General features: G+C 67.2%; 57 protein-coding genes (1 of these 57 running past the window's edge). 24 read left to right on the top strand and 33 right to left on the bottom strand.

The window, feature by feature from the left end:
- Together RS86_RS02875 and RS86_RS02870 are read left to right on the top strand one after the other, a co-directional pair.
- Window positions 1–1,259 carry the 3' portion of a sensor histidine kinase gene (locus tag RS86_RS02875; RefSeq protein ID WP_052680034.1) on the top strand. It extends 505 nt beyond the left edge of the window, so 1,259 of the gene's 1,764 nt are visible here — the last part of the coding sequence; the start codon falls outside the window, past its left edge; the stop codon is at window positions 1,257–1,259.
- Window positions 1,250–1,915, top strand: a complete 666-nt coding sequence (locus tag RS86_RS02870; RefSeq protein ID WP_045270699.1) for a response regulator transcription factor — start codon at window positions 1,250–1,252, stop codon at window positions 1,913–1,915. The genes RS86_RS02875 and RS86_RS02870 overlap by 10 nt, the downstream gene beginning before the upstream one ends.
- Before the next feature lie 48 nt (window positions 1,916–1,963).
- Here the strand turns inward: RS86_RS02870 and RS86_RS02865 are convergent, their stop codons facing one another.
- Entirely contained in the window at window positions 1,964–3,301 is a 1,338-nt protein-coding gene (locus RS86_RS02865) for a serine hydrolase domain-containing protein (protein ID WP_200892736.1), read from the bottom strand.
- Between the two features lies 1 nt (window position 3,302).
- A complete protein-coding gene (locus tag RS86_RS02860; RefSeq protein ID WP_152642050.1) occupies window positions 3,303–4,544 on the bottom strand; it encodes a serine hydrolase domain-containing protein in 1,242 nt (413 codons plus the stop codon).
- A gap of 199 nt (window positions 4,545–4,743) precedes the next feature.
- Between RS86_RS02860 and RS86_RS02855 the strand changes: the two genes are divergently transcribed.
- From RS86_RS02855 to RS86_RS02845, 3 genes are all read left to right on the top strand, one after another.
- Window positions 4,744–6,057, top strand: a complete 1,314-nt coding sequence (locus RS86_RS02855; protein ID WP_052680032.1) for a serine hydrolase domain-containing protein — start codon at window positions 4,744–4,746, stop codon at window positions 6,055–6,057.
- Window positions 6,058–6,231: 174 nt separating this feature from the next.
- Window positions 6,232–6,639 carry a cupin domain-containing protein gene (locus RS86_RS02850; RefSeq protein WP_045270698.1) on the top strand — a complete coding sequence of 136 codons (408 nt, stop codon included), beginning with the start codon at window positions 6,232–6,234 and terminating at the stop codon, window positions 6,637–6,639.
- Complete coding sequence (locus tag RS86_RS02845) at window positions 6,636–6,848, top strand: RNA-binding S4 domain-containing protein (RefSeq protein ID WP_045270727.1); 213 nt, start codon at window positions 6,636–6,638, stop codon at window positions 6,846–6,848. The genes RS86_RS02850 and RS86_RS02845 overlap by 4 nt, the downstream gene beginning before the upstream one ends.
- Window positions 6,849–6,864: 16 nt before the next feature.
- On the opposite strand, the gene RS86_RS02840 is transcribed toward RS86_RS02845, so the two are convergent.
- The 3 genes from RS86_RS02840 to RS86_RS02830 form a co-directional block, all read right to left on the bottom strand.
- Window positions 6,865–8,172 carry a hypothetical protein gene (locus tag RS86_RS02840; RefSeq protein WP_045270697.1) on the bottom strand — a complete coding sequence of 436 codons (1,308 nt, stop codon included), beginning with the start codon at window positions 8,170–8,172 and terminating at the stop codon, window positions 6,865–6,867.
- A 116-nt stretch (window positions 8,173–8,288) separates the two neighbouring features.
- Window positions 8,289–8,615: a type II toxin-antitoxin system PemK/MazF family toxin gene (locus RS86_RS02835; protein ID WP_045270696.1), complete on the bottom strand. Its 327-nt coding sequence runs from the start codon at window positions 8,613–8,615 to the stop codon at window positions 8,289–8,291.
- Entirely contained in the window at window positions 8,612–8,827 is a 216-nt protein-coding gene (locus RS86_RS02830) for an antitoxin MazE-like protein (protein ID WP_235281568.1), read from the bottom strand. Before RS86_RS02830 ends, RS86_RS02835 begins: the two co-directional genes overlap by 4 nt.
- A gap of 366 nt (window positions 8,828–9,193) precedes the next feature.
- Between RS86_RS02830 and RS86_RS02825 the strand changes: the two genes are divergently transcribed.
- On the top strand, window positions 9,194–10,060 hold the full coding sequence (locus RS86_RS02825) for a DUF4328 domain-containing protein (RefSeq protein WP_152642049.1): 867 nt from the start codon (window positions 9,194–9,196) through the stop codon (window positions 10,058–10,060).
- Window positions 10,061–10,094: 34 nt separating this feature from the next.
- Here RS86_RS02825 and RS86_RS02820 read toward each other — a convergent pair whose 3' ends face one another.
- From RS86_RS02820 to RS86_RS02810, 3 genes are all read right to left on the bottom strand, one after another.
- On the bottom strand, window positions 10,095–11,150 hold the full coding sequence (locus RS86_RS02820) for an RNA polymerase sigma factor (RefSeq protein WP_045270694.1): 1,056 nt from the start codon (window positions 11,148–11,150) through the stop codon (window positions 10,095–10,097).
- 84 nt (window positions 11,151–11,234) lie between these two features.
- Window positions 11,235–11,621, bottom strand: a complete 387-nt coding sequence (locus RS86_RS02815; protein WP_045270693.1) for a YciI family protein — start codon at window positions 11,619–11,621, stop codon at window positions 11,235–11,237.
- 97 nt (window positions 11,622–11,718) lie between these two features.
- Entirely contained in the window at window positions 11,719–12,471 is a 753-nt protein-coding gene (locus tag RS86_RS02810) for a MerR family transcriptional regulator (RefSeq protein ID WP_045270692.1), read from the bottom strand.
- Window positions 12,472–12,522: 51 nt separating this feature from the next.
- Here RS86_RS02810 and RS86_RS02805 point away from each other — a divergent pair, with 51 nt between their 5' ends.
- Together RS86_RS02805 and RS86_RS02800 are read left to right on the top strand one after the other, a co-directional pair.
- The gene (locus RS86_RS02805) at window positions 12,523–12,969 is read left to right on the top strand and encodes a DUF6194 family protein (protein WP_045270691.1); all 447 of its coding nucleotides are present in this window, start codon (window positions 12,523–12,525) and stop codon (window positions 12,967–12,969) included.
- Complete coding sequence (locus RS86_RS02800) at window positions 12,966–13,505, top strand: putative immunity protein (RefSeq protein ID WP_045270690.1); 540 nt, start codon at window positions 12,966–12,968, stop codon at window positions 13,503–13,505. Before RS86_RS02805 ends, RS86_RS02800 begins: the two co-directional genes overlap by 4 nt.
- 10 nt (window positions 13,506–13,515) lie before the next feature.
- On the opposite strand, the gene RS86_RS02795 is transcribed toward RS86_RS02800, so the two are convergent.
- Window positions 13,516–13,983, bottom strand: coding sequence for a hemerythrin domain-containing protein (locus RS86_RS02795; RefSeq protein ID WP_045270689.1), 468 nt, complete (start codon window positions 13,981–13,983; stop codon window positions 13,516–13,518).
- A 179-nt stretch (window positions 13,984–14,162) separates the two neighbouring features.
- Between RS86_RS02795 and RS86_RS20705 the strand changes: the two genes are divergently transcribed.
- Window positions 14,163–14,333, top strand: a complete 171-nt coding sequence (locus tag RS86_RS20705) for a hypothetical protein (protein WP_181158234.1) — start codon at window positions 14,163–14,165, stop codon at window positions 14,331–14,333.
- A gap of 20 nt (window positions 14,334–14,353) precedes the next feature.
- On the opposite strand, the gene RS86_RS02785 is transcribed toward RS86_RS20705, so the two are convergent.
- From RS86_RS02785 to RS86_RS02770, 4 genes are all read right to left on the bottom strand, one after another.
- Window positions 14,354–14,728, bottom strand: coding sequence for a DUF488 domain-containing protein (locus RS86_RS02785; RefSeq protein ID WP_200892735.1), 375 nt, complete (start codon window positions 14,726–14,728; stop codon window positions 14,354–14,356).
- A 13-nt stretch (window positions 14,729–14,741) separates the two neighbouring features.
- Window positions 14,742–15,686, bottom strand: a complete 945-nt coding sequence (locus RS86_RS02780) for a Dyp-type peroxidase (RefSeq protein WP_045270687.1) — start codon at window positions 15,684–15,686, stop codon at window positions 14,742–14,744.
- A 133-nt stretch (window positions 15,687–15,819) separates the two neighbouring features.
- Complete coding sequence (locus tag RS86_RS02775; protein WP_045270686.1) at window positions 15,820–16,194, bottom strand: YybH family protein; 375 nt, start codon at window positions 16,192–16,194, stop codon at window positions 15,820–15,822.
- 79 nt (window positions 16,195–16,273) lie between these two features.
- Window positions 16,274–16,798, bottom strand: a complete 525-nt coding sequence (locus tag RS86_RS02770) for an RNA polymerase sigma factor (RefSeq protein WP_052680030.1) — start codon at window positions 16,796–16,798, stop codon at window positions 16,274–16,276.
- Window positions 16,799–16,884: 86 nt separating this feature from the next.
- On the opposite strand from RS86_RS02770, the gene RS86_RS02765 reads away from it, so the two are divergent.
- Both RS86_RS02765 and RS86_RS02760 read left to right on the top strand, forming a co-directional pair.
- On the top strand, window positions 16,885–17,712 hold the full coding sequence (locus tag RS86_RS02765) for a helix-turn-helix transcriptional regulator (RefSeq protein ID WP_052680029.1): 828 nt from the start codon (window positions 16,885–16,887) through the stop codon (window positions 17,710–17,712).
- 107 nt (window positions 17,713–17,819) lie between these two features.
- Window positions 17,820–18,641: an alpha/beta fold hydrolase gene (locus RS86_RS02760; RefSeq protein ID WP_045270685.1), complete on the top strand. Its 822-nt coding sequence runs from the start codon at window positions 17,820–17,822 to the stop codon at window positions 18,639–18,641.
- Window positions 18,642–18,702: 61 nt separating this feature from the next.
- Here the strand turns inward: RS86_RS02760 and RS86_RS20570 are convergent, their stop codons facing one another.
- Entirely contained in the window at window positions 18,703–18,858 is a 156-nt protein-coding gene (locus tag RS86_RS20570) for a hypothetical protein (RefSeq protein WP_160299665.1), read from the bottom strand.
- Window positions 18,859–18,941: 83 nt separating this feature from the next.
- Window positions 18,942–19,508 (bottom strand): dihydrofolate reductase family protein, encoded by a 567-nt coding sequence (locus RS86_RS02755; protein WP_045270684.1) that lies wholly within the window; start codon window positions 19,506–19,508, stop codon window positions 18,942–18,944.
- 141 nt (window positions 19,509–19,649) lie between these two features.
- On the opposite strand from RS86_RS02755, the gene RS86_RS02750 reads away from it, so the two are divergent.
- The 9 genes from RS86_RS02750 to RS86_RS02710 all read left to right on the top strand — a co-directional run bounded on the left by RS86_RS02750 (window position 19,650) and on the right by RS86_RS02710 (window position 27,047).
- On the top strand, window positions 19,650–20,024 hold the full coding sequence (locus tag RS86_RS02750) for a TfoX/Sxy family protein (RefSeq protein ID WP_045270683.1): 375 nt from the start codon (window positions 19,650–19,652) through the stop codon (window positions 20,022–20,024).
- A 1-nt stretch (window position 20,025) separates the two neighbouring features.
- On the top strand, window positions 20,026–20,676 hold the full coding sequence (locus RS86_RS02745; protein ID WP_045270682.1) for a DUF2461 domain-containing protein: 651 nt from the start codon (window positions 20,026–20,028) through the stop codon (window positions 20,674–20,676).
- Between the two features lie 104 nt (window positions 20,677–20,780).
- Entirely contained in the window at window positions 20,781–21,302 is a 522-nt protein-coding gene (locus RS86_RS02740; RefSeq protein WP_045270681.1) for a LuxR C-terminal-related transcriptional regulator, read from the top strand.
- Window positions 21,303–21,496: 194 nt separating this feature from the next.
- Window positions 21,497–23,809: a hypothetical protein gene (locus RS86_RS02735; protein WP_045270680.1), complete on the top strand. Its 2,313-nt coding sequence runs from the start codon at window positions 21,497–21,499 to the stop codon at window positions 23,807–23,809.
- Window positions 23,787–24,278, top strand: a complete 492-nt coding sequence (locus tag RS86_RS20900) for a hypothetical protein (protein WP_235281567.1) — start codon at window positions 23,787–23,789, stop codon at window positions 24,276–24,278. Before RS86_RS02735 ends, RS86_RS20900 begins: the two co-directional genes overlap by 23 nt.
- Window positions 24,275–24,742: a hypothetical protein gene (locus tag RS86_RS02725; RefSeq protein WP_045270678.1), complete on the top strand. Its 468-nt coding sequence runs from the start codon at window positions 24,275–24,277 to the stop codon at window positions 24,740–24,742. The genes RS86_RS20900 and RS86_RS02725 overlap by 4 nt, the downstream gene beginning before the upstream one ends.
- A 114-nt stretch (window positions 24,743–24,856) precedes the next feature.
- A complete protein-coding gene (locus tag RS86_RS02720; protein ID WP_045270677.1) occupies window positions 24,857–25,738 on the top strand; it encodes a hypothetical protein in 882 nt (293 codons plus the stop codon).
- Between the two features lie 148 nt (window positions 25,739–25,886).
- Window positions 25,887–26,621, top strand: coding sequence for an SDR family oxidoreductase (locus tag RS86_RS02715; protein ID WP_045270676.1), 735 nt, complete (start codon window positions 25,887–25,889; stop codon window positions 26,619–26,621).
- Window positions 26,622–26,687: 66 nt separating this feature from the next.
- On the top strand, window positions 26,688–27,047 hold the full coding sequence (locus RS86_RS02710) for a nuclear transport factor 2 family protein (RefSeq protein WP_045270675.1): 360 nt from the start codon (window positions 26,688–26,690) through the stop codon (window positions 27,045–27,047).
- Window positions 27,048–27,067: 20 nt separating this feature from the next.
- Here the strand turns inward: RS86_RS02710 and RS86_RS02705 are convergent, their stop codons facing one another.
- The 7 genes from RS86_RS02705 to RS86_RS02675 are packed head-to-tail and all read right to left on the bottom strand — an operon-like array spanning window position 27,068 to window position 34,039.
- Complete coding sequence (locus RS86_RS02705) at window positions 27,068–28,171, bottom strand: Gfo/Idh/MocA family protein (RefSeq protein ID WP_045270674.1); 1,104 nt, start codon at window positions 28,169–28,171, stop codon at window positions 27,068–27,070.
- A 5-nt stretch (window positions 28,172–28,176) separates the two neighbouring features.
- Window positions 28,177–29,094: a carbohydrate ABC transporter permease gene (locus tag RS86_RS02700; RefSeq protein ID WP_082076519.1), complete on the bottom strand. Its 918-nt coding sequence runs from the start codon at window positions 29,092–29,094 to the stop codon at window positions 28,177–28,179.
- Entirely contained in the window at window positions 29,091–30,014 is a 924-nt protein-coding gene (locus RS86_RS02695; RefSeq protein WP_052680028.1) for a carbohydrate ABC transporter permease, read from the bottom strand. The genes RS86_RS02700 and RS86_RS02695 overlap by 4 nt, the downstream gene beginning before the upstream one ends.
- Window positions 30,015–30,018: 4 nt before the next feature.
- Window positions 30,019–31,389 carry an ABC transporter substrate-binding protein gene (locus tag RS86_RS20895; protein ID WP_045270672.1) on the bottom strand — a complete coding sequence of 457 codons (1,371 nt, stop codon included), beginning with the start codon at window positions 31,387–31,389 and terminating at the stop codon, window positions 30,019–30,021.
- Between the two features lie 36 nt (window positions 31,390–31,425).
- Window positions 31,426–32,172 (bottom strand): cupin domain-containing protein, encoded by a 747-nt coding sequence (locus tag RS86_RS02685; protein ID WP_045270671.1) that lies wholly within the window; start codon window positions 32,170–32,172, stop codon window positions 31,426–31,428.
- Window positions 32,169–33,038, bottom strand: coding sequence for a sugar phosphate isomerase/epimerase family protein (locus RS86_RS02680; RefSeq protein WP_045270670.1), 870 nt, complete (start codon window positions 33,036–33,038; stop codon window positions 32,169–32,171). Before RS86_RS02680 ends, RS86_RS02685 begins: the two co-directional genes overlap by 4 nt.
- Entirely contained in the window at window positions 33,035–34,039 is a 1,005-nt protein-coding gene (locus RS86_RS02675; protein ID WP_052680026.1) for a zinc-binding dehydrogenase, read from the bottom strand. The genes RS86_RS02680 and RS86_RS02675 overlap by 4 nt, the downstream gene beginning before the upstream one ends.
- Window positions 34,040–34,227: 188 nt before the next feature.
- Between RS86_RS02675 and RS86_RS02670 the strand changes: the two genes are divergently transcribed.
- Both RS86_RS02670 and RS86_RS02665 read left to right on the top strand, forming a co-directional pair.
- Window positions 34,228–35,244, top strand: coding sequence for a LacI family DNA-binding transcriptional regulator (locus RS86_RS02670; protein WP_045270669.1), 1,017 nt, complete (start codon window positions 34,228–34,230; stop codon window positions 35,242–35,244).
- A 106-nt stretch (window positions 35,245–35,350) separates the two neighbouring features.
- Window positions 35,351–36,316: an acetylxylan esterase gene (locus RS86_RS02665; protein WP_045270668.1), complete on the top strand. Its 966-nt coding sequence runs from the start codon at window positions 35,351–35,353 to the stop codon at window positions 36,314–36,316.
- Window positions 36,317–36,377: 61 nt separating this feature from the next.
- Here the strand turns inward: RS86_RS02665 and RS86_RS02660 are convergent, their stop codons facing one another.
- From RS86_RS02660 to RS86_RS02610, 11 genes are all read right to left on the bottom strand, one after another.
- Window positions 36,378–38,618: a right-handed parallel beta-helix repeat-containing protein gene (locus RS86_RS02660; RefSeq protein WP_152642046.1), complete on the bottom strand. Its 2,241-nt coding sequence runs from the start codon at window positions 38,616–38,618 to the stop codon at window positions 36,378–36,380.
- A 172-nt stretch (window positions 38,619–38,790) separates the two neighbouring features.
- Entirely contained in the window at window positions 38,791–39,909 is a 1,119-nt protein-coding gene (locus RS86_RS02655; RefSeq protein ID WP_045270667.1) for a Gfo/Idh/MocA family protein, read from the bottom strand.
- Complete coding sequence (locus RS86_RS02650; protein WP_045270666.1) at window positions 39,906–40,730, bottom strand: sugar phosphate isomerase/epimerase family protein; 825 nt, start codon at window positions 40,728–40,730, stop codon at window positions 39,906–39,908. Before RS86_RS02650 ends, RS86_RS02655 begins: the two co-directional genes overlap by 4 nt.
- Window positions 40,731–41,167: 437 nt before the next feature.
- The gene (locus RS86_RS02645) at window positions 41,168–41,968 is read right to left on the bottom strand and encodes a hypothetical protein (protein WP_152642045.1); all 801 of its coding nucleotides are present in this window, start codon (window positions 41,966–41,968) and stop codon (window positions 41,168–41,170) included.
- A 13-nt stretch (window positions 41,969–41,981) separates the two neighbouring features.
- Complete coding sequence (locus RS86_RS20700; protein ID WP_200892734.1) at window positions 41,982–43,349, bottom strand: AAA family ATPase; 1,368 nt, start codon at window positions 43,347–43,349, stop codon at window positions 41,982–41,984.
- Complete coding sequence (locus RS86_RS02635) at window positions 43,336–46,476, bottom strand: type I restriction endonuclease subunit R (protein WP_045270664.1); 3,141 nt, start codon at window positions 46,474–46,476, stop codon at window positions 43,336–43,338. Before RS86_RS02635 ends, RS86_RS20700 begins: the two co-directional genes overlap by 14 nt.
- The gene (locus RS86_RS02630) at window positions 46,473–47,561 is read right to left on the bottom strand and encodes a restriction endonuclease subunit S (RefSeq protein ID WP_052680024.1); all 1,089 of its coding nucleotides are present in this window, start codon (window positions 47,559–47,561) and stop codon (window positions 46,473–46,475) included. Before RS86_RS02630 ends, RS86_RS02635 begins: the two co-directional genes overlap by 4 nt.
- Before the next feature lie 128 nt (window positions 47,562–47,689).
- Entirely contained in the window at window positions 47,690–49,633 is a 1,944-nt protein-coding gene (locus RS86_RS02625; protein ID WP_045270663.1) for a type I restriction-modification system subunit M, read from the bottom strand.
- 152 nt (window positions 49,634–49,785) lie between these two features.
- Window positions 49,786–51,501, bottom strand: a complete 1,716-nt coding sequence (locus RS86_RS02620) for a DUF726 domain-containing protein (RefSeq protein ID WP_082076514.1) — start codon at window positions 51,499–51,501, stop codon at window positions 49,786–49,788.
- A gap of 78 nt (window positions 51,502–51,579) precedes the next feature.
- Complete coding sequence (gene dnaB, locus RS86_RS02615) at window positions 51,580–52,971, bottom strand: replicative DNA helicase (protein WP_045270716.1); 1,392 nt, start codon at window positions 52,969–52,971, stop codon at window positions 51,580–51,582.
- A gap of 461 nt (window positions 52,972–53,432) precedes the next feature.
- The gene (locus tag RS86_RS02610) at window positions 53,433–53,801 is read right to left on the bottom strand and encodes a hypothetical protein (protein ID WP_152642044.1); all 369 of its coding nucleotides are present in this window, start codon (window positions 53,799–53,801) and stop codon (window positions 53,433–53,435) included.
- A gap of 186 nt (window positions 53,802–53,987) precedes the next feature.
- Between RS86_RS02610 and RS86_RS02605 the strand changes: the two genes are divergently transcribed.
- Together RS86_RS02605 and RS86_RS02600 are read left to right on the top strand one after the other, a co-directional pair.
- Window positions 53,988–55,055 (top strand): hypothetical protein, encoded by a 1,068-nt coding sequence (locus tag RS86_RS02605; RefSeq protein ID WP_045270661.1) that lies wholly within the window; start codon window positions 53,988–53,990, stop codon window positions 55,053–55,055.
- A gap of 82 nt (window positions 55,056–55,137) precedes the next feature.
- On the top strand, window positions 55,138–56,231 hold a 1,094-nt coding region (locus RS86_RS02600), incomplete at its 3' end, for a chaplin family protein (RefSeq protein WP_045270660.1).

Below are 56,231 nucleotides of genomic sequence, written 5' to 3'. Positions count from 1 at the left end.
TCGCCGCGGTGCAGAAGACCCTCGGGATCACCGTCATGGTGCTCACCGCGATCGTGCTGGTCCGCCGTCTCGTCGTCGCCGATCCCGGCCACCGGCGCGTGCTGCTGCCCCTGTTCGGCTACGGGATCGTCGCCGTGCTGCTGCTCGCCTTCGCGCCCACGATCGTCGGCGCGCTCGGGTGGGATCCGTCGCTCGGCGGGGTGACCCAGCTCATCGTCTCCGCGGCCATCCCCGTCGCGTTCCTGATCGGGGTGCTGCTCGGCGGATTCCGCCGCACCGGAGCACTGGAGCCGCTGAGCGCCTGGCTCGGCATCACCGGCGCCGGCGGTCCTGCCGTCGCCCGCGCGCTGGCCGGCACGCTGGGCGACGACTCGCTGCGGGTCGTCTACTGGTCGCCGGAGCGCGACGAGTACGTCGACGAGAGCGGCGGACCGGTCGACCCCGCCCAGCGCGGACCCGACCGCGGCTGGTGCGAGATCCGCGTCGACTCACGACTCGTGGGCGCGATCGTCTATGACACCCGGATGACCGCGGATCCGGCGCCGGTGCGGCGCGCGGGCGACGTCCTCGCGATCGCGATCGACCGCGAGCGCCTCACCGCAGAGCTGCTCGCGAGCAACGACGCGCTCACGCAGTCGCGGATCCGCCTCGTCGAGACCGCCGACCGGGAGCGCTCGCGCATCGCGCAGGACCTGCACGACGGCATCCAGGTGCAACTCGTGCTGCTGGCCCTCGCCGCGCAGACCATCGCCAACGCGCCCGACGCGAGCGCGGACACCAGCGAGGCCTCGGCGCGACTGCGGCACGGCATCGACGAGGCCGCGGCTGACCTCCGCCGCCTCGTGCACAATGTGCTGCCGGTCACGCTCACCGAACGCGGGCTCACCGCCGCCGCGGAGGACCTCGTCGATCGGCTGGCGATCCCGGCATCCCTCGAGACCGACGTCGAGGATGCGGCGATCTCGTCCACCACGGCCCACACCGCGTACTTCATCATCGCCGAGGCCCTGACGAACACCGTCAAGCACTCGAAGGCGTCCTGGGTGCGCGTCACCCTGCACGCCGAGGCGGGACGGCTGCACATCGTCGTCCGCGACAACGGGGTGGGCGGGGCGAGTCTCGACCGCGGGGCGAGTGTCGACCGCGGTGCGGGCCTGCACGGCCTGCTCGACCGCGTCGACGCCCTGGGCGGAAGCCTGCGGATGAGATCGGATCCGGGACACGGCACCGAGGTGAGGGTGGAGCTGCCATGCGCGTGATCATCGGCGAGGACGAGGTGCTGCTGCGCGAGGGCCTGCGGCATCTGCTCGCACAGGACGGTTTCGAGGTCGTGGCGGCCATCGGCGACGCCGAGGCTCTGCTCGAGCAGGTGGATCTGCTCGAGCCTGAGCTGGTCATCACCGACATCAGGATGCCTCCGACCCACACCGACGAGGGGCTGATCGCCGCGCTCCGGATCCGCGAGACGCATCCCGGGATCCCGGTCGTCGTGCTCTCGCAGTACGTGCAGCGCCGCTACGCGACCGAGCTGCTCGATCAGAACGGCGGCGGCTTCGGCTATCTGCTCAAGCAGCGCATCGCCGACGTCACCACGTTCACCGCGGACCTGCGCCGCGTCGCCGCCGGCGGCACGGCCCTGGATCCCGAGGTCGTCGCCGTGCTGGTCACGCGCGCGAGCCGCGCGAGCGGGGCGGTCGGATCGCTCACCCCGCGCCAGCTCGAGGTGCTCTCGCTCATGGCGGAGGGGCGCAGCAATGCGCGGATCGCGACGGAGCTGTTCCTCTCCGAGAAGGCGGTCGTGCAGCACACCTCGCACATCTACACCGCCCTGGGGCTTGCCGTCGACGGGGAAGACCACCGCAGGGTGCTCGCGGTCCTGCGCTTCCTGGCGTCCGTGGCGGAGGAGTACCGCTGAACCGACGCATGGACCGGCCCGGGAGCGGGGTCCGCACCCGCCGATGCCCTACTTCCGCGGCGGCGGCGTGTACGCCGTCCCCAGCTCTGCGGTGAGGGCGACGAGGAGGCGCACCGCGGGCGTCTGACAGATCGCGTCGCCCGGATCGTCGGTGAGCGTGGGGGATGTCGTGCACCCGCCCGACGCGATGTCGCTGTTGGTCTGCACCGCGACCGTGGTGTCCGTCGCCGTGTCGTAGAAGAGCGAGGTGTTGTAGCCGGAGAGGTCGCCGGTGTGCCCGACCCACCCCTGCGAGCAGCTCAGCCCGAAGCCGTAGCCGATCGGCGAGAACGACGTCAGCCGCAGGGCCTGCGTCTTCGCGTCGACCAGCCCCTGTCCGGTGCCGAGGGCGCGGCCCATCGTCAGCAGATCGTCGATGTCGGAGATGATCTCGCCGGCGGTGAAGCTCCACGACGGGTTCCAGTCCGTGGAGTCGGTCGGCGCGTCAGGGGTCGCGGTGTTGCCGTTCAGCGTGTAGCCGTGCGCGTACGGCTCGGGCAGCGCGGCAGAAGTGCCGGGCCACGACGTGTTCGTCAGGTGCAGCGGGTCGAAGATCCGCTCCTGCATGACCTGGCCGATGTCCTGGCCCGTGACCTTCTCGATCACCTTCCCGAGCAGAACCGTGTTCGTGTTCGAGTACGCGAAGCTCTCCCCCGGCGGGAACAGGGGCGACACGGCGGCGCCCGCCTCGATGACCTCCTCCGGCGTGTAGACCGCGGTCGGATCCGCGAAGTACTTCTGCAGGAGCTTCTCGTTCATCGTGTAGCTCGCGACGCCGCTGGTCATGTCGGCCAGTTGGGTGAGCGTGATCTTGTCACCGTTCGGGATCCCGTCCACGTACTTCGCGATGGTGTCGGCGAGCGCGAGCTTGCCCTCATGGGCCAGCTGCAGCACGATCGTCGCGGTGTACATCTTGGTGAGCGACGCGATGCGGGTGTGCATGCCCACCTGCATCGGGGTGCCCGCGGCCGGATCCGCGGATCCGTAGGCCTTCGTCCAGGTGCCCTCGGGCGTGCGCACGCCGACGACCGCGCCCGGAGAAGCGCCCAGGGCGAATGCCTTGGCCGCGGCGGCGTCGAGCGTGGCGACCGTCTCCGCGGACAACGCGGACATCGTCTTCGCGCCGGGCTTCGCGGTGATGGTCTTGGCCGGATCCGCGACGCACGCGGCCGCCGCCGTGGTGGTCGGGGTCGCTGACGGCGAGGGCGTGCGCGACGACGCGGTGGAGGGACCGGAGCAGCCGGCCAGGACGAGCGCTCCGGCGACGGCGGCGAGCGCCAGGGCGCGGCGCAGGTCGCGCCCTGTGCGGCGGGAATCGCGCGGAGCGCGGCGGGGGGACGGCATCATCTCAACCTCCGTAGATGCTCTTCATGAGCGAGGTGGCGATCGTGGCGGCAGGCGGGCGCCCGTCGGCGGCGGGGGCGAGGTTCGTCCAGACGACGATCGTCACCTTCTGCACGGGGTCGTACCCCATGAACGAGTTGTAGCCGGGCAGTTCCCCGGTGTGACCGTAGAGCGGGCCGATCTTCGCGATCCCCCAGCCGTACTTCGGGTCGGGCAGCGGGACCGGGACCGGCTGCACGCTCGCGAGGCGCTCCTTCTGCAGGGTCGGTCCGAGCAGGGCGCCGGATCCGAGCGCCTCGACCCAGTGCGCGAGGTCGCGGATCGTCGAGATGCCGGCGCCGGCGGCGCCCGCCCACGACGGGTTGAGGTTCGTGGAGTCGCTCGGCAGCAACGTGCCGGCCGTCGCCTGGGCGAGCTGATCGGGCGGCAGCACGTTCGACTCCATGGTGTCGACGTTCGTCGAGTACATGTAGCCATGCGAGTAGGGCTCCGGCAGCGAGGCGTCCGCGATGTCGGGGTACGACGTCTCGCGCAGGCCGAGCGGCTCGAACAGCCGCTCCCGGAAGATCTGCGCGAGCGGCTTGTGCTCGAGCTGCTCCGCGATGAGGCCGAGCAGCACGGTGTTGGTGTTGGAGTAGTTCCAGCCGTCGCCGGGGGCGAAGGTCGGCGGCTCGGCGAGGCCCATGGCCACGAGCTCCTCCGGGTTCCAGGCGCGCTGCGGCTGCGTGTCCAGCGCCCGGTTGAGCTCGAGCGTCGTCGTGTAGTTCGCCAGTCCGCTGCGCATCGTGAGCAGCTGCTCGATCGTGATGCTGCCGCCGTTCGGCACGTCAGGGCGGTACTTCGCGACCTTGTCGGTGAGCGCGATCCTCCCCTCCTGCACGAGCTGCAGGACGACGGTTCCGGTCATCGTCTTCGTGTTGGATCCGATCCGGAAGTGGTCGTCCAGGGAGACGGGCGTGGAACCGCGCAGCTGGGTCACGCCGTAGGTCGCCGTGACCTCGCCCTGCGGCGTGCGCACGAGCATGGCCGCGCCCGGCACGCCGAGCTCGGTCGCGAGCGCATCGAACTGCGCGCGCAGGGCGCCGGCGTCCGTGGTCACGAGGCCCGTGGCCGCGGTGCCCGCCGATGCGGACGGAGACGCGGCGGCTCCCGAAGCGCCGCCGCTCGCACATCCCGACACGATCAGTCCGATCGCCAGGAGGGCGGCTGCCGCCGCGCCCCGTCGCACCCCGGTCTCCGCCATCATCGCGAGCCTCCTCGTCGCACACCCCGGAACACCGCATGTGCGGATCCGACCCCCGATCCCCCCTCGAGCATCCCCATGCGCTCACCAGTCTCCCGGGGCCGGGCGCGGGCCGGAATGGGCCTACGTCTATTCCTCCCGGACTCCGCGGGTGCCAGAGTCTCCTATGGGGAAGGACTGATCCGCCTGAAGGAGCTCCGCCATGGTCACCGCTCGTCTCGCGAGGCCGATCGCGCTCGCGGCCGCCCTGCTCGTCCTCGCCGGCTGCTCGGCGCAACCCTCGACCGGCCCCACCTCGACGGGCACCGGAACCCCGTCATCCGCGGTGCCCGCGGTCTCGACGTGCGTCGCCGACCCCTCGGCCGTCGTGACGCGAACCGCGGATCTGCCGACCTCGGCACTTCCCGACGACCTGACCGCGACCATCGACAAGACCGCGCAGGCCGCCTTCGCCCAGACATCGGCGAAGGGCGCGATCGTGGCCGTGCAGTCGCCGAAGGGGCTGTTCTTCAAGGCCTACGGCGTGGCGGATCCATCCACCGGCGCCCCGATGACGACCGACATCTACCAGCGCGTCGGATCCATCACGAAGCCCTTCACCGGAACCCTGACCCTGCAGCTCGCGGCCGAGGGCAAGCTGAGCCTCGACGACAAGATCTCGAAGTACGTGGACGGCGTGCCGCGCGGCGACGAGGTCACGATCCGCATGCTCGCGGACATGAGCAGCTCGGTGACGAGCTACACGAAGGATCCCGCCTGGCAGAAGATCTTCTTCTCCGAGCCCGACCGGGTGTGGAAGCCCGAAGAGCTGCTCAAGGCCGGCCTGGGTCTGAAGCCGCAGGACTTCGCGCCAGGAACCGCGTTCGACTACTCGAACACCAACACGATCCTGCTGGGATTCGTGATCGAGAAGGTGACGGGCAAGAGCTACCAGGACGTGCTGGCGGAGAAGATCCTCACCCCGCTCGGCCTCACGCACACGATCTTCCCGGCCGGATCCGCCGCGTTCCCGGATCCGCACGCGCAGGGATTCACCCTGCAGGGCGGGCATGGCACCCCGGAGAACCCGGCGAACACGACGAACTGGAACCCCTCCTGGGGCTGGACCGCCGGTGAGCTGATCTCGAGCGCACCGGACCTGCTGAAGTTCGGACGGGCGGAGGCGACCGGCGCGGGGCTCGTGCCGGCGAAGGACCAGATCGAGCGGCTCACGTCGTTCCGGGAATTCAACGGGCCGGGCAACGGCGGGTACGGCATCGGCTGGGGCTGCCAGAACGGCTGGGTCGGCCACGCCGGCGAGCTGCCCGGCTACAACACCTCGATGTTCTACAGCACCAAGGACGACACCACGATCATCACGATGGTCAACAGCGACATCCCCTCGGGCGACTGCCCGAGCGATGCCAGGACCTTGACCGACAACCCGACGGATCTGCCCTGCAGCTCCCCCGCGACCCGGATCTTCCAATCCCTCGCGCAGGAGCTCGGCACCCCGTTCGCGCCGCAGAAGAAGTAGGCCCGTTCGCTGGTTCGCCCGGCTCGGCCGCCCACTCCTGGCGTCGACGCCCCCTCTGAGCGTCGGCGCCCCCTCGCAGCAACGCCACCACAGGGGGGCGCGGATGCTGCGAGGGGGCGTCGGCTCGCCTGCCGCGTCGATCGCACCCACTGCCCGCTGGGATAGCGTGGCGGCATGAGTGGCTACGACGTGAGCGAGATCGGCGGAATCGACACCTGGGGTGTCGCGGAGGGGACAGGGAAGAGGTTCGTCGACGGGGAGGCGGCGAGGTACCTCGGGATGTCGGCGAACGCGACGGATCCCGGCGCGAGCTCGCCGTTCTGGCACCGGCACGATCGCTTCGAGGAGCTCTACGTGTTCCTCGAGGGGCGCGGGCAGATGGCGCTCGATGACGACGTGGTCGACGTGCAGGCGGGCACCGTGGTGCGCGTCGCGCCCGAGACCTGGCGGGCTGTGCACAACGCCGCCGACGCCGACCGTCCGCTGAAGTGGCTGTGCCTGCGCGGGGGCGGCGACAGTCTCTCCGCGATCGGACGCGATGGCGAACTCGACAAGGAGCGGACGTTCCCGTGGACCGCATGAGCGACGACATCTCCATCGGGGGCGAGAGCATCCGGCTCGGACAGTTCCTGAAGTTCGCCGGACTGCTCGACTCCGGCGGCGACGCCAAGGAGGCGATCATCGACGGGTACGTGCGCGTGAACGGCGAGGTGGACCGCCGCCGCGGACGGCAGCTCGTCGACGGCGACCTCGTGACGTACGACGGACGTACGGTCCGCGTCCGCCCCTGACCCGCCGGCAGTCGGCTCAGTCCCGCACGGGCCGGCGCAGCAGCTCCACGGCGACGAGGACGAGCAGCGCGCCCAGCAGCACCCACAGCACGAGCCACGCCGTAAGCGGGTGCACGAGCAGAACGACGGCTGCGGCGACGAGCGCGACCACGGCGAGGATCCACCGGTGCGAGCGGTCGATCCAGCCGCCGAGACGGGCGGGCCCGGTCGGCTCGACCTCGGCCGACGTACGAGGAACACCGGGGCGCACGGCATCGGCGACCCTGTCTCCGGCGCGGCGCACGGCCCGCGCAGAGCGGGAGGTGCCGATGACCCATGCGACGAGCGCCACCACGAGGGCGAGCAGCCCGAGCGCGAGGATGCGTTGCGTGAGCGGCGCCGTGATCTGGTCGAACACGGATCCGGCGGCTGCCGGCGTGATGACGGATCCGCCGGACGCGAGCGCGCCGATCCCGACCGCACGCCCGACGGCGATCGCCGCCAGCATCAGCACCATGATCACGGTCGCGGCGACTCCGGCGGCCAGGACCGTGCGTCGGCGCTGCCGTGCCACCAGCACGCCGGCGAGCAGCAGGGCCAGCGCGATCCACGGCAGCCAGGTGGAGACGGTCACCACGAGCCCGTAGACGGCGACGGCCTTGCCCAGCGACGCGTTGTGGACGAGCACGATCGTCTGATCCGTCGTGGGGATGGCCTGGGCGAAGGTCACGCCCTCGGCCAGCAGGCGGGTGCGGACGCCGTCGAGGATCGGGCCCAGCTGCAGCCGCAGCCCTCCGTCCGAGCCCGCGGCGAGCGCGGCATCGGGGGCGCCTTGCAGCACAGCGAGCGCCTGCGTGTGCGAGACGCTCAGCGCCTGCTTCCATACGTCCGCGAACGTGGGCGAGGTGATCACGTTCTGGACCATGCCGTGCACGAGGTTCCGCGCCCCTTGGGCGACCGGAGCCTCCAGCAGGCCCAGCGCCGCCGAGGCCTTGGGCGGCATGTCCAGGGCGCGCAGGCCGTCGAACACATCGCTCGTGAGCGCGGGGATGTCGACCTGCCGGTCGATCAGCTGGTTCGTCGCATTCACCAGGACCGTCTGCACGGCGGGATCCGCGGCGAGCGGCGCGAACGTCGCGACGAACTGATCCGTGTCGGTGAGCAGCGCGTTGACGTAGCCGGTGACGGCGCTGACGGATCCGAGGACGAGTCCGAGCACGATCAGGATCGCCGATCCGGCGCTGCGCCACCATGCCCCGGAGCGCCGTTCCGCACTGCTGCGCAGCGCCTCGTTCTCGGTTTCGAGCCGCGCGATGCGCGCCGCCGGATCCTCATCGCTCGTCATGACGCGTCCCTTTCGTCGAGATGCTCGGTCGGGGCGGCGCCGCGCGGATGAGCTGAGAGCAGACTATTGCGCCGTCCCTCGCGGGCGCACGATCCCAGCCTCTCGGGTGCAGGACTTCAGCGCGCCATTCCGAGGTACACCATCAGCAGCCGCTCGACCTCCGTGAGCTGATCGGCAGACAGCCGCCCGATCCGCGCATCGACGTTCCGCCGTCGCACGGTCGTGGCCTTGTCGATCATCACGTCGCTCTCCTTCGTCAGGCCCGAGAGCTCGCCGGGGCGGATGCGAACCCTCAGCAACGGGGCATCGATCAAGGCACCGGTCAACGGCAGCACGCTCACGGACGCCGTGGCGGCGAACAGGTCGTCCTGGATGATCAGCGCCGGCCGAGGCTTCGACGCGTACACACCGCCGGCGACCGTCCAGAGCTCGCCGCGGATCATTCGTCTTCCCACTCCACCGACACGGCCTCGATGAACGCCTGATCCTCGGTCGCCGATGCCGCGCCGGCGATCAACGCGGCCTGGCGATGCGCCTCCCCCGCGAACGAGGCGCTGCGCACATCGGGCACCCAGACCTGCATCGGACGGAAACCGCGCTCGCGCATTCGCCGCCGATACTCACCCACCCGCTCATTGACGCCCATGTCGCTCATCGTTACATGTAACGGGGTGCCGGGCAATGGTGACTTCGACTGCGTGCGCTCTGACATGACCCCATGGTCCGCGAGCGAAGCTCCCCTGAGGCCACGCTTCACGCAATCAGTGCACAACGAGCGGACGCCGCGATCCGTGCGGACCGAACCGTCCTCGCCCGACCGATCGGTGTTCGACCCTGACCGATCGGTGGATCCCCGCAGCGCTGCGCCTGGGGACGCTGGAGACATGAACAAGACACTCCCCCTCACCGCCCTCGCGACCGCGCGCCGCGCGGCGTTCCGTGCGCTGACCGCGTCCCCGGAACGGCCGCCGACTGATAGCGTTCGGCAAGATCTCGATCGCCGTCGAACACGAGGACTCCTATGAGCGACCCCCAGCCTCCCGCCGCCCCGCAGCCGGAGCCGGAGCCTCAGTACGGTACCCCCGCCTTTCCGCCGCCACCGCCGTCGGCGCCGTACGGCGCCGACGGATACGCGCCCCCTGGTGCTACGGCCCCGCACCCCGCCGCCCCCGTGATGCAACCGGGCCCGCAGATCCCATACCCCGGCGCCCCGACGTACCAGGCTGCCCAGCCCGGGTATCCCGGCGCCCCGGGAATGCATCCGGGCGTCTGGTTGCAGGCTCCGGCCGCTGTCCGCCCCCTACGCAGCATCGGCGCAGCGACCCGGATCCTGATCGCGGTCTACGCGACCCTGTCCCTGGTGACCGTGCTCACCGACGGATGGGGCATCATGACGCTCGATGCTTACAGCAGCGGATCGGTCGGAGCGGAAGCGCTCAACGTGTTCGACGGGAGCTCTCTCTCCCTCAGCCTCATCTCCGTGGGCGTGCTGATCGCCGCCGCGGTCTGCTGGGTCGTCTGGCAGTACCGTGCCGCCGCGTCCGTTCCGCGGGCCGGTCTGCGACGCAGCCCGGGCTGGCACGTCGGGTCGTGGTTCATCCCGGTCGTGTCGCTGTTCTTCCCGTTCCAGAACGTCTCCGACCTCGCACGCAGCTCCCGCGCTGAGCTGAGCGGCGGGTTGAGAGGCACCTGGTGGACGCTGTGGCTCGCGTCCAATCTGGTGGGCTCGATCGCGAGTCAGGCCGCATCGACGGCGAAGTCCATCCCCGGGCTGACCGGTGCACTGGCGGGTTCCATGCTGAGCGAATTGCTCGTGATCGGGGCGGCGGTCTTCGCCTGGATCATCGTCGCGCGCATCACCGACGCCATCGACCCGAAGCGACGCTGAACGAGCGCCTCCGCCCCGTTCCGACCAGCCGCGCCTAGCCCACAGCGCGTCCTTCGACCGCCGCGAGCGCGTCTCGCGCCCCGCGCGTCGGGGCGATCCGCACGAGGCCGCGGTAGAGGCGCAGCAGCGCCTCGCGATCCGTCGCGCCGGTGCGGGCCCGGTCGCAGTGCACCGACTGGATCGCCGCCTCGAGCTGGAACCGCCCCGGCTCTCCTCCCCCGGCGACGCCGCTGAGCTTCGCGGCGCGGTGCAGCAGCGCCTCGCCCTCCGCGATGAGCTCGCGGTCCCACAGCGCCGGATCCTGCTCGTCCAGTGCGGGCCAGGGATCGCCGATGCGCGCGGGCGCCCTGGACTGCGCGAGCGTGAGCAGCGCCGCCAGTCCCCACGCCTCCGGATCCGTGTCGAGCAGGGTCGCGGTGAGCACGGCGAGCCAGCGCGCCTCATCGGCGAGCGAGGTGCGCACATCGTCGTGCCGGTCCAGCCAGTCCAGCGCATAGGCGCCGTAGATCGCCTCGAGCACCGCGGTCGTGCGGGCGGGCATGTCGGCGCGCACGGGAAGGGTGAAGGGGATCCCCGCGTCGCGGATCTTGCGCTTGGCCCGCACGAGGCGCTGCGCCATGGCCGCGGGCTCGACGTCGAAGGCCTGCGCCACCTCGGCGGCGTCGAAGCCGAGCACGGCCTGCAGCATGAGCGGCGTGCGGATGCTCTGATCGATCGCGGGGTGCGCGCACGCGAACAGCAGTTCCAATCGCCGATCCGGGATCGCCTCGGCGCGCTCCACCAGGGCGGTGACGTCCATGCCGGCATCGACGTCACCCAGAGCGTCGTCGAGCGGGGCGTTCGTGCGGCGTGCCGCGGAGCCCCACACGTCGCGCAGTCTGTTGCGGGCCACGGTGAGCAGCCATCCTTCCGGGTTGTCCGGCACGCCGGCATCGGGCCAGGTGCGCAGGGCGCGTTCGAGGGCATCGGCGAGGCAGTCCTCGGCGAGCGCGAGGTCTCCGGTCCCGGCCGCGAGGAGCGCGACGAGCCGGCCATAGGAGGTTCGGACCGCGCGCTCGGCGGCGGTCCGAACCTCCTCGGCCGTGCTCATGTCGCCTCCTGGCGTTCTCGGATCCGGCGGGTCCTCCGGGGGTCGCGGCGAGTGCGCGGCGATCGGCGCCCGCGCCGGTCGTGTCTACCGGACCGGCGAAGCACCCTGCCACGCGCCGTCCGCGAAGCGCGTCGCGACAGGGCGCACCTCGACCGCGCCCCACTCGACGGACGGCGCCTTGGCGGCCCAGGTGATCGCGGCGTCGAGGTCGTCCACCTCGATCACGAAGCTGCCGCCGAGCTGCTCCTTGGTGTCGGCGAACGGCCCGTCCTGGACGACGGGCTGCCCGTCGCGCACGCGCACGGTCGTGGTGGCGGTCGACGGGTGCAGCACCTCGGCGCTGCGCAGCACGCCCGCCTCGTCCAGGGCCTTCGCATAGACGTCGAAGGCGCGCATGCCCTCGGCGAGCACCTCCGGTCCGAGGTCCTCGGCGCTCATCTCGGGGTACTGCAGCAGAAGCGTGTAACGCATGATCCGTCCTTTCGTAGGTATCGACATCATGGTGACGATCGAAGGATCCGCCGATCGACATCCTCCTCCGCGACGGCCCAGATCGGGAGGGCGGGGATCACTCCCCGCGCGTGTCGGCCGGCATCGACGCCAGGAGATCGTGCAGCAGGCCCGATGCGGCGAGCAGCGCGAGGCTGCGGCGGGTGAGGTCCGCGAGCCGCTGCTGCAGGATACGCTGCGCGTCGCCGGGGTCCCCGTGCGCGCGCACCTCCTGGAGGATGCTTCGGATCGCCGGGATCCCGTACCCGCCGGCACGGAGAGCTGCGACGATCCGCGCCTCGGTCACCGCGAGCGCGCCATAGATCCGGGTGCCGGAGCCCTCGGATCGAGTCGTGCGGACGAGCTCCTCGCGCTCCCAATGCCGGAGCGCGGACGCCCGCACGCCGAGGGCCTGGGCGAGCTCACCGATCGTCATCGCGTCGCCGTCGTCGAACTCCTCCCCTGCCTCCGCCAGCACGGCGTCGAGGCCGCGGAGCGCTTCGTGCACCCTGCGGCGTTCGAGGGCCAGGTCGGCATGCAGCTCGTCGATGCGGGCGGCCGCGTCGTCGACCGATCCGGCTGCGAGCGCCGGAAGGACGGTCCTCGCCGCGACCGGACCGATCGCGGCGGCAAGGGCGCGATACGCACGGGCCGCGATCACGTGGCGGGCGTCGTAGCGGCGGTAACCGTTGGCGGCGCGCGGCGCGGGCGGGAGCACCCCGAGACGCTCGAGGTCGCGCACCTGCTGCGTGGAGTAGCCGGCCAGTCGTCCGACGTCCGCCGTGGAAAAGCCCTCTGGAGGGTTGGCGGCGCTCGCCTCCCATGAGTCCATGCCTTTCTGCTGCATGGGTCCACATAAGCACGTCAACCTCACGATGGAGGGATGGAGATGCAGCAGATCGTGGATCACGTCAGGACGTTCGACGGCGTCCTCGTCCTCGCCCCGGAGCCCGGAGGCCCTTTTCCCGAGATCGCGTGGGGCGACGCGTTCTTCTACTACGCCCCCGACGGCGCCGTGCCGGAGCGCACCCAGCCCTACGGCACGATCGTGACGAAGGACTACCCCGACGACCGGTCCTCCGCGCTGGACGCACCGGATCGCTTCCGGGTCAACATCCATGTCGGCCGGGAGCGCGCCGCGCAGCTTCCGCTCGGCGAGGATCCGGCGGCGAGCGATGCCTTCGCGCGGCACCCGCAGTACGGCGACGCCGGGTGGGTGAGCGCGGTGAATCCCGGATCCGGGACCGCGGAGCTGGTTCTCGCGCTGCTGCGGGAGGCGCACGAGGCCGCACGCGCCCGTACGGAGCGCCGGGATCGGGGTGGGCGATGACCCGGGCGCTCTCCGCGCAGACGTTGTCCGAGGAGGACAGGCGGCTCGTCGCGGAATGGGCCGCGACCTGCGCCGACCATGTGCTGCCGCTCTTCGAGGCGGAGGCGCCGGACGATGATCGCCCCCGCGACGCGATCGCCCGGGCGCGCGCGTTCTCCCGCGGCGAGCTCGACGCCGCGGGCGAGATCCGTCGCCGGTTCGTCGCCGGCCGGGCGGCGCACGCCGTGTCCTCCGCCGGGGCCGTATCCGCGGCCCGCGCCGCCGCGCAGGCGGCCGGCGTGGCGCACATGGGAGCGCACGCGCTGGGCGCCGCGGCCTACGCCGCGCGCGCGGCCGGCGCCGCCGCCGAGGATCGGTCGGCGGCGGTCGCGGCGGAGCTCGCCTGGCAGCGCGGCCAGATGTCCGACGAGGTGACGACAGCCCTGTGCCTGCTCCCTGCGGTAGGGACGGACGACTCGGGCCCGCTCGGACAGGGGCTGCTCGCCTCCGGAGAGCTCGGGTCGATCATCCGGGCACTCCAGGCAGCGCTGGCCTGAGCGGGACGACTCAGAGCCTGCCGAGCACCTCTCGCGGATCGGCGTCCAGCGCGAGCGCCTCCAGCACGCCGAGCAGCTGCCGCTCCTCGAACGCGAAGTGGTTCTCCATGATCGCTCCGACCCCGTCGAGGTGACGGTCGAGGTCGTCCGGCGGAGCCCCGCTCGTCGCCGCAGCGGCGAGCGCCGTGAGCAGCACGTCGATCATCGCGTGATCCTCCGTGAGCCTGCGCAGCACGGGAGTCAACTCGGGATGCGCGGCCTCGATCGCCGGGAAAAGGGCACGGTCCTCACCCCGGTGGTGCTGGTCGAGGGCGGTGCAGAACCCGCGGCAGTGCAGCAGCAGGACGCGACCCGGTGTGTGCGGATCCGCCGCGTGCACCCCGTCGCGCACGATGCGCAGGGCCTCGCGCAGCCGCGCGTGCGCCTCACGGAGTTCGTTGCTCCAGGCGATGAGCCTGGTCGTCTCGCGCTCAGTCACGCGAGAACGAAGGGTGGGACGAGAGCATCGTCACGCTCCTTCAATCCGGCGCCTCCATGCCTGACACGGTCTGCCACCAGCACGCGACGTTCGGGCCAGTGTATCCCGAGGCGTCCTCGGCTCCGTGGCCGCCTCGGGCGTAGGGTGACAGCGGATCCACCGGACGCAGAGGAGATGCGATGTTCGGAGAGAAGCGACGCGAGGAGAAGCGCGAGGCGGAGGCGCTCGCGGAGGCGAAGGCGCAGGCTGCCGCTGCGGTCGAGGACAGCGAGACGGATGACGCCTCGTTCGAGCCCGACGAGGCGCTCGAACAGCAGGAGGAGCCGGACAGCGGGGACATCCGGAAGTAGAGCAGACCGGCCGGATCCCGTCAACCGGATCCGCTCAGCAGCTCCTGCAGCACGGTCGCCTCGCTGATGTCCGAGCGCTTGGCCGCCGTCAGCAGCGTCACGGGCTCCTGACGCAGGAGCGCCCGCAACCCGGCGAGCGCGTCGGCCCGCGTCGGATCCGCGAGCTCCGCGCGATAGCGGCGCGCGAACTCGGCGAACCTCTCGGGATCGTGCCCGTACCACTGGCGCAGCTCCGTCGAAGGGGCAACGTCCTTGCACCACTCGCGCAGGTCGGCACGCTCCTTGCTCACCCCGCGCGGCCAGAGCCGGTCCACGAGCACGCGGGCGCCTTCGTCCGGCTCGGCCGGGTCGTAGATCCGGCGCACTCGGACGCGGGGTGCGTCGCCCATCGTCATCGGCGGGCTCCCGTCACGGGGCGGCAGGCGCGGCCGGCGCCGGCGGCACGTCGTCGAGGAAATCCACCGTGGGCACGAAGAAGAGCGATCCGGTGCGGGCCGTGGAGAAGTCCAGGATCCGGTCGGTGTTGCCGGGAGGATCGCCGAGGAACATGTTCCTCAGCATCCGCTCGATCACATCCGGATCCGCCGCATAGCCGATGAAGTAGGTGCCGAACTGGGCGCTGCCGAGCTCTCCGAACGGCATGTTGCTGCGCAGGATCTGCCGCTGTGTGCCATCCGGATCCTCGATCGTGTTGAGGTGCACGTGCGAGTTCCGCGGCTTCACCGCATCGGGCATCTCGATGTCCTCGAGCTTGCTGCGCCCGATGACCCCTTCCTGCTCGTGCACGGGCAGCTCGCCCCACGCAGAGAGGTCGTGCGTGTACTTCTGCACGATGACGTAGCTGCCGCCGGCGAACTCCGGATCCTCGTCGCCGATGAGCACCGCCGCTGTGGCCGCCGCCCCCTCTGGGTTCTCCGTGCCGTCGACGAAGCCGAGCAGGTCGCGCTCGTCGAAGTACTTGAAGCCGTGCGTCTCGTCGACGACGTCGGCGTGACCGCGGAGGCGATCCACGACCTGACGGCACAGCTCGAAGCACACGTCCATGTGATGCGCGCGCACATGCAGGAGCAGGTCGCCCGGCGTCGCGGGAGCCACGTGGTGCGGGCCGTGCAGCGCCTCGAACGGGTGCAGCCCCTTCGGCCGGGGTGCGCCGAACATCCGGTCCCACAGCAGCGCGCCGATGCCGAGTACGGCATTCAGGTGGTCCGACGGGGTGCGGAACGACACGGACCGGGTGATCCCGGACAGGTCGGCGAGCAGTTCGCGGACGACTTCCTCGCTCCCTTCTCGCACCGTGAGCACGAGGAAGAGCGCGGCGCGGGCGGGCGGGGCGACGACCTGCTGTGTGACCACTGGATCCGTCCCTCCGCGCGCGTTCGTGGCGCACGGTCAGCCTGTCACGGCCATGCGTCTGCATCAAGCGCATGTCCGCCGCTGCCACCGGCGGCCGCCCGGAATGGTCGGCCGCCGGCTGAGCGCAGCCTGGTCAGGCCGTGCCGAAGGGATTGTCGATGACGTAGCGCCAGCCGAGATCGGGGTCGAACACGGCGACATCGGCGGTGGTACCTGCGAGCTCGACGGATGAGCCGTCGGGTCCGATGCCGGAGATGGCCCAATCCGCCACCGCAAGACCGATGTTCCCGCTCTGGAAGACGTGTCGCACCGCCATCGTGATCGGAAGGTTCAGCGCGAGGAACTGCTCGAGCGCCGCTCGCACGTTGTCCGAGCCGCTCAGCGCCATGCCCGGCGCCGGCGCGAAGATCACGTCATCACTGTTGAGTGCCATCAGGCCGTCGAGGTCCCGGGCGTTGAAGAGGTCGGCGAACGCGGTGTTCAGCTGGTCGAGGGAAGAGACGATCATGGTGTTCCTTTCTTCTGAGCCGCGATGTCGGGCTCAGGAAGAAGGACGTCAGGAGTCCGTCTGCGTGACAGACGGCTTTCTACTCGCTCGACATGCCCGCTTTCCTGCATGCGGCGAGCGCCTTGCGCGCCCGCCGTATCCGCTGGCGGACCGCTTCCGGGGTGAGTCCGAGACGATCGCCGATCTCCTGGGTCGAAAGCCCGTCTGCGACGCTCATGACCAGCGCGTCCCGCAGTGCCGGGGGCAGGCTCCGGATGGCCTCCAGCGCCCCGTCCAGGATGATCCGCATCTCCGTCTCGTCCTGTGCGTCATGCTCGTCCGCGACCGAGTCGTCGAGCGCGACGGTCGGGCGCCGCCTCCGCCGCCGGGCGAGATCGATGGCCTCGTTGCGGGCGATCGTGTCGAGCCATGAGCACAGTCGCCCCGGCGTCGGCTCCTCGAGATGCTCGATCAAACGCCACGCACGCAGAAGCGCGGTCTGCGCGACGTCGTCGGCGTCGTCCCGGGGAACGCCGCGCGCGAGGCTTCGTCGCCGGAGGCGGTGAGGATCCTCCTGGATCATGCTCTCCAGCAGCGCCCTGCCCGCGCCCTCTTCACGAACCATCGTCCTGCGCTCCGAGCCTCCTCGGACGGGCCGATTCCCGCCACCGTGTACGAGAATAGGATCCGATCTACGTCGCTAGGAAGTCTGTGAACCCTTCTCGCAACGCCCTGGGTGTCTACGTCCGGGCACGGCGCAATGTGACCCAGCCCGAGGATGTCGGACTCATCAGGCAACAGGGACGACGTGTCACCGGTCTCCGACGCCATGAAGTCGCCGAGCTCGCCGGGATCAGTGCCGAGTACTACCTGCGCATCGAGCAGGGGCGCGTCGGCCGTCCCTCCGAACAGGTGCTCTCGTCCCTCGCCCGTGCACTGCACCTCGACGAGGAGTCGGTCGCGCACCTGCACCGGCTTGCGGGCGGCCAGCCGCCGATGAGGGGCGCACCCAGCCCGGAGATCGCCGAACGCATCACCCGAACGCTCTCGCGCTGGTACCGCACCGCGGCGTACATCTCCGACCCGCACCGGGACATCGTCGCCTCCACCCCCCTGGCGGCGGCTCTGGGGCACGGCGGACTCGCCGTGGGATCCAATCAGGTCGCCGCCCTCTTCAACGCACGCATGAAAGGCACCCTCGTGGAGTGGGAGGCGATGACGCGCTCGGCGGTGGCCACCCTGCGCAGGGATGCGCATCCGGACTCACCGCGACTGGCCGAGCTCGTCCGCAAACTCTCGTCCGATCCGGACTTCGTCCGCATCTGGGAGCGGCAGGACGTCTCCGGTCCCGAAGACACCACGTTCCACATCGCCATCGAGGGATTGGGGGACGTCGCGATCGATGCGCACAACTTCGCCGTCCGGAGCCTCGCGGGCTACCAGCTCACTGTGCTCTCGGCCCCTCCCGGGGGAATCGCGGAAACCCTCTTCGCCGGCCTCGCGGCATCCGTTCCCCTCTCCGAGGCGGCCGGAGGGTAGTACTACGCGGGCCTCTCTCGCTCCTGCAGCTGAGCCATATCGTGTGTGACGCGAGTCCGCAGCGACCTCGTCGCGGACAGCACTCCTCCCCCAGGAAAGGACACACGATGCCCTACATCACGACACCCGACGGCACCGAGATCTACTACACCGAACTCGGCGAAGGGCGCCCGGTCATCTTCAGTCACGGCTGGCCGCTGAACTCGGACGCCTGGCAGAAGGAGCTGAAGATCTTCGCCGACGCCGGATACCGCGCGATCGCTCACGACCGGCGCGGTCACGGACGCTCGTCGCGCACGTACCGCGGCAACGACATGGACACCTATGTGGCCGATCTGGCCTCGCTCGCCGAGCAGCTGGATCTGCAGGACATCCTCCTCGTCGGCCACTCCACCGGAGGCGGCGAGGTGGTCCGCTACGCGGCGACCCTCGGCGCCGGGCGGGTGTCCAAGGTCGCCACGGCCGGAGCGGTGCCGCCGGTCATGCTCCAGTCTGCGACGAACCCCGAGGGCACCCCGCTGGAGGTGTTCGACGGCATCCGCGCGGGCGTGCTGAACGATCGCTCGCAGTTCTACAAGGACCTCGCCGAGTCGTTCTTCGGCTTCAACCACCAGCCGGAGAAGCGCTCGCAGGGCCTCGTCGACGACTTCCAGCGCCAGGGCATGATGGCGGCCCTCAACGCCGTCTACGACTGCGTCGAGGTCTTCTCGGAGACCGACTTCACCAAGAATCTGCAGGCTCTCGACGTCCCGATCCTGCTCGCGCACGGCGACGACGATCAGATCGTCCCCATCGCCGCTGCGGCGGAGAAGGCGATCACGCTCGTCTCCCAGGGGACTCTGAAGGTCTACCCCGGGGCGTCGCACGGGATCTGGGGCGACTACCAGGTGGCGCTGGACGACGACATCCTCGCGTTCTTCGCGGAATGACGTCGACGGGTGGTGAGGATCGGATCCGATCCTCACCACCCGGCATCGCCGCGCCGCAGGCTCACAGCCGGTCGAGGCCCTCCTCGCGGCGCTCGTCCTGCGAACCCTCGTCGTCGACACCGCCGGTCTCCTCGAAGGTCTCGTCGCGGTGATGCTGCCGGCGCTCTTCCTGCTCCTGCCGGCCCTCGCGCAGCTCGTCGTTCTTGTCGTGGCCCATGCGGTCCTCCTCGCCTTCGCGCGCGGTCCCGTGCGCTCCTGAGTCCAGGATGCTCCTCCCCGTCCCCCGGCGCACGGGTGGGTTCAGCGTCCGGGCGGGCCGTCGAGCACCGTCGGGACGTACTCGAGCAGCTGCAGCCGCCCGTCGAACGTGCGCGACTCGACGAGGTCGAGGCGCACGTCGGGATAGCCGTCGAAGATCCGGTCCTGTCCTGTGGCGCCGGTGATCACGGGGAAGAGCACGACGCGGTACCGGTCGACGAGACCCGCGTTCAGCAGGGCGCGGCAGAGGGCGATGCTGCCGAGGGTGCGCAGCGGGCTGTCCGACTCCTCCTTCAACTGGCGCACGTAGCCGACGGCGTCGTCGCGGACGAGGATCGAGTTCGCCCAGGCGAGCGGTTCGTCGAGGGTCGAGGAGAACACGTACTTCGGGATCGCGTCGAGCACGCCGACGCCCTCCTCCCCTCCCGCGGCGAACGCCGACATGAGCCGGTACGTCGTCGCCCCCATGAGGATCGGATAGTCCTTGTCCGGAGCGGAACCGAGCCACTCGAAATACTCGGGACCGCCCATCCCCCACAGGCCCGGCCAGCCCTCCGCGGCGCCGTAGCCGTCGAGCGAGCAGATGAAGTCGATCGTCAGGTTCTGCATGTCTTCTCCTTCAGCTCCGCCGGGGCGCCGAGGATCTCCGGTCCGATGCGGAGGCTTCGCGCAGGAGTCTAGGCCGGGGACGGAGTCCGCGGAAGGGATCGGCGGGTTACGCTCTCCCGCCGAACGTGAGATAACAGAGCCATGCAGATCCCGCGACCGTCCGAGGACTCCAAGGAGTTCTTCCGCGCCGTCATCCCTGAGGCGCCCGGCGTCGAGGTCAAGCCGATGTTCGGCAACCTGGGCGCCTTCGTGAACGGCAACATGTTCGCCGGACTCTTCGGCGACGATCTCGGCGTGCGCCTCGTCGATGAGGACTCTCTCAGCGCCCTGCGAGCCGTTCCCGGCGTGGGCCCGTTCGGCCCTGCGGAGAGGCCGATGGGCGGCTATCTCGCGCTGCCGCCGGCATGGCGGGGCGACCCGGAACGCGCCACGGAATGGGTGTCCGCCGCGCTCGAGCAGGTCGGGCGGCTCCCGGCCAAACAGCCCAAGACACGTGCTCCGCGGAAGAAGGCCTGACGTGAGCGCGACGTTCCCGGGGTGGTCGGAGCGCGCGAGCGCGTTCTACGTCGGCCTCGAAGCCGACAACAGCAAGGACTACTGGACTCGGAACCGCGCGGTCTACGACGCCGAGGTCCTCGCGCCGATGCAGGCCCTGCTGGACGACCTGTCCGCCGAGTTCGGCGAGGGACGGATCTTCCGACCGAACCGCGACATCCGCTTCAGCGCCGACAAGTCGCCTTACAAGACGTCGATTGGGGCCATGCTCGGCCAGGGCTACGTCGAGTTCTCCGCCCGCGGACTCGGCACGGGCGCGGGGTGCCACATGCTGGCCTCAGACCAGCTGACGCGCCTGCGCGCCGCGGTCGCCGACGATACGGCGGGTCCTCGGCTCGAGGCCATCATCGGCGACCTCGAAACTTCGGGCATCGACGTCACCTCCCACGATCGCCTCGCCACCGCTCCCCGCGGATACGCGAAGGATCATCCGCGCATCGAGCTGCTCCGGAACAAGGACCTGGTCGCGAGGAAGCACTGGGATCCGTCGACGCCCTGGCTGCGCTCCCCCGAGACCGTGGACCACGTGGTCGCTGTGCTCCGCGCCGCCCGCCCGCTCGTGCAGTGGCTCGACGAGAACGTCGGCCCGACCGCGATGGAAGGGCGCCGCTGAGGAGTCCGCCGCTACGCGGCCTGAGGAGAGAATCTCGTCGCCGAGGCCCGCCCTTCACACCTCACCCGCTCTGTGTGAATCTCTGGGCCCCTACTCTGCGTGTCATGACGAAGGAGACGAGCGCGACGCCACCGGCGCTGCAGGAACTCCTCCTCCACGTCCGAGACCGGATCCGCGTCGTGCATGCGCGGATCGAACGCGGAGAGCTCGACGCAGCGTGCTCACTGCTCGCTGAGATCGATGAGAGTCTCGGCCGGGATGCGTTCGCCGCGGACGCATCGGTCGTCGCCGGACGCGCCACGCGAGCGGAACCCGCCGGCGTCGCCCGCCACGGCAGCATGACGCCCGCGGAGTTGCGGCTGCTCCCCCTCCTGCGGACACATCTCACCCTGGCCCAGATCGGCGAGCACCTCTTCGTCTCTCGGAACACCGTCAGCTCGCAGGCGAAGGCCGTCTACCGCAAGCTCAGCGTCGGGTCGCGCTCAGCAGCCGTCGACGAGGCGATCCGGCGCGGTCTGCTCGCCGGCAGAACGCCGGATCCGCCGTCTGGACCGCCGCCGCCGCGCGGCGCAGCGCGGTCGCGCCGGCAGGAACACCCATCGACGTCCAGCGCCGAGACAGCATGACGGCACCATCCCAGGTTCACCCAATCCGCGTGATGTGCGCGATCTCGATCGATTCGTAGTCTGGGCAATGCTGTGCCGACTGGGGGGCGCAGCTGCTCGTGCTGGCCGCTGATCGGAACCCGCAGAACAACCTCGACGGCGTTCGCGCGCCTCTCCGCCCACGCACGGGAACACACGTCCTAGAAAGGAACCAGATGTCGATTCGACGAGTTGCCTACAGGCTCGGCGTCGCGGTCACCGCGGCGAGCGTGCTTGCGACGGCCGCCGCACCGATGGTCTTCGCCGAGACCGGCCCCGGTCTGTACGGGACGTACGGCCCGAAGTTCACCACCACCCAGGCCTCCGCCGAAGACGGGAACTTCGAGGCCCTCTCCAGCAAGCCGGGCGCACCGAAGACGATCTGGCTCGTCTTCGACGGCGGCACCCTCACCGGCTCACCGTGGAACAAGAACCGTGAGAACGCCGCGCGCAACGACACGCCCGTCGCGTTCGGCGCCGTCGACGGCGACTCGAAAGAGCTCCGCCGCGAGGTGTATCTGCGCATGGCCGAGTACTACTCGCCGTTCGACGTGAACGTCACCACCGTCCGCCCGAGCGACGACCAGCTGGCGAAGACGAGCGAGACCGACGCCGAGTACGGCGATGTCGCGGTCTTCACCGCGAACTCCCTCGGCGAGGATGGCGGCAACGGGCTCTCCATCGTCGAAGGCGCGCTCGGCGTCGCCCACTCCAAGAGCTTCGGCGACTTCAGCGACAACTTCGCCTGGACCACCTCCGTCGGCCAGGAGCCCCGCAACGCCCGACAGCTCGCCGCGACCGCCGCACACGAGGTCGGTCACACCCTCAGCCTCGGCCACCAGGGATGGAGCAGCGTGCAGCCCGCCCCGGAAGGCGGGTACATCGAAGGCCCGAACACGAACATCTACTACTCGCCGAACACCGGCTTCTGGGCGCCCATCATGGGCAACGCCGACAACATCGGCATGGACCGGTGGACGGACGGGCAGTACCCGAATGCGACCAACGGCGGGCAGAACGACCTCGCGGCCATGACCAGCTCCTCGTGGGCCAGGTCCCAGCGCTGGGCCGTCACTTCGACCGGCCAGGAGGCCAATGACGGCTGGTGCGGCGACAACCCCGACGCCTACCTCCCGAACGCCAGCGGAGCCTGCGACGGCACCGGGGCGCACGTCGACGTCTACACGTACTACTCCGGTGCGATCGACTTCCGGCAGGACGACCACGGGAACGCTCTCGACGCCACGGCCACCGCGCTCCCGCTCGGATCCAAGGTCCCGGGCGTGATCGAGCGCAACTTCGGCCCGAACGGGGTGAAGGACAGGGACGTCTTCCGGATCGACGTGCCCACGTCCGGCAAGCTCGACGTGAGCGCCGCCGTCGCGGAATACGGTCCGATGCTCGACGTGAGGCTCAGCGTCTACGACGCTGCGGGCAACCTCGTCGGACAGCCCTTCGACCCGGCCCCCGTGGTCAATGACGGCAACCGGCGGTCGTACGTCAGCGGTATGAGCGCGTCCGGTCGGGTCGATGTCACCCCCGGCACCTACTACCTGACGGTCGAGGGCGTCGGTTACGGCACCACCGCCGGCTACACCCAGACCGACACGAGCTCCGGAATGCCTGAGTACGGTTCGATCGGCCAGTACACGGTCTCGGCGTCCATGGTCACTCCTCTGCTCAGCGCGACGGCCACCGGGCGGGTGGTGACGGTCTCCGCGACGACGGAGGGCGCCCCCTCGACCCCGGGCATGGAGTACCGCATCGGCGCCGGGGCGTGGCAGTCCTACGCCGGCCCGGTCACGGTGCCGGGCTCGGATGCCCGCACGCTCGAGTACCGTCTGGCCGGATCGAGCACGACCGCCGTAACGGTGACCGTCGCGGCGACAGGGGCCGCGGTCGCGGCCGCGCAGGCTCTCGGCCAGACGGTGACGCTCAACGTCGGCCAGACCGCGACGGGCTCCGGCGTGCGACTCACCGACGCGAGCGGCGGACCGGTCGTCGGTCAGAACGTCGTCTTCGCCTGGAACGGCACGATCGCGGCCGTCGCGGGCAGCGGGGCGACGACGGCGACCGTCAAGACCAACGCGGACGGCATCGCCGTCGTCCCGCCGCTGATCACGACGGCCGCCGGCCAGCTCGTCATCACGGCGAGCCACTCCGCCGGATCCACCACGCTGCCGACCGTCTCCGTCGTCCAGGCGAGCGCGTCGATCGCGGGCTGGACGGATGCGACGCCCAAGACCGTGACCGGCAAGGTGGCGCTCGACGTGCGCGCGTACAACACGGGCGCCGATCCCGTCACGATCCAGCTCAAGACGAAGTACGGCCTGAAGACGTACGGCGGCATCACCGCCGACAAGGGCGTCAGCGTGACGTTCAAGTCCTACACGACCAGCATCCCGACCGGCGCCGTCTCCGCGGTGTTCACGTCGGCGACCGGAACCAACACGTTTGGGTACACCTATGACGCTTACGCAGCCCAGTAACCCCGCCCGCAGCGACGTCCCCCGGGCGGGAGAGGGCGCTGCGCCGCTGTCGCGACGTCGGCTCATCGCCGCCGCGGCGTGGTCCGTCCCCGTCGTCGCACTTGCGGCGGCGGTACCCGCCGCCACCGCATCAACCCAGGATGTCTACACGGCGACCATCGCCAACGGCGACGTCAGCCAGGACGGTCATTCGGTGACGTTCGGCGTAGACGCCGGCGACCAGAGCATCGCGCTCGCACTCGCGCTCACCAAGAACGGCGCCCCCTACACGGGGGACGTCACGGCCACGCTCAGCGGCGCATCGGGAGTCGCGGCGTGGAGCGGCTCCGGGAGCGACATCACCATCGCGAGCGCCGCGGGCGGGTCCGCCGACCTCCCCGTGGACATCCTCGGGTACGGCACGTTCTGGGTGATCGTCAGCGTCGGGGGCACGAGCATCGTCCTCAACGTGACCTTCCAGGCGGCATGATCGCGCGGCGCGTGCTCGGGGGTGTGCTGGCGCTGCTCCTGTTGGCGGGAACGACCGCATGCACAGCCTCCGCCTCGCGTGGAGGCTCGAGCGGGGCACCCTCAGCACGCGCCGGCGCGGCTCCCTCCACGGGTGCGGAGACCTCGGGGGCGGGCGCCGCGACGGCGCCCGCCCCGATCGGGATCCGGCTGCTGGGGCCCGACGAACCGGTGCCGTTCGACGGCGAGGCCGTATCCGTCGTGGTCGAGGTCACCGGATCCGGCGGGCCGATCTCCGGCGCGGACGTCACCTTCACCGTGGTCTCGGGACCGGCCGCATTCCCCGGCCGGTTCGAGGTCTCGACGACCGACGAGACCGGCGTGACCGCCGCGCTCATGCTCACGCCGACCGGACCGGGCGAGATCGTGCTCCGCGTCGCCAGCGGGGACCTCGCATCCACGGTGACGGTGACCATTGCCCCCTGAGCGGCGAGGCGGACGGGTTCGCGACGTGCCGCTCCCGGGGCCGGCGCCTTGGAGAGAACTCCGGCCATGACTGCAGAGGTCTGCTGAGTGCGCGGGAACCGGAAGAATCGTCGCATGCCCGCCCCCGTCGACTCGAGCGCGTTCGCCTCGACGCTGAGCGCCGCGATGGTGCGCTCAGGGATCACGCTCACCGCCCTCAGGGACGGATTGCTGGCCAGAGGCCACCCGATCTCGCTCACGGCGCTGTCGTACTGGCGCTCGGGGTTGCGGCTTCCAGAGCGACGGGGGTCGCTCGAGGCGCTCCCTGTCCTGGAGACTCTGCTGCAGCTCGAGCCCGGTGCGCTCGCCAAGCTCGTCGCGGGCCCCGCGGCGCGGCGGCTCGGTCCGGTCGAGCCCTTCGATGCCCTGATCGACTACCCGGTGCTGGATCCCGCCGAAGGCGAAGAGTTCCGCGGAGAGAGCGACATCTCCCGGGTCTCGACGCACGTCACCGTGCACGTCGACGCCGACCGCGAGATCGTGTCCACCCGGATTCGTCGGCTCGTCGTCGCCAACCGCGATGGCGTGGAGGGCATGACGGTCTTCATGGGCACGGACGACGACCACGGAACCCAGGCGTACCGGTTCCGGGCAGTCGACGGCTGCACCATCCAGGAGGAGCACCAACCCGCCCACAACGTGCGCCGCGTCCAGCTCCGGTTCCCCCGACCGCTCATGCGGGGCGAATCGGCGCTCACCGAGGTCGAGGTCACCCTCGCGGAAGACGCGTCGCAGGAGATCGTCGACGACTACGAGGTCTACGCCGAACAGCGCCTCGAGGAGATCCTCATCTGGGTGAACTTCGACCCCCGCGCGCTCCCCCGCCGCTGCTGGGTGTACTTCGCAGAGGGCGACCTGAAGCACGAGTGGCCCGTGGACATCGAGGGATCCCCCTCCGTTCACTACCGACAGCGCGACTTCGGGCCGGGCGGGCTCGGCGTCCGCTGGGAGTGGTAGCCGACGCGACGAGACGATTCCGGAGCGGTAGCGCTCCCGGCCGACGCCGCGTCCGATTCCCGCCAGCGTTCGCTGCGGCGGATTGATTGGGTTGGTGATGCGGTCGCTCAGGTGACGGTCGCGAAGCCAAGAGGATAGGACGTCGACTGTGAAGATCGCGCTCGTGACCGGTGCCAACAGGGGAATCGGTTTTGCCGCCGCTCGGCGGCTCGCCCGCCACCACGACCATGTGATCGTGGCCGCCCGGAACGCGGACTCGGGCGCCGAGGCCGCGGATCGGCTCATCCGCGAGGGGTATTCCGCAAGCAGCCTCACGATGGATGTCACGGATCCGGCGTCGGTGCGAGCGGCCGCCGATGAGATCTCCGATCGCTTCGGGCATCTCGACGTGCTCGTCAACAACGCGGGGATCCTTCCCGAGGCGACCAACGCGGATCCCAAGGAGGTGCTCGACTTCGCGATGTTCGAGCAGACCTACGCCACGAACGTCCTCGGACCGGTCGCCGTCGTGGAAGCCTTCCTGCCGTTGATCCGCAAGAGCCCGGCCGGACGGATCGTGAACGTCTCCAGCACCGTGGGATCCCTGTCGCATCAGACCGATCCGGATTCGCCCTGGCACGCGATGGTCGTGCCCGCGTACCAGTCGTCCAAGGCAGCGCTCAACGCGATCACGATCGTGCTGGCCAAGTCGCTCGCCGACACCCCGATCAAGGTGACCTCGGTGTGCCCCGGCTGGGTCCAGACCGATCTCGCCCCCGGCAACAAGGAGCAGGCGCCCGACACCCCCGAAGAAGCTGCCGACGTCATCGTGCGGGCTGCGACTCTCGGCGACGCCGATGCGACGGGGACCTTCATCGACGCCCACGGTCCCGTGAGCTGGTGAGGCCCGCTCGTCGCGCAGGCAGCCGCGCACCTTGACCGCCCTGCGTGCCGGCGGTAGGCAGGGTGCATGACGACAGCGGGCGAGAAATGGACAGCGGACTATGTGGCGGCATGGCGCTCCAACGATCCGGAGCAGATCGGAGCGCTCTTCAGCGCGGACGGCCGGTACTTCACCAGCCCGGACTCCGCACCCCGCGTCGGGCGAGAAGCGATCGTGGCGGGGTGGCTGGAAGACCTCGATGAACCGGGCTCATGGACCTTCGAGTGGAGCATCGTCCGCGAGGATGCAGGTTGGTTCCTGGTGCAGGGCCGCACCGAGTACCCCGCGGAGCGGGACTACCTGAACCTCTGGATCGTCCGACTCGACCAGGACGGGCGTGCCGAGGAGTTCACCGAGTGGTACATGGCGCGGCCGCACGACAGCTGACCCGACGGCGGCTCTCCGATCTACACCGGGACTTCGATCCAGCGCTCTTCGCGGGCGGCGAGGAGCACGGCCTCGGTCAGCTGGGCCGCACGCACGCCGTCGTCGAAGGTCGGCAGGCCGTCCGGCTGCTCGCCCGCGATCGCCGCGTACACATCCGCGACGAAACCGTTGAACGCATCCTGGTAGCCCTGCGCGTGCCCGACCGGCAGCCGCGAGAAGCGGGCGACACCCGGATGCGCGTTCTGCGGATCGCGGAACAGCTGCCGGTTGCCCTCCCTGCGGCCGATCCACAGCTCCTCCGGGCGCTCCTGATCGAAACGGACGCTCTCCCTGGTGCCATGCAACTCAAGAGTGAGGGCGTTCTTCCTGCCCGCCGCCATCTGCGAGACCAGCAACGTGCCGATCGCGCCCGACGCGGTCTCGACCAGGATCGCGACCGCATCCTCGTTCTGCACCGGACGCCCGCCGCGCTCCGCGAACGCCCGCCGGGTACGGGCCGTGAGCCGCACGATCCGCTCCCCCGCGACGAACTCGAGAAGATCGCACAGATGCGACCCGATGTCGGCGAACGCACGGGAGGGCCCGCCCTCGTCGGACGTCGCCCGCCAGTCATCATCGCTCGGGAGCAGCATCCAGTCCTGCAGATACCCGCAGTCCACCGTCAGCAGCGTCCCGATCTCCCCCGCCAGGACACGAGCGCGGGCCTCGCGCACCATCGGGTGATACCGGTACACGAACGGCACAGCGGCCACCACGCCGTGCTCGCGGGCGGCCGACGCGAGCGCCCTCGCATCGACCAGCGACGTCGCGAGCGGCTTCTCGCAGATCACATGCTTGCCCGCCTCGATCACCCGCAGCGCCAACGGCGCATGCGTCGAGTTCGGCGTGCAGACATGCACGACCTCGCTCCCGCCCGCCAGCAGCTCATCGATCGTGCCGGCACGCTCCACACCGAGCTCGGCCGCGGCGACCGCCGCGCGCTCCGGTGAAGAACTCGCGATACCGGCGAGGACCGCACCCGCGGCACGCGCCGCCCTGGTATGCGCCTGCGCCATGAATCCCCCGCCGAGGAAGCCGGATCGGATCGTCCCGATACCGGTGTGCGTGACCTCCGTTGTTGTCATGTCGGCTACTCCTTGCTTGCCCCGCCCAGGAGACCGGACTGAAGGCTCCTCTGCGAGAACAGGAAGATGAGGAGCACAGGCAGCACTCCAATGATGATTGCCAGTGCGAGTTCCGGTCTGCCGATGCTCAGCTGGATGCTTCCTCCTGTTGGATTGAACCTTTCCGTATTGTTGAACAGCTCCTGCAGCCCCACAGGAATCGGATAGTCCGAGGTTTTGGCGAGCATCACCAGAGGAAGGAAATAGTTGTTCCACGTGCCCACAAAGCTGAAGAATGCCACGAGCGCGACGATGGGACGCGCGAGAGGAAGCGCGATCTGGAAGAAGATCTGCGCCTCAGAAGCCCCATCGATACGAGCGGCTGACAGCAGATCCGGAGGCAGACTCGTCGAGTAGTAGATGTAGGTCAAGTACACCCCGAACGGGTAGAACGCAGAAGGAATGACGACGGACCAGATCGTTCCGGTCAGGTGAATCGCGTTGAGCTCGAGGAAGACCGGCAGCACGAGAGTGGTGCCCGGCATCAGCATCACAAGAAGCGTCAGATTCAGGAGGGTCTTCCTTCCCCTGAACTTCGTCATTGCCAACCCATAGCCGGCGGGGATACAGGCCATGACGGTGAGAATGAGCGCGAGCGCGGAGTAGACGACCGAGTTCTTCGCCCAGGTGACGATGGCGCCGTCTTCGAAGCGCAAGAGATTCGCGAACGCATTTAGGTATCCCTCGAAGGAACCGAACGCCAGGGGCGCTGATCGGACCAGCTCCGCGTCGGTCTTGCTCGGCGTGAGTAGCAGCCAGAGCACAGGAATTATGAAGAAGACGACGAAACCGGCGATCGCGATCCATGTCAGGCACAGGAAGAGAGTGGACGCCGGGGTACGTCGTCCCGCATTCGGGGTCTTCTGACCATATCTTCTACTCATTCGTCATCCACCTTGAAGAGACCGGAACGCGAGATGAGGAAGAAGGCGCCGACCGCGCAGATGAGGAGCAGATAGAGCGACAGCGCCGCCGCCCCGTTGAAGTCGTTGTTGGCAAAGGCGTACACATAGTTGAGCTCATTCGGGGACCAAGTTGGCGAGATATTGTTGCCCAGCAGCTGAGGCTCGACGAACAACTGCGTTCCCCCGGCGAAGGCAAGGACGGCCATATAGACGATCCATTTACTGATCATCGGTATCTGGATGTACCACGCAAGCTGGAACGCGTTCGCGCCATCCACTCTTGACGCGTCCATGATCTCGTTGGGGATGTTGTTCAGCGCTCCGTACATGATGACGATCCAGCCGCCCGCACCGATCCAGAACGCGATGATGACGAACAGCCAGGGCAGGTTGGGGGGCAGGATCACCTTCTGGAAGCTGTTCATTCCGAGAAGATGAAGCAGGCTTGAGAAAGGACTCGTCGTCGGGTCGAGCATGAAGAGCCAGACGAGCACTCCCGCAACACCGGCGAGGGCTCCCGGCAGATAGAAGATGAACCGCAGCGTCGACGAGACGAATCGTGAGCGCTGATGGACGATCAGCGCCAGCCCCACCGTGAGTATCAGCAGGGTGACGAGCCAGATGACGACATATCCGCCGATGTTGATGAACGACTCCGCGAACCGATAGTCGGTCGCGACTTTGACGAACTGACCGAGGCCCACGAACTGACCGTCGGCGTTGACGAAGGCGAGGTAGACGGCATAGAGCGCAGGGCCGACACCGAAAGCGAGCAGCAGCACGGTGTAGAGGCCGACGAATCCATACCCGGCCAGGCCGGGTCGCCGCTTGCGGCGACCCGGCTGAGCAGGGGCAGGGTGTCGCGCATCGACGACGCCTTGCACTTGTGTGGTGAACACGGTTCTACTTGCTCTTTTCGCTGACGTCGTAGCCCACCGACTTGGCGAGGTTGAGGATCTGGTCCTGCCATGCCGGAAGAGTGTCGACCACCGACTTACCCTGGATGACCTGAGGGATGACGAAGGAAGCCCAGTTGTTGCTGGGATCGGCGCGACTGGTGGACGACCAGCCATTCCACACCTGGCCCGCTGCCTTCTCGAACACGGGCCCCACATCATTCGCGAAATAGCTCGTGTTCTTCGGGTTGTCCAACCACGCCTTTGCTGCAGGCACGTAGGCCGGGTAAGTGGACGCGATCGATTGGATTCCGGTGTCGGTCGTGACCCAGTTGACCAGGGCCGAAGCGGCCTTCAGGTTGGTGCTGTGCGACGAGATGTACCAGACTCCTCCGCCCACGCTTCCGGTGGCCGGCGCACCACCCGCCCAGTGCAGCGGCGCGGCGGCGGCGACCTTGCCGGCCGGCACCTGAAGGACCTTGGAGAAGATGTACTGTCCGAACCACGCCGGCCCGACGAGTCCGAGAGTCTTGGTGCCGTACTTTCCCGGGTAGGTGTTTCCCAGGAGCGCGTCCGTTGTCAGGCTCCCATTGGCGACCATGTTGTCGATGATCTTCGCCATCTTGAGGCATTCAGGAGAGGACGTGTCGGCGGAGAACTTGTTGCCGGTCAGCGTGTTGATGGGACACTTGGCGCCCCAGAAGAAGACCTGAGCCTGAAGGGCATCGCCGACGCTGCCGAGAACATAGCCGGGGTGCTCTTTGGTGAGTTTGGAGCCCAGGTTCTCGAACTCTTCCCACGTAGTGGGGATCTTGTAGCCGAACTGATCCATCAGGTCGCGGTTGTACCAGAACACGTTCTGGGCCAAGTCGTTGCGCACGCAGTAGACCGTGCCGTCGATGGTGCAGGGATCCAGTGCACCCTTCGCGAAGTCCTTGAACTTCGGTGCAGGGAAGACTTGTTCCCCCACGCCCTTGACCTCCACATTGAGGGGCGCGGCAAACGGGGTCTTTCCGGTAGCTGCCCAGTCGAGATCGGTCAGATGGCTGTCGAAAACGACATCCGGCCATCCGCTCCCGGTCTTGTCGAACAGGTTGATCTTGGTCTGGAACACAGTGCCGGAGGTACTGAAGGTAACAAGATTGACCTTCGCTTCGGGGTGTGCCTTCTCGTAAGCCTGGATCGCCGGAACGCGGGTCGCGTCGGCCCAGACAGTGATCGTCGACTTGCTGTCCTGCTTCTGCGGGGCGAACGTGGGCGCCGGTTTGGCCGCCACGTTGACGCTGGCGCATCCGGCCAAGCCTGCGATGAGCAGTGCAGCCGAGGTGGCTACCCCCAGCCTTCGCCATCTCGATCGTGCGGGTGCGTGTGACTTCATTGTCGAGCCTCTCTTCTTCGGGTGGTTGGTCGTGAGTCAGTTGGGGCGAGAACTACCGGGTTGTGCGTGACTATGGAGGAGCAGCACTCCTCGCTCCCCGGCAATCAGAGTGAGCGGCTGGGTGAGAGTCCCGTACACGATGGAGCGAACGGTGAGAGGTTCGTCGGCACCGGGGGCCGTGGCGTCGCCAGCCAGGACCACGATGACGTGTTCCATCCCGTCAGCACTGACACGAAGACTGCCGCCCGGTTCCAGCTCGATTCGCTCCATCTCCAGACGCCGCGCGTGCCGGTCGGCGTCGACCGCCGGACGAATCTCGCCGTTGGTCACGGTGGCTCCGGGTACGGGGCAGGTCTCCTCGTCGGCGAGAGTAATCACACGGCTCAGAGTCGATCCCGAGTACTGCGGAAGATCCGCATGGGTTCCATCGCGCTGCCCGCTGTACAGCGCAAGATCCGGGGGGCTTTGGAAGCTGATCAGTTCGGCGCGTTCGCCGGAATGGTTGTATGTGCCATGGACTTCGCCGATGGGGACCCATACCGCCTGGCCTGCTTCAAGGGGCGTGTACTTCTCACCTTGACGAAGCGACACGGATCCATCCAGCACGATGAAGCAGTCCTCGGAGATGTCATGGACGTGCTGGGGGAACTCGTCTCCGTCCTCGAAGATCGACAGGTTGAGCGTGATCTGGTGGGCTCCCACCTCGGGGGACACCACCCGTGAGGACCGACCTCGACCCATGGGGAAGTCGAGTCCGCTGTCCAACGTCGTGTAGGTGATCATCTGGTGGCACCGTTCTTGGAGATGAAGTTCTGCTGCGCGATGGATCGGGCACGAGAAAGCGCCCGATAGGAGCTTTCGATGGCGCGCACCGGCTCGTAATCCGGCTGGCCGAAGACCATCGCGCTCACTTCCACGGTGACCGGACGGTTCCAGCCCGCAGCCATCATTCCGGCGAAGTACTGCGGGTAGTCGAAGAGGCCATCCCCGGGGAGAACGAACTGGAATCCTGCGGCCGTCGGGACCGAGTCCTTCACATGTGCGTGGACGGCGAGCGGAGCGAGCTCCTCGATCAACTCGTTCGTGTCGTACTGCAGGCCGGGAAGGGTGAAGTGACTGATGTCGAAGTTGATGCGGACGGACTCGAGGCCTACCTGATCGATGAGCCAATGCACCCTTTCGGGCCGGTCGATGAGGCCACCCACATGAGCCTCGACGGCGAGGAGGACGCCCTCGCTCGCGGCCGTTGCGCCGAGAGCGCCCAGTGCGTCGGCGAGCTCTGCCCGCCCTGCCGGCCACTCCGCCGACCTGCCGCCCATCGTGAACGTGACGATCAGAGGATTGCGAGGTGACAGGCTCAGCCCGGATCCGATGATCTCGAGCAGGTCATCGCGGGCAGCTGTCGCCAATGCGCCCTCAGCACCGAGCACGTGGAGCTTCGCCAGCACACCGACGAGATCCACCCCCGTCGCATCCAGGCGTTCCCTGATCTTGGACGACTCGTCGGAAGAGAGCCTGGGGGCCGCGTTCCGATATCCCTCTGCCAGGGTGAGTTCGACTCCGTCGTAGCCGGCGGCTGCGATCGCGTCAATCGCGTCCCAAGGAGACAGATCACGAAGACCGTAGGTGCCATAGGCGAGCGGGATCATCCGACGCTCCAGTCGAAGAGCACGCCCGCCCACTCTGCGGGCGCGACGAGCATCCCTTCGTAGGCCTCTCTCGCGTCGCGAGGAGGGACGACTTGCCCGATGGTCGCGGAGAGGTCCAGCTTTCCGCGTTCGAGCAGAGAGAAGATCGTCTCCGCATTCCGCTGGATCGAGTGGCGCGTGAACGGGTCCGAGTACACGGGGAACTGCCATTCATGCGCGCCCTTCACCGTCACGGTCCCGTGTTCCTGCCACAGGTGGATGTGGTTCAGGATCGATGTCAGATCGACCTCATGTGCGCCCCTCGGCGATCCGAGAAGCACGAGCTGGCCTCCTCGCTTGGCGACGGCCAGCCCCTGCTCCACGAGAGCGGGGAGACCTGTCGCCTCGACGACGATCTCGGCTCCGGGCCGACCCGTGATGTTCAGGACGTCGTCGGTCGTGTCGGGCGTTCCGCCCAGGACCACGTCCGACACCCCGCAGGCTGTCGCAAGCGCCAACCGCTGCGGGCTCGCATCGACGCCCACGACGCTGATGCCGGCAGCCTCGAACAGCTGAGCGGCGATGATCCCCACACCGCCGAGGCCCAAGACCACGACACGATCGCCCAGCTCCGGCGCGCTGACACGCACAGCCGTCATCGCAACCAGGGCGAGAGCCGCGGCGGCCGCATCGCGGGGCTCGACAGAGGACGGGACTCGAACCCGGAAGCCGCTGGTGACGGCGTGGCTCGCGTGAGGAGTGTGGCTCATGACCACATCGCCGACCGCGACGTCGGTGACGGCGGCACCGATCTGCAGCACCTCGCAGACCGCGCGATTGCCGGGGATGTACGGAAACGCGACCGTCTGCCGCCCTGTGAGCTTCGCCAGCTCCGTCCCCGTGGAAACGAAAGAGTAGAGCGTGCGCACCAGAATCTGGTCCTTGTTCAGATCGGTGCTGAGCTCACCGGTACCCGTGGTCACCTCACCGAGATCGGTGAAGACGATCTGCTGGCGTTCCATGACAAGCCTCGATTCCCTGCCACGAAGAAGGCAGCGCTGCATCTACTCGGGTACACACCATTCCGTAACCGGTTACGGTGATGTTGTATGATGCTAATCATGCGCTCATCTCCCGTCAAGTGCCGCGGCGAATTGGGCACAGCTCCCCTTCCGGCGCATTCACCACCGAACGCACGGCGGGAGACTCGGTGACCGGCCGCCCCGAGCGCGAGGCGGCGATCAACATCTACGACCTCGCCAAGCATTTGGGCATCTCCTCGGGCACGGTTTCGAGGGCGCTGAACGATCGCCCGGAGGTCAGTGCCGCTACACGTGAGCGAGTCCTCGAGGCCGCGGCGAAACTCGGCTTTTCGCCGAGCCCGCTCGCCCGCGGGCTGGCACGCAACCGGTCGCAGACGATCGGCGTGATCGTCCCGACCAGCGACGACCCCTTCTTTCTCTCTTTCGCACGGGGTGTCCAAGGCGCCTTCGGCGCTTCCGGCTATTCGGTGGTGCTCTCGTTCGCCGATGCGCCCGACTCGATAGCGGGAGCCTCGAGGAGCTTTGTCGCCTCTCGATCGGCGGGGATACTCATCCTCGGCGGCAGCGAAGTCACCGATGAGAAGATCGCAAAGATCGTCGGGGAGACACCTGTCGTCGTCGCACTCCGCAAGGCCCAGCATGCGGAGTTTTCCTCGGTCTTCGTCGACCACGAAGGCGGCGCGCGCGCCATGGTTCAACTGCTCCTGGACAGAGGGAATCAGAACATCGCCTTCGTGAGCCTGCCGCTCACCTCTCAGGCGGCGCACGAACGCCTCAGGGGATACCGCTCAGTGACCAAGGGCGCAGATCCGGCCTGGACCGTGGTCGCACGCGGAGGCAAACCCCTTGATGGCGTGGAAGCCACCGTGGAACTGATGTCCCGCCCCGGAAGTGAACAGCTCGATGCGATCTTCTATGCGAGCGATGCACTGGCCACGGGTGGGTTGAACTCTCTGTTCTCGAAAGGGATCGACGTTCCGGCGGACATCGCCGTTGCCGGCTTCGGCGATATCGACTCATCCGCCGTGACCGTTCCGCCGCTCACCACCGTGCGCGTCCCGATGCACGACGTCGGGTACCGCGCGGGGTCCTTGCTGCTCGAGGCGATCGAGGAGGGCTCTGCGATGACACAAGACATCGAGCTGGCGCTGGAGCTGATCGAGCGGGCCTCAACTCGAAGCTGACGACAGGTCGTCGCGCGCAGTGAGTTTCGCCCATTCCGTAACCGGTTACGATATTGCGTACCCGGGCGGCGCCCGCCGCTCGCACTCCACGAACATTGGATACGCAATGGCGCAGTTTGACCTACCGCTCGAGGAACTCGAGCGGTACTCACCGGCCCCGGAAGAGCCCCTCGACTTTGATTCGTTCTGGGCGACAACGCTTGAGGAATCGCGCCAGCAATGGTTCGCTCCCCGATTCGAACCATTTGACGGCGGCCTGACCGAGATGCTCGTCGAGGACGTCACGTTCTCGGGCTACAACGGCGACCCCATCAAGGGGTGGATGGTGCGGCCACGGCATGCGGAGGGCCCGTTGCCTTGCGTCATCCGCTACCTCGGCTACACACAGGGACGAGGCCTCCCCCTTCAGTCGGTTGCAGTCGCGGCTGCCGGCTTCGCCCATTTCGTCATGGACAGCCGTGGGCAAGGGAACGGCGGAAATCCGGGCTCGACCCCTGATCCGTTCGGCTCGCCGCCTCGAATCCCGGGGATGGTCACATCCGGCATCGAGGATCCGTCCACCTACTACTACCGGCGGCTTTTCACCGATGCCGTCCTCGCAGTAGACGCGGTGCGCGCTCATCCTGCTGTGGACCCGTCCCGGGTCATCGTGTCAGGCGTCAGTCAGGGGGGCGGGATCACGCTCGCATCAGCGGCGCTCAGCAAAGGACTGCTCGGCGCAGCGATCGATGTGCCATTCCTCAGCCACTTCCGCCGTGCTCTGCGGATCACGGATGCGAGTCCATATAGCGAGGTCTCGCGCTTCATGCAGACGGTCCCGGGGCGGGAAGAGGATGTGTTCCGCGTGCTGTCCTACTTTGACGGGGCCAATTTCGCCCCGCGGGCCATGTCCCCCGCGTTCTTCTCCGTCGCGCTCGCTGATGTGACCTGTCCACCCTCGACGGTGTACGCGGCTTACAACCGTTACGGCGGTCCTAAGCAGATCGCCGTCTACCCGTACAACGGCCACGAGGGCGGTCAGGCGCACCAGGTCTTGGCACAGTTGAGGTTCTTCACGGAGCTCGCCGAGTGAGTCGACGAACACAGCGTGCCTGATCCCTCACGGGAGCAGGCACGCTGTGCGTACGAGCGGTCTAGGTGACAATGATCGGCTGCGTCACGGTGCTCTTGTGGCCGGATGCGTCAACCATCGTGGCCAGCAGAATATGCCGACCTGGAGTAAGCGTGGACGTATCCAGGCTGAAGCTCCGCGGTCCCGACGATGGATGCCAGGCGTAGTCAAGCCCTGCGGAATCGATCCGAAGGTTGTACGCCTGAATGTTGAGGCCGAAGAGATCAACCTGGACCGAGACGGTCCCGGTCACCGATGCCGCAGGCGCGGGCGCCAGAATGGCGAGCGACGCGCCGGGGACCCACTGAAGTCCCCCGTACTGGTACGCCCCGAGGCTCGGGGTCGGGTCGGCCGAACCGTCGGTGACGCCCGGAATCGCGACCGCTGCATTGCGAGCGGGAGATCCGTACTGGAGCCGATAGTCGCTGTTGGAAGGGTCCACGTAGAGGGGGTCCACCGTACCGGCAAGATTGTGGTCGATGGTGGCCCCCGCGCATCCGCCTCCGATTGAAGTGGTCACGCAACTCGCACCTCCGAGGTTGTTCTGGAGGACGCTGCCTGTGGCGTCGTTGGCGCCTCGGATCTGCACGCCGCCGTCGTTGTTGTAGACCTTGTTGCCCTTCGACACGCCGGTCACCGAGTTCAGCATCACCGCGCCTTGCACCAGATCCCACCCGACGTTGTTGGTCACGGTGCCGTTGGCAGTGTCGTTGTCGAGGTAGATGCCGGGACCGACGTGCGGGGAGACGCTTGCCGGCGGGTGGTACCCGTGCACCCAGTTGTGATCGATGCTGCCGCCGGTCAAGTCCGCCTTGCAGCAGAAGTAGATGGCACCTGTGTCGGTGCTGATGCGGCCGAAGTCCGAGATCTCGTTGTAGGAGACGAGATCACCCTGCATCGACGTACCGGCGACGGCAGCGAGATCGTTGATTCCTGACCGGCCGAGTCGGCTGATCGTGTTGTGGGTCACCGTCTCGTGCTGACCTACGATCTGGACTCCCGTCGCATAGCTCCCCAGATAGTCGACGTCGTGGATCACGTTGCCGGTGACCGTATTGTTCGACCCGTTGAGGGCGATTCCATTGCCGGAGCTGAATGCGATCTCGCTGTTGGAAACCGTGTTTCCGGACCCGTTGATGACCAGACCACTCGTCGTGGCCCCCGCGGTTGTCGCACCGCACTTTCCGATCGCCGGATAGTGCGAATCGGTCTGGATCTGATTCGTGTGCGAGACGTAAGAGGCGCGAACCCCATCGATGACGACGCCCGTGCTCGAAGCACCTGTCTGAATCGTCGAGCCGTGGATAGTCAGATCACTGACGTTCGTGTAGCTGACGCCACCACCGCTCGAGAAGTCGAAAGCGAGGTTCCGCGTACGCGATGACACCTGCCCCGCGACGGGCTGGCTGCCGCCTGCAGGGTAGTAGTAGACGGTCTGGGTGAGCGAGTCGTAATACCACTCGGTGGCGGCAGAGAGCTCCGAGAGCTTGCCGGACAGGTAGAACGTTGTCTGCACGGGCTTGAGGCCGATGCACAGCCCTGCGTCCGAGAGTCCGGTCAAACCGATCTGCCCGGTCGTCGAAGAAGCGACCGTGCCAGTCTGCGAGAGATACCACGTGCTCAGATGCACATTGGCGCCGTTCCAGTACCCGTTCGGCTGGGTGAGATCCGTTGCCACGACGGTCGTGTTCGTCGTTCCGGTCCCGGCCGACTTGTAGGTCCGATCCGATGGCAGCGCCGAGGGGTCGGGCCATTGCGCGTCGAAGATCATCGTGCCGTTGTCGAAAAGCTGGCGGCTGGCCCCAATGGAGTCCAGATTTGCGGATGCCTTGAACACGTGGCCTGCGTCGACCGCCGCTGCGAAACCGGAGCCGGCGAGAAATGCATCACTCGATTCGAGCGTAACGAGATCAGCAGGACTCACCGGCGACCAGCCACCGACGGGGTCGGCACCGTCGATGATCGCGACTCCTGGGCTGCTCGCGCGGTATGTGATCGGCGCGGACGCCGTACCTGAGACGGTCGGGCTGACCGTCTCGTGGTACGTCCCCGGCAGGAGGACGCACGTGTCGCCGGCAATCATCACGGCGGTGCAACGTGAGATGTGTTGGAAGGGCGTCGACGACAATGCGCCGGAAGCGGCATCGTCACCCGTTGGAGAGACGTAGTACGTCGTCGATGCGGCAGATGCCGACATCGCTGACACGACGACCGACGTGAGGGCTAGTGCTGCAACTGCTAGGCAAGCACTCAATTTCTTCATTCCGGGCACACTCCTTTGGACAGCACCGGCTGTCATCATTGACGGAAACCGTAACCGCTTACGGACGTGACTCTAGGGGAGCTGGAGGTTTGACGTCAATGCCAACTCCTGATCGATCTCCAGGAGCAGCACTGACGCCCGCTGCCACAGCAGCGGGCGTCAGTGCTCTACCTCAGAGGGTCGCCTCCAACGGGTCGAAGTCGGACTCGATCGACCCGATCGGTCCCGGTGAGCTTGCGACCTCGACGAACCGGTGTGATGCGGCGGCTTCCTCTATCGACAGCATCGTGTCAAGGACGTGGTATCCGAGATCGCCGGTCGCGACGTGCGGACGCCCCTGTCGAAGAGAGCGCGCCATGTCCAGCACCCCCACGCCACGACCCGTGAGAACGCCTTCTTGGGGCACGCGTAGCCTTTCCTGCTCAGTGGCCGAGGAGTCGGCGAGCGGACGGATGATGGTGATCTCACCACCGAACATGTTCGGATCGGGAATGACGAGCGTCCCCTCGGTGCCGTTGATCTCGACGACACCGTGACGCTTGAGCGACGAATCGGTGCTGTAGAGGCTCTGGGCCTGCCCGCCCTTCTCGAACTCCATCAGGACCGACAGAGTGGAGAGGATCTCCACGGGGAACTCTTGGCCGGCACGTTCTCCGCTATGCACACGTCGCCGTGCCGCACCCTGCAGTCCGAGTGCGGCGACTGCCGCGACTGCTCCGAAGACGTGTATGAGGGTCGAGACATAGTAGGGACCCATGTCAAGCAGGGGGCCGCCTCCCTTGGCGTACAGGAATGCAGGGTCGGGGTGCCACAACTCGGGACCCTGCCACTGGAAGGCAGTCGATGCGAACAGGGGGCGGCCGATGTCACCTCTCGCGATCGCGCGCTTCGCCGTCTGCACTCCCGGGCCGAGCACGGTATCAGGGGCGATTCCTACTCGTAGTCCGGCGACATCGGCCATCTGCAGCAGTCGCTGAGACTCCTCACGGTCGATGCCGATCGGCTTCTCACTCCAGACGTGCTTTCCTGATCCGATGATGCTCTCGGAAACCCCCACGTGCGCTGCGGGGATCGTGAGGTTGACGACGATCTCGATCGCGGGATCATTCAGGACCAGATCCACACAACCAGACCTTGGCACGCCGTACTTCGCGGCCTGTGCTCGTGCCCGTTCCTCGAACAGGTCGCCGATGGCGAGGATCTTCACATCCGGAAAGCTCGACAGGTGGGTCAGGTACTGGTCGCTGATGTTCCCGGCACCGATGATCCCGACGCCGACGGGACCGTTCATCGGGTGAGGACCTTGTCATCGACTTGGAGGCCGTCAAGGAAATTGCGACTCGTCTCCAGTGCCTCGAACAGATCCCCGCGGTAGTGATCGAACTCGACGATCGCGACCTCGAGGGCGGTCGCTGCGGCGATCGCTTCCCTCAGCGGCACGACGCCTTGACCTGCCGGCACCTGGTCCTCCGGCGGATAAGCGGAGATCGCTGCACCGTCGAGCGTGCCGTCTTTGACATGCACCGCAACGACGCGGTCGCCGAGGGCGCGTAGGAGCGTCGGCGAATCGACGCCCGCGCGGGCGACCCAGTACAGATCCACCTCGAGCACGACCCGCTCATCGAGCAGATCAGACAGGGCCTCCAGGCCGGTCCGACCCTGAAATGTGGATTCGAGTTCGTGAGCATGGTTGTGATAGCCGACCCTGATACCGCGAGCAGCGCCGATCTCCGCGGCAATGTTGAGCAATCGCGCGATGTCCGCGATCTGCTCGAGAGTCTGCCACCGGGCAGGCTCCGTGTAGGGATCGATCACCGTGGTCATCCCCAGAACGTCGGCGGCATCGAACACAGCGTCCGGCGACGGGACCGGCGAGCTCGTACCACTGCCGTCGGGGTTGACGAACGACGTGGAGGCGAGGAACGCATGCCCTGTGGGCGCCGCGATACCGTTGGCCTTCAGCGCGGAAGCGAGGGTACTGGCACGGCGGACGAAGTCATACGGCTCGGCTGCGCTGAAGCCCCTTTCTGCGAGTTCGGCCAGGGTGCCGTTGAGGTCGGCTTCGAGCGACTCTCTCACGGTGAACAGCTGTATGGACGTCTGGACCGGCATCGGTCACGCTCCTTCAATTTGTCTACTGCAACGACCTTCTCCACCGCAGAGGCGAGTGCCCTGCAATCGAGATGTCCGAGGCGGAATTCGGGGCAACGATACGGTTGAGGGCCACTCCAAGCAGGCAACAAGAGTGGGGACCGTAACCGCTTACGGACGACACTACGGTCGCCCCGGATCGCTGTCAACGTTCACCCGAGGTCTGCAGGTGACCATGCTCCAGGGCGCCTACAGGCCGGCGCTGCGGAGCCCACCAGCCAGCGCGGCCGCCAGGAGCCACCCGATCAGTGGAAGTCTCCGCCGCCTGTAGGTTCCCGGTCGAGATGGCGGAAAACGCCGGAGATTCCACGGGAGTTGGCGGTGAAATCTGGGTCAGGATTCCACGCTAGATGGCGGAATCCGACACCATCTGGGTTGCGACCACAGGACCAGTAGCGCTACCGGACTTCAGCTTCCGCTGCGTTGATCGATTCCCGGACCACAGAGAGCCACTCCGAATGCGCAATGGCTAGTCCGGCGCTACTCCTTAGCTGCCCGCCGAGCACGTCGACTCCGGTTGCTGCCGCGGGGAGCGACCCTGCTTGGGCTCGTAACGCTAGCCCCGCGAATGCGAGCACGTCCCGCCCTCGGGGCCCCCGACCATCAAGCTGATCGCCGACCACAACCTCCAGAACGACAGACGCCTTGACCTCGGAGTCGCTGGCCTGGATCAGAGCGGCCACATACCGCGACAAGTCCAGTCTGAGCGTGCGGCGATCCGCCTTCCCTGTGATGTCCACTTTGTCGAAAGGTAACCCCCACGACTCCCGCTCGTTGGCTGCGCGAATCTCCGCGATAATATGCGCTTCCTGCACAAGCTGTCCAACAATTTTCTGCGGACCGCCCGCCCCGTCCAGCTTGGACACAGAGCCCTGATGTTCCAGCAGATGAATGAGAACCCCGAACAGAATAAGCATGCCTTCGAGGTCTCGCCCCTCGTAGAGGAGAACTCGTGGGTCATCCCTCCCGCCCTCCGGCTCATCAAAGTCCGCGTCTACGATCGCTCGGATTCCGACTAGGTTCCACTTGGCTAGGGAGTCCATCGCTCGCAGCACATTGCGTTTACCGTCCGCCGGAAAAATGATCTCCTGGGGTACGTGGTCGCGCAGCAAAAGGAGGTCATCCGGCCCTTCAACAACCAAGATCGGCCCACTCTCGACCTGACGATGCTGACGAATGCGGTCCTCGATCCGGTCCAAGTCGCGTAGCGAACTACTCATCGAAGTCATCATCGTTCAGGACGTCAAGGTCATCCTCGGTGACGGGCAAGACCTGCGTATTGAGTTCCAGTTCCTCCGTCAAGTCCCATCGTCCGTTCACGATTCCGGCGGAGTGAGTGGCTAGAACAATCTGCAGATCGCTCACTGCCGCGACTCGCGTGATATCCGCGAGGAACGCGTGCTTCCACGCCGCGTGGAGCGAGATCTCAGGCTCATCAATCAGCACAAGGGAACCAGGCCTTGCAGCAAAAAGCAGAAGGGTAAACAGCGCGACAAGATGTTGCTCGCCGGACGAAAGCCGCGAAACGGGCAACCGCTGACCCGCAAGGTTGTGGAACTCAAGGCCACCACGCCTAGAGATTGATGTCTGCTTTCCAGACGGTGCAAGCTTGCTATCCAGGATGTCTCGAAGCGTCTGCAGCTTCTCATTCACTGGCACCAATGGATCCAGCCGCCTGTCCCAGTCATCGAGGAAGACACTTAGGATTCGACGAACAGTTGGCGTTGTCTTCTCAGGGAAAGGGATGGGCGCCTCACCCACCGCCAACCCATTGCGAGCCAGCGCCTCGTATCGTTGGAAGGTTTCGTCGTATCTTTCGTGGAGGGTGCTCTCCTTGATCGACAGAGTCGCAGCTTCCAATGCACGCTCCGCGAATCTGAGATCAGCGCTCTGCGACACCTGGATAGATTTGCGTCGCGCTTCCGTAATCTCATCGCTGAGCTTTTCAGTATACCCACGGATCCGGGAGGCCACCTCGGACCCAGCACGTCCTGAGGCACCACCCCAATCTCCAAGCATCCGAGAATCCGCGGCTCGAGAGTCGAGGCGCCACGTATCAATGAAGATCGGTCGCGGATCACCACAGAGCTCTGCGATCTCAGGAAAGTCCTTTAGTCGCTTGGCTAGAACGTCTGCTTCGAATCCATAACGACGCCGCAATTCGGAAGCGCCAAAAAACGTGCGGGTCCGCTCGTTCATCCATCGCCCGGCACCAATCTTGACAATTCCGGATGGAAGCGACGTTGTCGATTCGATTTCGCCGAGCCCAAAAGACAGCGTGGCTCCAAGCTGGACTTCACCTCGAGCGGCGCTGACGTCGACGCGCGGTTCGTCCCCGTCCGCCGAGCGAACGATCCGGAGCAACATTCCATCGGTGAAATCGAGGGTCACGTCGCTGTAGACCGTCTCGAGCAAGCTCTGTCCGTCCATAGATAGCGCAGCGGCTGTGAGGCGGAGAATGTGAGTCTTTCCAGCTCCGTTAGGCGCCAAGATGATCGTCGGTTCCGATTTGCGGAACGTCACCTCATGCCGCGCGTAGCCGAATAGACCTTCGACCACGACTCGACTAACTTTCCTCATCTCTACCTCCGTTGTCGGTGCGGGGATCTGATTGCCTCAAGAATTCGTACAGCATCGCCGGCAACGCCTTGCTCAGCTCCGCGAACAGGCCACTGTCGCTGAGCATGTCATCGACCAGCAGCGGGGTCTCGTCGCGCACCTCGATGACGGCCTTCGCGAACGCCTTCGGCAGTGCCGGCGATTCCGCGAACTGCTGGGGTGTGTTCACATCGGCCTGCTGCGCGAGGTCGTAGTCGACGGCGAGCTTGCCCATGATGTGGTTGACGGTCAGGTCGACGGCGCCGATCCCGTACTTGTCTCCGAACCGCTCATTGAGCTTGCCGATGATCTCCTCGAGGGCGCTGCGGTGCTTCTCGTGGATCGCCCCGGATCCGATCCCAGTGATCGGGGAAAGCCCAGGCCCCTGTTCGAGGTTGAGCTTCACCGCCTCACCGGGCGTGACCCTGTAGTCCAGAAGCTGCACCTTCGAGATATCGACCGGCTCCTCGTAAGTCGCCGTCGACAACTGCGGCAGGATCCGGCGCAGAAAGTAGTGCCTGCGCGGGAGGTCGGTGTCTTCGAGGTTCCGGGCCTGGGAGATGAAGTCGTAGAACTTCACGAACTGGCCCGCGTCCGCCTTGAACAGCTTCAGCTCGTCCTGCTCTGCCACGTCCCCATCGAGAACGGCGTTGATCCACCGCTTCGAGAACCGGTCCACCGCGGGCGCCGTCGCCGCGCTCACGGCGCTGTTCGCGTTCACCCCGCCCACCAGCGCGACGTCGAACGCCTGGTGCACTTCTGCCATCGTGTAGATCCCAGCGCTGTCGAGCTTGGTGACGAGATCGTAGATGAGGTTCGGATCGGTCGTCGCGGTGAGTGTCGCCTTGCGGTAGTAGTCCTTGAACGCGTCGAGGATATCGAGCGGCTCGTTGACGAAGTCGAGCACGAACGTCTTGTCCTTGCCCGGGTACGTGCGATTGAGCCGCGACAACGTCTGAACCGCCTGCACTCCGCCGAGGCGGCGGTCGACGTACATCGCTACGAGACGCGGCTGGTCGAACCCGGTTTGGAACTTCTCCGCGACGATCATCACGTTGTACGTCGACGGCTGGAACGCCGCCGCCAGATCCGAAGTCCACAGCCCCGGGTTCTGGGTCTTCTCCGTCAGCCCCTCACCCACGTCCTCGGGGTCATCGACCGTGCCGGAGAATGCGACCAGCGCCTTCACGCCCTCGATCCGCTGGTCGTTCAGGTACGTGTCGAGGTACTTCTTCCAGCGCACGGCTTCCTTGCGCGAACCGGTCACAACCATCGCCTTCGCCTTGCCATCCAGCAACGGCTGCACGAAAGTGCGGAAGTGCTCGACGACGATCTTCGCTTTCTGGCTGATGTTCGTCGGATGCAGCCGCACGTACTGCACGAGCGCCTTCACCGCGGTCGACTCGTCGACCTCGCCGGGGCCGTCGTAGCTTGCGCCCGGATGCTGCAGCTGCCAGGCGACCTTGTAGGGCGTGTAGTTCAGCAACACGTCCAGGATGAAGCCCTCCTCGATCGCCTGCTGCATCGAGTACAGATCGAACGGCTCCGGAACGTTTTCGCCGTCAGGCACACGGCCGAACAGCTCCAGGGTCTTCGCCTTCGGAGTCGCGGTGAACGCGAAGTAGGAGATGTTCGACGCGTTCGCAGTCACCTCCATCGCCCACTGCAGATACGCCTCCGAGTCGATCGGCGCACCCTCAGCGACCGCTTTCTGCTCCTGCGGCGACAGTACCTTGGTCAGCGCGCCCGCAGTAGATCCTGTCTGCGACGAATGCGCCTCGTCCGCGATCACCGCGAACCGGCGACCCTGCAATTCGGGCTTGGACTGGATCGTTGTGATCAGCGCCTCGAACGTCTGGATCGTGACGATCACGATCTGCTTCCCGCCCGACAGCGCCGCGGCGAGCTCTGTTGACTTCGACTCGCCACCGTCGCGGGTGATCGACTGGACAACGCCCGCGTGCTTCTCGAACTGACCGATTGCGTCCTGCAGCTGCTTGTCCAGAACCGTCCGGTCGGTGACGACCACGACCGTGTCGAACACCTTCTCGTTCTGCTCGTCGTGCAGATTCGAGAGGCGATGTGCGAGCCATGCTATCGAGTTCGTCTTGCCGGATCCGGCAGAGTGCTGCACCAGGTAGCGGTGCCCGGCGCCCTCGGTCCGCGCCGCGGCGACCAGCCGGTTCACGGCCCGCCACTGGTGATAGCGCGGGAACAGCACCTTCTCTGTGCGGGTCTTCTTGCCGGTGTCGGGATCCACGTCGACCTCGACCTGCAGGTGCACGAACGAGCCGAGCACCTGGAGCCAGGTGTCGCGCTGCAGGATCTCCTCCCAGAAGTACGACGACGCGGAGCCCGCGGGGTTCGGCGGATTCCCTGCGCCGTCGTCATTGCCCCGGTTGAACGGGAGGAAGCGCGTAGCGGCACCATCGAGTTTCGTCGTCATCCGCACTTCGTTGTTCGAGACCACGAAGTGCACGAGCGACCGCTTCGCGAACGCGAACAGCGACTCGCCTGCAGGGTTCCGATCGAACCGGTATTGGTTGACCGCGTTGCTGATCGGCTGCGTGAAGTCGGTCTTCAGCTCCACGGTCGCGACGGGTATCCCGTTCACGAACAGCACCAGATCCAGCGCCTTGCTCGGGTTCTTCGCCGAATAGTGCACCTGACGCATCACCCGCACCCGCATCTTCGCGTAGTCGGCGAGAGTCTCGGGGTTATTTGAGGTTGCTGGGCGGAACTGGGCCATCCGGAACTTCACCGCACCACCGTGCAGCGGCACCATCGAGAAACCCTCGTGAAGGATCCGGATCGTCCCGCCGTTCTTCATCGGGTCGTTGTCGAGCGACTTGGCGAGACGGGCGAGAATGCTCTGCCTCGCTGCTTCGCGCTGCGCCTCGGTGTCGCCGGGGCGGACAACCCTCGTGCTCTCGATCGGTTGCGTCGCGGCGAGCCACTCGAGCACGTCCTCTGGGAACAGCGCGAGGTCGCGTTCATAGCCGGCGTCGGTCGGCGAGTAGAGCCAGCCGTTTGCCGCCAGGTGCTGTGCAATCTCGTTCTCGAACACGGACTCCAAGTGAGCGCCATAAGTCCCCGCAGTGCCGGTCATGCTGCGTCTCCCACATCGACCTTGCCCGTCACCGCTGCTGATATCAGCGCGACGCGGCGTTCACGGGCCAGCTCGATAGTGCGTTGCGCCACTCCGATCGCGTCATCAATCCTGGCGACGACTTGAGCGACTTCGTCGGCGATCCTCATCTGATCAGCAAGAGGCGGATAGGGGATGGGTGTCTCGCCAAGCGTTCCGAGGTTGAGCCTCCGGAACGTCGCACCGAGAATCTGGTAGTCCCAGAAATCATCCGCGATCCGCGAACTCAGAACCCAAACGAGATAGTTCGCATCAATCTTTCCGGGCACCGTTGCCACCCGGACCGTGTCTTGCGTGAGATTAGCGCCTGAAAGGTCATCAGAAATCAGTCCGACGCGGCCGAATGCTGGACCAATCGACACGACGATATCGCCGCCCGTGAGGACTGAGCGTCCATACGCGGACGCAATTTCGTGGGTCGTCCGCCGAAGCGAGCTCAGATCCGGCGACTCGCCCTCGCCAGGCAAGTCCGACGGCCCGATGTAGGGGACCCCATCTTCGACTGGGGCACCGCACTGCAGAATCCCGTAGGTAAGGGGGCGAGTTGGTTGCACCAGCCGCTTGAGCGGAATCGTGTCATGCAAACCAATTGCCTCCACCATGGAAGAAACCCGGCGCTCGGTGAGGAGGGCGATGAGTTGCTCATTCTTCGCGATGAACGCGTCGATCTGTGCCGTCTCCCGATCTAGATAGTCCGCGATCGCCCGCTGCTGGGTGGACGGGGGCACAAGGAGCGGGGTCGCGGCGAACTGCATGGGATCGAGGTCCCACTGATTCGGCCTAATTCCAGACGAAATGGCGGCCATGTGGGCCGCATACTCACTACTACGGAGCAGGTAGTGGCCGAAGCGCGGATCGATGTGCCCGGTCGCCTTAAAGACGAAGTAGGCAGGACTGACAATCCCGTCATAAGCGGAGATCCCCAGCGATCCCTGCCAGGCCTTCATCTTGTTCACGACGAGGTCCCCCGCCGACACACGCTGGTATTTTGACATGTCTTCGGACGGCTTATTGTAGTTGTCATCGCGGCTCGACTTCGGGATCACTCCATAGTCACGGTAGACAGAGAGCAATTCTTCGGTGCCATCACCGAGGGTCTTAGCTCGACGAAACTCACTCCGCAGGGGGCGGATGTCCCACGTGTCCGGCACTCCGTCGGACCACGGACCTCTAATCACCGCTCCACCTCGACGAGCATCACCCGGAGCTCATACATGACGGCCTCAAGGTCGCGGTCGATCTCCTCAAGCGGACGCGGCGGGACGTACTGGTAAAAGTGCCGGGTGAACGGGATCTCAGCACCTCCCTTGGTTTTGTCGCGGTCAACCCATGCATCCGGCGCATAAGGCAGCACTTCCCGGCGCACGTAGTCGTCGACGTCTTCATCCCACGGGACGTTCTCCGTGTCGCGGAGCGAGGGGTCTGGGAGCGGCTTGCCCTTCGAGTCCGTCGCCAACGTGCCGCCTTCGTCAGATGTTGCGAACGCCTTCCCCAACGCCGTGAGAGCGGCTTTGGGCATCTCGATCCGGTAACGCTCGGCTTGCTCGGTAACCCGGGCCCGGAACTGCTGTTCGGTCTGGTCCACCCAGTCGCCCGCGAGGCTGTCCAACACGAGGTCCAGCTCCGCGAGGGTGCGGCCGAAGGGCTTAAGCGCGCGCTTGCGTGCCGTCTCGAAGGCGTCCGCGCTGGGCCGCCAGACCTGCTTCAGCGGACGCTCGACAGTGATGGTGCGGTAGAGGAAGTCTTCTTTGCGGAAGATCTTCGAGTGCTCGCTCTCCTCGTACTCGGAGTACAGACCGACGAGGGTCTCGATGTCCTTGTCGGAGAGTTCGTTGCGCTTGGATCCCAGACCCTTGCGGAGCTTCACGAACATGTCGCGGCCGTCGATGAGCTGAACGCGGCCTTTACGCTCATCGGGCTTGCGATTGCTGAGCACCCAGATGTAGGTGGAGATGCCGGTGTTGTAGAACATGTCCTTCGGCAGCCCGATGATCGCCTCAACGAGATCACTATCAAGCAACCACTTGCGGATGTTCGACTCGCCGCCGCCGGCGCCGCCGGAGAACAGCGGCGACCCGTTGAGCACGATCGCCATGCGTGATCCGCCGTCTTCGGGCTTGCGCATCTTGGAGACCAGGTGCAACAGGAACAGCATGGCGCCGTCGCTGACTGCGGGCGTTCCAGGTCCGAAGCGGCCGTTGAATCCGAGGCTCAGTTGTTCGGCGTCGACGTAGCTGCGCTGGTCTTTCCAGTCGACTCCGAACGGCGGGTTGGAGAGTCCGTAGTCGAATCGCTTGTCCTCGAACGCGTCCTCAGTGAGCGTGTCGCCGAGAGCGATGTTCTCCACGCCCTGGCCCTTGATGACCATGTCGGCCTTACAGATCGCGTAAGACGCGTCGTTGTAGTCCTGCCCGTACAGGTTCAGCTGGATCCCCGGGTTCATCCGGTGCAGGAACTCGTCGGCCACCGACAGCATCCCGCCGGTGCCGGCGGTCGGATCGTAGATCGAGCGAACCACCCCCGACTTGGAGAGGGCCTCGTCGTCGAGTGCGAAGATGAGCTGGACCATCAGCGCGATCACCTCGCGCGGTGTGTAGTGGTCACCCGCTGTCTCGTTCGAGCGCTCGTTCGCCCACCGGATCAGCTCCTCGAAGATGAGGCCCATATCGATGTTGCTGACGACATCAGGGTGGAAGTCCGCCTGCGCGAACTTCTCCGTCACCGCGAACAGCTTGTTCTTCTCCGCAAGCTTGTTGAGCGTCTTATCGAACTCGAACCTCTCGAAGATGTCCCGCACGTTCTCGGAGAACCCGGCAAGGTATGCCGACAGGTTCGCGCGCAGGTCCTGCGGATCCGCGACGAGCTTCGCGAAATCGAACGGGCTCGTGTTGTAGAACTGGTGCCCCGACGCTTCCGCCAGACGCAGCTCCCGCAGCACATCCGGCAGCGACTCCGTTGCCTTGGCGACATTCAGCACGTTCGGCTTGGTCTCCGCGAGCACCGCATCCAGTCGGCGCAGCACCGTGAACGGCAACACCACCAAGCCGTACTCGGCAGGCTTGAACGGGCCGCGCAGAGACTCGGCGATGTTCCAGATGAAGTTGACGTGATTGACCAACGGCGCGCACTCCTGACAGCTCAACGAGGCCGATGGCGCCTCGTACACCTATCCTGGCCCACTGTCGGCGCACGATCACGCGATGAGGGACGCGGTGATACCGCGTCGACGGCGCTTCCTCACCAGAGACAGTCAAGTGCGATCGCGCGGCGTCACACGAGAGTGACGTTGTCCTGGTACTCGAAGTGCGTCTTGACATGCTCGGTAACGTCGACGTTCTGCAGCTTGTCGGACTCCGGGCGGAATCCTCCCAGGCCAGCAGCAGCCTCTCCGACCTGCGCGGCCGTGTAGACGTACCTCAGGACGTTGTCATCGGCCGAGTGGTAGCCGTAGACCGCGTCCTCGACAGCGGCGGTCAGACGCCCCCAGTCGCTCTTCGCGCCTACGGCGGTGCCGAGGAGATGCGCGGACTGGATGCGGGGCCCATCCGGCTTGGAACCCAGGGTTTCGGCTGCCACGACCATCGCTCGAGCTCCGAGGCTGTGTCCGATGAGCACATACGAGTCGGCTGTGGTGCGCGCGAGCAAGTCGCCGAGGATCACGCCCGTCTTGTCGGCGCGGTTCTTGGCAACGTGCCACGGGTTCTTCGCAAGGTCAGCTGCGACCATCGCCGGCCCGATGACGTTCCCGAGAAGCTTGGCGGCGGCCCGGTTGGCAACGGCCGCCGCCCCCCTCAAGACAAGGGCACCTCCTGCCGTTCCTACCACGTTGGCTCCGAGCACACCGAAGTCACGGAGTTCTTTTGCACCCCAGTGAACGCGATAGACAGGCGAGTCCGGGTATCGCTCGTCAACGATCGTTTTCCAACCTCCCCACTTTTCACCCTTCCCGTCAGTGAGGAACCCGTTGGCCACAACGACAGGTACGCCGCCCTTACCCGGGCGGAGCAGTTCGATGCGGAACGAGCGGTCTTCGCCGAGGTACGCGTTCGCGACTGACGCGCCAAGCGTTCCACCTACCGCCGCACCGACGGCCGCGACAACTGCAGTTCCGCCGGCCATGCCCAAGCCGCCCGCGGCGAGGCTCCCGCCGCCAAGCAGCGCGAGGCCGTGTGCCGTCGCGGCTGCGCCGGAGTATCCACCAAACAACCCGAGGCCGCCGATCGCCCCTCCGATGGCGGGCGCGGCGAGGAAGCCGAGCGGGATTGCGATCCCGACCGCCACAGCGCTGCCCACCGCGATCTTGACACCCATGTTGAGATTGGGCTTCTCGTACTCGAGGTATTCCTCGTAGTCGTGAAGCTCGCCGAAAGGGCCCTGCGCCTTCTCAAAGCCGGAGATATCGTGCCTGTGCTCGGCGCAGAATTGCGGGACGTTGATGGCACCGCGTTCACGTACGGCCATGTTGGCGCAGCCGATCGCGACGCAAGGGAGAGTCGCGGATCCGCACGATTGGCACACGTAGACCGGCAACTGGCCGGCCGGACGGTTCGATTTCCGATGCTCCGACTTGGTGAAACAGGACGAGCACCATCCCGTCTGAATGTCCAGAAGCGAGACATCGTCAGCGACGTCCGCAATCCACTGCGCGATCTTCGCGTAGGCGTCTGCCTGACGCTGTGCAATGCGGCGGCCCTTCTCCAGCACCTTCAAGGCAGCCTTCTGCTCCTCGGGGTCCGCCAGGCTCAGCGCGTCCGCGTTCGAAGTCGCTCGGGCCGCGTACCATGCCTTCGCGTAAGCCCACATGTTACTGCGGAGGGCAGAATTGCTCCTCAGACCTTCAGCAGCCTCGCCGACCTCGCTCTCGTCAAGAGTCGGAGTCAGATCCGCGAAGTCCCCCACCAGGGCGAGCTTCGCACCCTGATCTGAGACGACTTCAACGCGAAGTCGTGTCCCATCGATGACATGGGCGTGGAGCGATCCGGGCATGGCTAGATCGTGCCACAACGGTTACCGCTGCGCTTACCAGGTCCCAACGCCCAAAAAAGGGATCCAAAGGGTCCTCAATCAGTGGAAGTCGCCGCCGCCGCCACCCTGGAAGTCGCTGGCCATGTCCGTGAAGCGGGAGAAGTGGCCCTGGAAGGCGACCTGGATCGTGGCGGTGGGGCCGTTACGGTGCTTGGCGACGATGAGGTCGGCCTCGCCGGGGCGCACGTCCTTGTCGTAGACGGAGTCGCGGTGCAGCAAGATCACCATGTCGGCGTCCTGCTCGATCGAGCCCGACTCGCGGAGGTCGCTGATCGCGGGCTTCTTGTCCTGGCGCTGCTCGGAACCACGGTTCAGCTGCGAGAGCGCGATCACGGGCACCTGCAGCTCCTTCGCGAGGAGCTTCAGCGCGCGGGAGAACTCGGAGACCTCCTGCTGACGCGACTCGACCTTCTTGCCGCTCGTCATCAGCTGCAGATAGTCGATGACGACCATCCTCAGCCCGACGCGCTGCTTGAGCCGGCGGCATTTCGCACGGATCTCGACGAGCGTCATGTTCGGGCTGTCGTCGATGTAGAGCGGGGCATCGTTGATGCGCCCGCGGGTCGAGGCGACGGTCGTCCAGTCGCGCTGGTCGAGCATGCCTTTGCGGAGGTTCTGCAGGGGCACGGCGCCCTCGGCGCTGAGCAGACGCATGGCGATCTCCGCCTTGCCCATCTCGAGCGAGAAGAAGATGGACGGCTGGTTGTGCCCGATCGAGGCCGCCCGGGCGAAGTCCAGCGCGAGCGTCGACTTGCCCATCGCGGGTCGGGCGGCGACGACGATCATCTGGCCGCCGTGCAGGCCGTTCGTGAGCTCGTCGAGCTCACGGAACCCGGTCGGCACGCCCGTCATGGATCCGTCGCGACCGCTCGCGGCCTCCATCTCCTCGACGGCGGCATCGACCGCGACGGTGAGCGGAACGTAGTCCTCGGCGGTCTCGGTGCCGGTGACGGAGTAGATCTCGGCCTGGGCGCTGTTGACGAGGTCGGTGGCGTCGCCCTGACCGTCGTACCCCATCTGCACGATGCGGGTGCCGGCGTCGACGAGCTTGCGCAGGATCGCGCGCTCCGACACGATCCCGGCGTAGAAGCCGGCGTTCGCGGCGGTCGGCACGATCGAGGTCAGCGAGTGCAGGTAGTCGGCCCCGCCGGCCCGCGACAGGTTGCCGGTCTTGATGAGCTCGTCGGTGACGGCGATGACGTCGGTGGGCTCGCCGTGCGAGTACAGGGAGAGCACCGCGTCGAAGATCAGCTCGTGCTTGGGGATGTAGAAATCGGCCCCGCGCAGCGACTCGATCACGTCGGCGACGGCATCCTTCGACAGCAGCATGCCGCCGAGGGTGCTCTGCTCGGCCATGAGGTCGTGCGGCGGGGTCCGCTCGGGGCCGCGGCCTGAACCGAGCCGCTCCTCCGCGATGTCCGCGATCGACACGCGCGCCCCCTTCTTCTCCACCGACTGCCGAGCACATCCCGGTCAGATCCGCGCTCCGGGCGGGATGATCCCCCGCCGCACAAAGCACATCACCAAGGTCCGACATCGGGATGCTCGATAACGCTAGAAGCACCCCTCTCCCCACGCAAGAGTGCCTGTGGATAACTCTGTGGAGAGTCTGCGGGAAACTCTGGAGTGTCTGTGCAGAACACCTGGGGATAACTGTGGGGAAGGTCTCGATCTCTGACTAATTATTCGATCAGGACCTGCACTTTTCTTGTTCCCCAGCCTGTGGATGGAATCCTGCTTCAACTCCGTGTTTAAGGTTCACGCCGCAGATCGTCGGATGTGTACAACTTGGGGACAACACCCACGCGCGCACCTGTTTGTCAAGTCGGCCATTCGGCGGGTGTGGCGTCGCGCATCCGAGCACGCGGAATCGGCGGACGTGCTCAATGGGGTCATCGCATGGACGCCGGCAGGCCGGTCATCCACGCGGTGAGAATGCAGACGAAGGCGACCACCAGGCCGACGATGACCAAGACCGCCTTCGCCTCCGAGCGGGCGCGGCCACCTCGGCCGAGCACGAGGACGAACGCGACCCAGACGGCGAGCGCGGCGATGCCTACTCCTGCGAGAGTGTTGCCGAGGTTGAAGCTGGAGATCTCCGCGTCGGTGGGGCCGTACACCGGCAACTCGCCGCCCAGTGCGGCAAGCGGCCGAGCCCCGATGACGGTTATCGCCACAGGGATCAGCCAGGTGAGCACTCCGGCTATCCACCACCACCGGGCAGTGGGCGTCCGGGTCTCGTCCATCGGTTGCTTGGACATGGGGTCTCCTCTGGTTCGAGTCCGGGAGCCGAAGGATCGTGGTCCCCCACGCCTCGACAGTAGCGCGCGTTCGCGAGGCCTCGCGCGAGGATCGCAAACCCCCTGGACGCGCGCCGTCGTCGGGCGTACAGTCAGCGCCAGCGACGTCGTCCTCGCAACGTTTCTGGGGCTCTGGAGGAGGTAACCGTGGACGTGACCGCTTCGACCGGTCACCGGCTCCGTGTCGGTCTGCTCTCCGGTGCCTGCCTCGCACTGGGCTGGGCCGCGCTCTCCGTGCTCCTCGGGTCGTCACCGGCCCACGCGGACGACACGGGCGGGCCGCTCGATGGCGCCGGCGGGCTGCTGGGCACCGCGTCCTCCGCGGTGTCGTCCACCGTCAACGGCACGGTGAGCGCCGTCGCCGCCACCGTGGACGCAGTCGTCGCACCCGTGCAGAGCGCTGTCCAGGCCGCCGCCCCCGCGGCGTCCGATGGCGGCCCGGCCGTACCGGGAGTCGTGCAGGATGCGGGGTCGTCCCTCGTGGATGCGGTCGCCTCCGCTCCGGCGGATCAGGTCGCGGCCGTGGTGACGGATCTCGGAAGCGCGGTCTCGACCGCCGTTCCGGATGCGCTCGCCCCCGTGTCGTCGGCTCTCGCATCGTCGCCCGTCTCATCGCTCACCGCCCCGGTGGTCGCGACCCTCACGTCCGTTCCCGTCGTGAGCGACGTGACCGCGGAGCTCGGCGTCCCCGCTCTGGTCGACCGGGTCAGCGGTGCCGTCGACCGCGTCACCGGATCCCTCGCTCCTGTGCTGGGCGGCCTGAGCCCGGCGCTCCCGCCCGGTGTTCCGCCGACGGAGACCGGCGGCGCGTCGGCTCCCGTCGTGTCGGGAACGGATCCGCTCGCACCCGCGTCGACCGCGCCCCTGCCGACTGCGGTCGCGATCGCGGGGTCTGCGGCCGGGCCACCGGTGCGGACCATCGATGGATCCTCCGGCGCGCTCCGCGACATCCTGCGCGCGGCCGGCCCTCCGCACTCCGTGCCACCGCCCCCGTCCGCGCCGACATCTCCGAGCGCGCCCGATCCGTGGGCGACGCCCGTGGGAACGGGAACCTCGTCATCCTCCGCCGGGGCCGGCGGGGGTTCGACGGGGTGGTTCGCCACGTTCTCGGCCGCCCCGGCCTTCACCCCTGAGCTCTCCGTGCCGGCGGGCGGCACTGCCGACGATGCCCTGCCGGCATCTCCGGTGTTCGCCACCGACGTCTCCCCCGACTGAGTCGATCCGGGCTGCCCTCCGCGGCAGCAGCAGACGCGCGATCCCGCGCGTTCCCCAACGATTCGAAGTCAGGAGAAGCATCATGCGCACTTTCGTGAAGCATGCCCTCTGGGGCACGCTCATCGCCGGCGGGATCACCCTGCTCGGCGCAACGGCCGCGAACGCGGCCGACAACACCTCAGGAGACGACGGGATCGGATCCGGCACACAAGTCGTCGCGCCGATCACGGCTCCCATCACCGTGATCGGCAATGCGATCTCAGTCCTCGGGGTCTCCACAGCGAGCGGCCCGGCAACACCCGCCGCGTCCGCGCCCGCGCCCGCACCAGCCACGACATCCGGTGACGACAGCGTCGGATCGGGCACGCAGGCGGTCGTCCCCGTGGACATCCCGATCACCGTGGCCGACAACGCCATCAGCGTGCTCGGGGAATCCGACAGCAGGGCCGCGGCACCCGCCGCTGCTCCCGCTGCCGCAACGCCTTCGGCACCGGCCGCGACCACGAGCGGCAACGACGGGATCCTCTCCGGCACCCAGGCGCTGGTCTCTGTGAACGTACCGATCACGGTCACGGGCAACGCCGTCAGCGTGCTCGGCGACAGCACCGCCACCACCACGGCGCCGGCCGGCGGCTCTGCTCCCGCATCCGGTGGCAGTGCTCCGGCGGGCACCGGTCCGCGGACCAGCAGCGACGACTCGATCCTGGGCGGCACCCAGATCGTCGCCCCGGTCACCGCGCCCGTCACCGCCCTCGGCAATGCCATCGCGGTCCTCGGCCGCAGCACCGCCACCTCCACGGGATCCGCTCCCATGACGGGCGGCAGTGCTCCGGCGGGCACCGGTCCGCGGACCAGCGGCGACGACTCGATCCTGGGCGGCACCCAGATCGTCGCACCGGTCACCGCGCCCGTCACCGCCCTCGGCAATGCCATCGCGGTCCTCGGCCGCAGCACCGCCACCTCCACGGGATCCAGCCCCATGACCGGCGGCTCCGGCGGTGGTTCCGGCCCGACGACGTCAGGAATCGGGTCGCTCCTCGGCGGCACGCAGCTCGTACTGCCGGTGACGGCCCCGATCACGATCGGCGGCAACGCGATCGCGGTGGGCGGCACCAGCACCACGACAACGCCCGGAACCCCGGGCAACCCCGGAACCCCCGGCAACCCCGGAACCTG

The organism is Microbacterium azadirachtae (genome assembly GCF_000956505.1).
Lineage (GTDB): Bacteria > Actinomycetota > Actinomycetes > Actinomycetales > Microbacteriaceae > Microbacterium > Microbacterium azadirachtae_A.
Note: the sequence above shows the minus strand (reverse complement) of the source record. Positions and strands in the feature narration are given on the sequence as shown.

Bases quoted from the DNA above. Each gene is read 5' to 3' on its own strand.
- RS86_RS02870 (WP_045270699.1), top strand. From the start codon at position 1,250: ATGCGCGTGATCATCGGCGAGGACGAGGTGCTGCTGCGCGAGGGCCTG.
- RS86_RS02865 (WP_200892736.1), bottom strand. From the start codon at position 3,301: ATGATGCCGTCCCCCCGCCGCGCTCCGCGCGATTCCCGCCGCACAGGG.
- RS86_RS02860 (WP_152642050.1), bottom strand. From the start codon at position 4,544: ATGATGGCGGAGACCGGGGTGCGACGGGGCGCGGCGGCAGCCGCCCTC.
- RS86_RS02855 (WP_052680032.1), top strand. From the start codon at position 4,744: ATGGTCACCGCTCGTCTCGCGAGGCCGATCGCGCTCGCGGCCGCCCTG.
- RS86_RS02850 (WP_045270698.1), top strand. From the start codon at position 6,232: ATGAGTGGCTACGACGTGAGCGAGATCGGCGGAATCGACACCTGGGGT.
- RS86_RS02845 (WP_045270727.1), top strand. From the start codon at position 6,636: ATGAGCGACGACATCTCCATCGGGGGCGAGAGCATCCGGCTCGGACAG.
- RS86_RS02840 (WP_045270697.1), bottom strand. From the start codon at position 8,172: ATGACGAGCGATGAGGATCCGGCGGCGCGCATCGCGCGGCTCGAAACC.
- RS86_RS02835 (WP_045270696.1), bottom strand. From the start codon at position 8,615: ATGATCCGCGGCGAGCTCTGGACGGTCGCCGGCGGTGTGTACGCGTCG.
- RS86_RS02830 (WP_235281568.1), bottom strand. From the start codon at position 8,827: ATGAGCGACATGGGCGTCAATGAGCGGGTGGGTGAGTATCGGCGGCGA.
- RS86_RS02825 (WP_152642049.1), top strand. From the start codon at position 9,194: ATGAGCGACCCCCAGCCTCCCGCCGCCCCGCAGCCGGAGCCGGAGCCT.
- RS86_RS02820 (WP_045270694.1), bottom strand. From the start codon at position 11,150: ATGAGCACGGCCGAGGAGGTTCGGACCGCCGCCGAGCGCGCGGTCCGA.
- RS86_RS02815 (WP_045270693.1), bottom strand. From the start codon at position 11,621: ATGCGTTACACGCTTCTGCTGCAGTACCCCGAGATGAGCGCCGAGGAC.
- RS86_RS02810 (WP_045270692.1), bottom strand. From the start codon at position 12,471: ATGGACTCATGGGAGGCGAGCGCCGCCAACCCTCCAGAGGGCTTTTCC.
- RS86_RS02805 (WP_045270691.1), top strand. From the start codon at position 12,523: ATGGAGATGCAGCAGATCGTGGATCACGTCAGGACGTTCGACGGCGTC.
- RS86_RS02800 (WP_045270690.1), top strand. From the start codon at position 12,966: ATGACCCGGGCGCTCTCCGCGCAGACGTTGTCCGAGGAGGACAGGCGG.
- RS86_RS20705 (WP_181158234.1), top strand. From the start codon at position 14,163: ATGTTCGGAGAGAAGCGACGCGAGGAGAAGCGCGAGGCGGAGGCGCTC.
- RS86_RS02785 (WP_200892735.1), bottom strand. From the start codon at position 14,728: ATGACGATGGGCGACGCACCCCGCGTCCGAGTGCGCCGGATCTACGAC.
- RS86_RS02775 (WP_045270686.1), bottom strand. From the start codon at position 16,194: ATGATCGTCTCTTCCCTCGACCAGCTGAACACCGCGTTCGCCGACCTC.
- RS86_RS02770 (WP_052680030.1), bottom strand. From the start codon at position 16,798: ATGGTTCGTGAAGAGGGCGCGGGCAGGGCGCTGCTGGAGAGCATGATC.
- RS86_RS02760 (WP_045270685.1), top strand. From the start codon at position 17,820: ATGCCCTACATCACGACACCCGACGGCACCGAGATCTACTACACCGAA.
- RS86_RS20570 (WP_160299665.1), bottom strand. From the start codon at position 18,858: ATGGGCCACGACAAGAACGACGAGCTGCGCGAGGGCCGGCAGGAGCAG.
- RS86_RS02755 (WP_045270684.1), bottom strand. From the start codon at position 19,508: ATGCAGAACCTGACGATCGACTTCATCTGCTCGCTCGACGGCTACGGC.
- RS86_RS02750 (WP_045270683.1), top strand. From the start codon at position 19,650: ATGCAGATCCCGCGACCGTCCGAGGACTCCAAGGAGTTCTTCCGCGCC.
- RS86_RS02740 (WP_045270681.1), top strand. From the start codon at position 20,781: ATGACGAAGGAGACGAGCGCGACGCCACCGGCGCTGCAGGAACTCCTC.
- RS86_RS02735 (WP_045270680.1), top strand. From the start codon at position 21,497: ATGTCGATTCGACGAGTTGCCTACAGGCTCGGCGTCGCGGTCACCGCG.
- RS86_RS20900 (WP_235281567.1), top strand. From the start codon at position 23,787: ATGACGCTTACGCAGCCCAGTAACCCCGCCCGCAGCGACGTCCCCCGG.
- RS86_RS02725 (WP_045270678.1), top strand. From the start codon at position 24,275: ATGATCGCGCGGCGCGTGCTCGGGGGTGTGCTGGCGCTGCTCCTGTTG.
- RS86_RS02720 (WP_045270677.1), top strand. From the start codon at position 24,857: ATGCCCGCCCCCGTCGACTCGAGCGCGTTCGCCTCGACGCTGAGCGCC.
- RS86_RS02710 (WP_045270675.1), top strand. From the start codon at position 26,688: ATGACGACAGCGGGCGAGAAATGGACAGCGGACTATGTGGCGGCATGG.
- RS86_RS02705 (WP_045270674.1), bottom strand. From the start codon at position 28,171: ATGACAACAACGGAGGTCACGCACACCGGTATCGGGACGATCCGATCC.
- RS86_RS02700 (WP_082076519.1), bottom strand. From the start codon at position 29,094: ATGAGTAGAAGATATGGTCAGAAGACCCCGAATGCGGGACGACGTACC.
- RS86_RS20895 (WP_045270672.1), bottom strand. From the start codon at position 31,389: ATGAAGTCACACGCACCCGCACGATCGAGATGGCGAAGGCTGGGGGTA.
- RS86_RS02685 (WP_045270671.1), bottom strand. From the start codon at position 32,172: ATGATCACCTACACGACGTTGGACAGCGGACTCGACTTCCCCATGGGT.
- RS86_RS02680 (WP_045270670.1), bottom strand. From the start codon at position 33,038: ATGATCCCGCTCGCCTATGGCACCTACGGTCTTCGTGATCTGTCTCCT.
- RS86_RS02675 (WP_052680026.1), bottom strand. From the start codon at position 34,039: ATGGAACGCCAGCAGATCGTCTTCACCGATCTCGGTGAGGTGACCACG.
- RS86_RS02665 (WP_045270668.1), top strand. From the start codon at position 35,351: ATGGCGCAGTTTGACCTACCGCTCGAGGAACTCGAGCGGTACTCACCG.
- RS86_RS02660 (WP_152642046.1), bottom strand. From the start codon at position 38,618: ATGAAGAAATTGAGTGCTTGCCTAGCAGTTGCAGCACTAGCCCTCACG.
- RS86_RS02655 (WP_045270667.1), bottom strand. From the start codon at position 39,909: ATGAACGGTCCCGTCGGCGTCGGGATCATCGGTGCCGGGAACATCAGC.
- RS86_RS02650 (WP_045270666.1), bottom strand. From the start codon at position 40,730: ATGCCGGTCCAGACGTCCATACAGCTGTTCACCGTGAGAGAGTCGCTC.
- RS86_RS20700 (WP_200892734.1), bottom strand. From the start codon at position 43,349: ATGAGGAAAGTTAGTCGAGTCGTGGTCGAAGGTCTATTCGGCTACGCG.
- RS86_RS02635 (WP_045270664.1), bottom strand. From the start codon at position 46,476: ATGACCGGCACTGCGGGGACTTATGGCGCTCACTTGGAGTCCGTGTTC.
- RS86_RS02620 (WP_082076514.1), bottom strand. From the start codon at position 51,501: ATGCCCGGATCGCTCCACGCCCATGTCATCGATGGGACACGACTTCGC.
- RS86_RS02610 (WP_152642044.1), bottom strand. From the start codon at position 53,801: ATGTCCAAGCAACCGATGGACGAGACCCGGACGCCCACTGCCCGGTGG.